At 44.7% G+C, this 57,671-nt stretch carries 51 protein-coding genes (2 of these 51 running past the window's edge); 34 read left to right on the top strand and 17 right to left on the bottom strand.

Going from position 1 to position 57,671, the window contains the following annotated elements; genetic code table 11:
• From JO154_RS03625 to JO154_RS03610, 4 genes are all read left to right on the top strand, one after another.
• A protein-coding gene (locus JO154_RS03625) for a CAP domain-containing protein (RefSeq protein WP_291941884.1) crosses the window boundary here: on the top strand, positions 1-444 show its 3' portion. 45 nt of this gene lie to the left of the window's left edge; the window shows 444 of its 489 coding nt (coding positions 46-489); its start codon lies off the left edge, out of view; its stop codon occupies positions 442-444.
• A gap of 150 nt (positions 445-594) precedes the next feature.
• Positions 595-1,359: an ABC transporter ATP-binding protein gene (locus tag JO154_RS03620; RefSeq protein WP_291941883.1), complete on the top strand. Its 765-nt coding sequence runs from the start codon at positions 595-597 to the stop codon at positions 1,357-1,359.
• Between the two features lie 13 nt (positions 1,360-1,372).
• Positions 1,373-1,903, top strand: a complete 531-nt coding sequence (locus tag JO154_RS03615; RefSeq protein ID WP_291941882.1) for a YfiT family bacillithiol transferase — start codon at positions 1,373-1,375, stop codon at positions 1,901-1,903.
• A 9-nt stretch (positions 1,904-1,912) separates the two neighbouring features.
• Complete coding sequence (locus tag JO154_RS03610) at positions 1,913-2,473, top strand: NUDIX hydrolase (protein ID WP_291941880.1); 561 nt, start codon at positions 1,913-1,915, stop codon at positions 2,471-2,473.
• Here JO154_RS03610 and JO154_RS03605 read toward each other — a convergent pair whose 3' ends face one another.
• From JO154_RS03605 to JO154_RS03595, 3 genes are all read right to left on the bottom strand, one after another.
• Positions 2,474-3,769, bottom strand: coding sequence for a folylpolyglutamate synthase/dihydrofolate synthase family protein (locus JO154_RS03605; RefSeq protein ID WP_291941879.1), 1,296 nt, complete (start codon positions 3,767-3,769; stop codon positions 2,474-2,476).
• A gap of 53 nt (positions 3,770-3,822) precedes the next feature.
• On the bottom strand, positions 3,823-5,304 hold the full coding sequence (locus JO154_RS03600; protein WP_291941878.1) for a DUF5723 family protein: 1,482 nt from the start codon (positions 5,302-5,304) through the stop codon (positions 3,823-3,825).
• Between the two features lie 176 nt (positions 5,305-5,480).
• Positions 5,481-6,407 (bottom strand): hypothetical protein, encoded by a 927-nt coding sequence (locus JO154_RS03595; RefSeq protein ID WP_291941877.1) that lies wholly within the window; start codon positions 6,405-6,407, stop codon positions 5,481-5,483.
• Positions 6,408-6,472: 65 nt separating this feature from the next.
• Here JO154_RS03595 and JO154_RS03590 point away from each other — a divergent pair, with 65 nt between their 5' ends.
• Entirely contained in the window at positions 6,473-7,732 is a 1,260-nt protein-coding gene (locus JO154_RS03590; protein ID WP_291941876.1) for an MFS transporter, read from the top strand.
• A gap of 61 nt (positions 7,733-7,793) precedes the next feature.
• Complete coding sequence (locus JO154_RS03585) at positions 7,794-8,720, top strand: helix-turn-helix domain-containing protein (RefSeq protein ID WP_291941874.1); 927 nt, start codon at positions 7,794-7,796, stop codon at positions 8,718-8,720.
• Here the strand turns inward: JO154_RS03585 and JO154_RS03580 are convergent.
• The 3 genes from JO154_RS03580 to JO154_RS03570 are packed head-to-tail and all read right to left on the bottom strand — an operon-like array spanning position 8,717 to position 11,685.
• Positions 8,717-10,018, bottom strand: a complete 1,302-nt coding sequence (locus JO154_RS03580; protein WP_291941873.1) for a radical SAM protein — start codon at positions 10,016-10,018, stop codon at positions 8,717-8,719. The two genes, JO154_RS03585 and JO154_RS03580, sit on opposite strands and share 4 nt — an antisense overlap.
• 28 nt (positions 10,019-10,046) lie before the next feature.
• Entirely contained in the window at positions 10,047-10,631 is a 585-nt protein-coding gene (locus tag JO154_RS03575; RefSeq protein WP_291941872.1) for a hypothetical protein, read from the bottom strand.
• A 10-nt stretch (positions 10,632-10,641) separates the two neighbouring features.
• Positions 10,642-11,685, bottom strand: a complete 1,044-nt coding sequence (locus JO154_RS03570) for an agmatinase family protein (protein WP_291941871.1) — start codon at positions 11,683-11,685, stop codon at positions 10,642-10,644.
• A 237-nt stretch (positions 11,686-11,922) separates the two neighbouring features.
• On the opposite strand from JO154_RS03570, the gene JO154_RS03565 reads away from it, so the two are divergent.
• The 19 genes from JO154_RS03565 (at position 11,923) to JO154_RS03475 (ending at position 31,411) form a co-directional block, all read left to right on the top strand.
• The gene (locus JO154_RS03565; RefSeq protein WP_291941870.1) at positions 11,923-12,321 is read left to right on the top strand and encodes a cytochrome c maturation protein CcmE; all 399 of its coding nucleotides are present in this window, start codon (positions 11,923-11,925) and stop codon (positions 12,319-12,321) included.
• Between the two features lie 18 nt (positions 12,322-12,339).
• Positions 12,340-14,880 carry a cytochrome c biogenesis protein CcsA gene (ccsA, locus tag JO154_RS03560; RefSeq protein ID WP_291941869.1) on the top strand — a complete coding sequence of 847 codons (2,541 nt, stop codon included), beginning with the start codon at positions 12,340-12,342 and terminating at the stop codon, positions 14,878-14,880.
• A gap of 170 nt (positions 14,881-15,050) precedes the next feature.
• Positions 15,051-16,076, top strand: coding sequence for an alpha/beta hydrolase (locus tag JO154_RS03555; RefSeq protein ID WP_291941867.1), 1,026 nt, complete (start codon positions 15,051-15,053; stop codon positions 16,074-16,076).
• A gap of 45 nt (positions 16,077-16,121) precedes the next feature.
• The gene (locus tag JO154_RS03550) at positions 16,122-16,745 is read left to right on the top strand and encodes a DUF4294 domain-containing protein (RefSeq protein WP_291941865.1); all 624 of its coding nucleotides are present in this window, start codon (positions 16,122-16,124) and stop codon (positions 16,743-16,745) included.
• 19 nt (positions 16,746-16,764) lie between these two features.
• Positions 16,765-17,262, top strand: a complete 498-nt coding sequence (locus JO154_RS03545; protein ID WP_291941863.1) for a hypothetical protein — start codon at positions 16,765-16,767, stop codon at positions 17,260-17,262.
• Between the two features lie 35 nt (positions 17,263-17,297).
• Positions 17,298-18,026: a bacillithiol biosynthesis deacetylase BshB1 gene (gene bshB1 / locus JO154_RS03540; protein WP_291941862.1), complete on the top strand. Its 729-nt coding sequence runs from the start codon at positions 17,298-17,300 to the stop codon at positions 18,024-18,026.
• Positions 18,027-18,120: 94 nt separating this feature from the next.
• Entirely contained in the window at positions 18,121-19,026 is a 906-nt protein-coding gene (locus tag JO154_RS03535) for a serine hydrolase (RefSeq protein ID WP_291941860.1), read from the top strand.
• 420 nt (positions 19,027-19,446) lie between these two features.
• Positions 19,447-20,001 carry a peroxiredoxin gene (locus tag JO154_RS03530; RefSeq protein ID WP_073086202.1) on the top strand — a complete coding sequence of 185 codons (555 nt, stop codon included), beginning with the start codon at positions 19,447-19,449 and terminating at the stop codon, positions 19,999-20,001.
• 84 nt (positions 20,002-20,085) lie between these two features.
• Entirely contained in the window at positions 20,086-20,673 is a 588-nt protein-coding gene (locus JO154_RS03525; RefSeq protein WP_291941857.1) for a carboxymuconolactone decarboxylase family protein, read from the top strand.
• Between the two features lie 194 nt (positions 20,674-20,867).
• Entirely contained in the window at positions 20,868-21,104 is a 237-nt protein-coding gene (gene rpmB / locus JO154_RS03520; RefSeq protein WP_218377732.1) for a 50S ribosomal protein L28, read from the top strand.
• A 29-nt stretch (positions 21,105-21,133) separates the two neighbouring features.
• Positions 21,134-21,316, top strand: coding sequence for a 50S ribosomal protein L33 (rpmG, locus tag JO154_RS03515; RefSeq protein ID WP_111592687.1), 183 nt, complete (start codon positions 21,134-21,136; stop codon positions 21,314-21,316).
• A 66-nt stretch (positions 21,317-21,382) separates the two neighbouring features.
• Positions 21,383-21,556: a DUF4295 family protein gene (locus JO154_RS03510; RefSeq protein WP_167017618.1), complete on the top strand. Its 174-nt coding sequence runs from the start codon at positions 21,383-21,385 to the stop codon at positions 21,554-21,556.
• 310 nt (positions 21,557-21,866) lie between these two features.
• Positions 21,867-22,829, top strand: a complete 963-nt coding sequence (ftsY, locus tag JO154_RS03505; protein WP_291941852.1) for a signal recognition particle-docking protein FtsY — start codon at positions 21,867-21,869, stop codon at positions 22,827-22,829.
• 265 nt (positions 22,830-23,094) lie between these two features.
• Complete coding sequence (locus tag JO154_RS03500) at positions 23,095-23,973, top strand: cupin-like domain-containing protein (RefSeq protein ID WP_291941851.1); 879 nt, start codon at positions 23,095-23,097, stop codon at positions 23,971-23,973.
• A gap of 232 nt (positions 23,974-24,205) precedes the next feature.
• Positions 24,206-25,513 carry a 30S ribosomal protein S12 methylthiotransferase RimO gene (gene rimO / locus JO154_RS03495; protein ID WP_291941850.1) on the top strand — a complete coding sequence of 436 codons (1,308 nt, stop codon included), beginning with the start codon at positions 24,206-24,208 and terminating at the stop codon, positions 25,511-25,513.
• A gap of 136 nt (positions 25,514-25,649) precedes the next feature.
• Positions 25,650-27,410 (top strand): DEAD/DEAH box helicase, encoded by a 1,761-nt coding sequence (locus JO154_RS03490; protein WP_291941849.1) that lies wholly within the window; start codon positions 25,650-25,652, stop codon positions 27,408-27,410.
• A gap of 127 nt (positions 27,411-27,537) precedes the next feature.
• Positions 27,538-29,481, top strand: coding sequence for a 1,4-alpha-glucan branching protein GlgB (glgB, locus tag JO154_RS03485; protein WP_291941848.1), 1,944 nt, complete (start codon positions 27,538-27,540; stop codon positions 29,479-29,481).
• A gap of 257 nt (positions 29,482-29,738) precedes the next feature.
• Entirely contained in the window at positions 29,739-30,635 is an 897-nt protein-coding gene (locus JO154_RS03480) for a DUF4382 domain-containing protein (RefSeq protein ID WP_291941847.1), read from the top strand.
• 155 nt (positions 30,636-30,790) lie between these two features.
• Positions 30,791-31,411, top strand: a complete 621-nt coding sequence (locus JO154_RS03475; RefSeq protein WP_291941846.1) for a hypothetical protein — start codon at positions 30,791-30,793, stop codon at positions 31,409-31,411.
• 644 nt (positions 31,412-32,055) lie between these two features.
• Here JO154_RS03475 and JO154_RS03470 read toward each other — a convergent pair.
• The gene (locus JO154_RS03470; protein WP_291941845.1) at positions 32,056-34,449 is read right to left on the bottom strand and encodes a glycoside hydrolase family 31 protein; all 2,394 of its coding nucleotides are present in this window, start codon (positions 34,447-34,449) and stop codon (positions 32,056-32,058) included.
• Between the two features lie 239 nt (positions 34,450-34,688).
• On the bottom strand, positions 34,689-35,819 hold the full coding sequence (locus tag JO154_RS03465; protein WP_291941844.1) for an oxidoreductase: 1,131 nt from the start codon (positions 35,817-35,819) through the stop codon (positions 34,689-34,691).
• A gap of 85 nt (positions 35,820-35,904) precedes the next feature.
• On the opposite strand from JO154_RS03465, the gene JO154_RS03460 reads away from it, so the two are divergent.
• On the top strand, positions 35,905-39,084 hold the full coding sequence (locus JO154_RS03460) for a triple tyrosine motif-containing protein (RefSeq protein WP_291941843.1): 3,180 nt from the start codon (positions 35,905-35,907) through the stop codon (positions 39,082-39,084).
• Between the two features lie 46 nt (positions 39,085-39,130).
• A complete protein-coding gene (locus JO154_RS03455; RefSeq protein WP_111592699.1) occupies positions 39,131-39,799 on the top strand; it encodes a response regulator transcription factor in 669 nt (222 codons plus the stop codon).
• A 290-nt stretch (positions 39,800-40,089) separates the two neighbouring features.
• Here the strand turns inward: JO154_RS03455 and JO154_RS03450 are convergent, their stop codons facing one another.
• Positions 40,090-40,239, bottom strand: a complete 150-nt coding sequence (locus JO154_RS03450; protein ID WP_291941842.1) for a hypothetical protein — start codon at positions 40,237-40,239, stop codon at positions 40,090-40,092.
• Between the two features lie 231 nt (positions 40,240-40,470).
• Between JO154_RS03450 and JO154_RS03445 the strand changes: the two genes are divergently transcribed.
• The 7 genes from JO154_RS03445 (at position 40,471) to JO154_RS03415 (ending at position 51,476) form a co-directional block, all read left to right on the top strand.
• Positions 40,471-42,372, top strand: coding sequence for a DNA topoisomerase IV subunit B (locus JO154_RS03445; protein ID WP_291941841.1), 1,902 nt, complete (start codon positions 40,471-40,473; stop codon positions 42,370-42,372).
• 24 nt (positions 42,373-42,396) lie between these two features.
• Positions 42,397-43,287 (top strand): DUF1835 domain-containing protein, encoded by an 891-nt coding sequence (locus JO154_RS03440; protein ID WP_291941840.1) that lies wholly within the window; start codon positions 42,397-42,399, stop codon positions 43,285-43,287.
• Positions 43,244-43,693: a hypothetical protein gene (locus tag JO154_RS03435; RefSeq protein ID WP_291941839.1), complete on the top strand. Its 450-nt coding sequence runs from the start codon at positions 43,244-43,246 to the stop codon at positions 43,691-43,693. Before JO154_RS03440 ends, JO154_RS03435 begins: the two co-directional genes overlap by 44 nt.
• 14 nt (positions 43,694-43,707) lie before the next feature.
• Complete coding sequence (locus tag JO154_RS03430) at positions 43,708-46,242, top strand: DNA gyrase/topoisomerase IV subunit A (protein WP_291941838.1); 2,535 nt, start codon at positions 43,708-43,710, stop codon at positions 46,240-46,242.
• Between the two features lie 137 nt (positions 46,243-46,379).
• Positions 46,380-47,720: an SMI1/KNR4 family protein gene (locus JO154_RS03425; protein ID WP_291941837.1), complete on the top strand. Its 1,341-nt coding sequence runs from the start codon at positions 46,380-46,382 to the stop codon at positions 47,718-47,720.
• Between the two features lie 51 nt (positions 47,721-47,771).
• On the top strand, positions 47,772-48,218 hold the full coding sequence (locus JO154_RS03420) for a YbhB/YbcL family Raf kinase inhibitor-like protein (RefSeq protein WP_291941836.1): 447 nt from the start codon (positions 47,772-47,774) through the stop codon (positions 48,216-48,218).
• A gap of 225 nt (positions 48,219-48,443) precedes the next feature.
• Positions 48,444-51,476: a DUF2723 domain-containing protein gene (locus JO154_RS03415; protein WP_291941835.1), complete on the top strand. Its 3,033-nt coding sequence runs from the start codon at positions 48,444-48,446 to the stop codon at positions 51,474-51,476.
• A gap of 137 nt (positions 51,477-51,613) precedes the next feature.
• Here JO154_RS03415 and JO154_RS03410 read toward each other — a convergent pair whose 3' ends face one another.
• The 8 genes in view from JO154_RS03410 to JO154_RS03375 are tightly spaced (at most 27 nt apart) and all read right to left on the bottom strand, a layout consistent with a single transcriptional unit that may run on beyond the window.
• A complete protein-coding gene (locus tag JO154_RS03410; RefSeq protein ID WP_291941834.1) occupies positions 51,614-52,603 on the bottom strand; it encodes a hypothetical protein in 990 nt (329 codons plus the stop codon).
• 26 nt (positions 52,604-52,629) lie between these two features.
• On the bottom strand, positions 52,630-53,166 hold the full coding sequence (locus tag JO154_RS03405) for an HAD-IIIA family hydrolase (protein WP_291941833.1): 537 nt from the start codon (positions 53,164-53,166) through the stop codon (positions 52,630-52,632).
• A 15-nt stretch (positions 53,167-53,181) separates the two neighbouring features.
• Complete coding sequence (locus tag JO154_RS03400; protein WP_291941831.1) at positions 53,182-53,883, bottom strand: nucleotidyltransferase family protein; 702 nt, start codon at positions 53,881-53,883, stop codon at positions 53,182-53,184.
• On the bottom strand, positions 53,883-54,458 hold the full coding sequence (locus JO154_RS03395) for an SIS domain-containing protein (RefSeq protein ID WP_291941830.1): 576 nt from the start codon (positions 54,456-54,458) through the stop codon (positions 53,883-53,885). The genes JO154_RS03400 and JO154_RS03395 overlap by 1 nt, the downstream gene beginning before the upstream one ends.
• A 14-nt stretch (positions 54,459-54,472) precedes the next feature.
• A complete protein-coding gene (locus JO154_RS03390) occupies positions 54,473-55,495 on the bottom strand; it encodes a dehydrogenase (RefSeq protein ID WP_291941828.1) in 1,023 nt (340 codons plus the stop codon).
• 23 nt (positions 55,496-55,518) lie between these two features.
• Positions 55,519-56,664 carry a glycosyltransferase gene (locus JO154_RS03385; protein ID WP_291941826.1) on the bottom strand — a complete coding sequence of 382 codons (1,146 nt, stop codon included), beginning with the start codon at positions 56,662-56,664 and terminating at the stop codon, positions 55,519-55,521.
• The gene (locus JO154_RS03380) at positions 56,664-57,617 is read right to left on the bottom strand and encodes a glycosyltransferase family 2 protein (protein ID WP_291941825.1); all 954 of its coding nucleotides are present in this window, start codon (positions 57,615-57,617) and stop codon (positions 56,664-56,666) included. Before JO154_RS03380 ends, JO154_RS03385 begins: the two co-directional genes overlap by 1 nt.
• Positions 57,618-57,644: 27 nt before the next feature.
• Positions 57,645-57,671, bottom strand: partial view of a DUF4199 domain-containing protein gene (locus JO154_RS03375; protein WP_291941824.1) — the final stretch only. 465 nt of this gene lie beyond the right edge of the window; the window shows 27 of its 492 coding nt (coding positions 466-492); its start codon lies beyond the right edge, outside the window — the gene reads right to left on this strand; it ends in the stop codon at positions 57,645-57,647.

Genomic DNA, 57,671 nt, shown 5'->3' with positions numbered 1-57,671 from the left:
ATCCTCTGCGCCTTCCAAGTAAGCGCATGTTCTCACGCTACCACCCGTCAGGCTTCCGACGAGGGCGGCGGCACATTGGAGGAACAAATCCTCTACTACACTAACCGTTTCAGAGCTTCTAAAGGATTAAAACCATTGCAGTTGGATAGCTACTGCAGTCAACAAGCAGTACGTCACAGCCGTGATATGGCCAATGGTAGCACCGGTTTCGGTCATGAAGGCTTCGAAGGTCGCGTAGCGAACATCTCCAAAAAAATGGGACGTGTAGGCGCAGCAGCGGAGAATGTAGCCTATGGCACACTCAGCGCAGAAGCTGTGGTCGACGGATGGATCCATAGTCCAGGTCACCGCAAAAATATGCTGGGCGACTACGATCTGATTGGCATCGGGGCCGCAAAAGATGGCCGCATCACCTTTTTTACACAAGTGTTCATCAAGAAATAAATCATTTCTTGCGAAACGCAAAACGCGCTGTTGTCAATGCCCAACGGGCACTGACAACGAAAAAGATAAAAAACGGAGTGACGTCGCAGACCTCACTCCGTTTTTTGATTCAATCTTTATCTTTTCCTAATTAATGTCTAATTTGGCGGCATGGAAAAGAAGAAAATCATCGAGGTTAGCAACCTGGTGAAGAAATACGGAGAATTTACAGCAGTGAAAGGACTCAGCTTTGAGGTGTATGAAGGAGAAATCTTCGGCCTGCTCGGTCCCAACGGCGCAGGAAAATCTACCACGCTAGAAATCATCGAAACCCTCCGGGAAAAAACCAGCGGCACCGTCAACGTAGACGGATTCGACCTGGATCAATCCCCCGGAGAAATCAAAAAAGTCATAGGAGTACAGCTCCAAAGCTCTGGCTATTATCCCAACCTGAAATTGACAGAACTGATTGAGATGTTTGGCGGATTATACAACCAACCCGTAGATCCCATCCAACTCCTCGGCATGTTCAATCTCTCTGATAAAGCACACGCTAAATATAAAGAGTTGTCCGGCGGTCAGAAACAACGTTTCTCCATCGCTACTACGCTCATCAACAAACCACGCATCATCTTCCTGGACGAACCTACCACTGGACTGGATCCACAGGCTAGAAGAAGCCTTTGGGACTTAATCCTGGAAGTGCGCGCACAAGGAACGACTGTGGTGATCACCACACACTACATGGATGAAGCGGAATTCCTCTGCGATCGCTGCGCCATCGTAGATAGCGGCGAGATCATTGCGCTGAATTCCCCGGATGGCCTGATTGATCAACTCGTATCAACTGGCTTCGAACGCAAAAAAGAAGTGAAAAAAGCCAACCTGGAAGATGTATTCATCCACCTAACAGGAAAAGAATTACGCGAAAGCTAATAAACATACCGTAATGGAAGCACTGCAATATCCTATAGGTCACTTTCAAGCGAAAGTGGATTATACCCCGGAAGAACTGAACGGATTTATCAACGATATACGTTACCTGCCCTCGCTGCTGGAAACAGTGATACAGTCGATGGACAAAGCCCAACTGGATACGCCTTACAGGCCCGGCGGTTGGACGGTTACGCAATTGGTCCATCATGTGGCCGACAGTCACATCAACGCCTATACGCGTTTGAAACTGACCCTCACAGAAGATGTACCCACCATCAAACCTTACGAGGAGAAAACTTGGGCAGAACTACCGGATGTTGCCACCGTGCCTACTAACGTATCTATCACCTTATTACACGCCCTTCATGCCCGTTGGGTGGCCTGTTTGAAAGCCATGACACCGGAGCAATGGGAGCGTACTTTTTATCATCCGGAACATAAAAAAGAATTCAACCTGAAAACAATCATCGCCATGTACGCCTGGCACGGCTTACATCACGTGGCGCATGTGACCGCGTTGAAGGAAAGAATGAACTGGGAATAATCTACCGCAATGAATAATATGGATTGGAAATTACTGTCGTCAGAATACCTGCATAAGGATACCTGGCTGACAGCTAGAAAGGATGTATGTGAAACCCCAGACGGACGTATCATTGAGCCGTATTATGTCCTGGAATACAACGACTGGGTAAATGGCCTCGCCTTCACAGAGGATGGTCAAGCCATCATGATCCGTCAGTACCGCCATGGACTGGGTAAAACCATGATCGAAATACCAGCCGGCACCATGGACGATACAGATCCTTCTCCAGCTTTTGCTATGGAAAGGGAACTAATGGAAGAAACAGGTTATAGTTTCAAGGAAATCATCCCGCTGGGCGCCGTTTCCGCAAATCCAGGCTCCACCAACAACCTAACACATATGTTCCTGGCTACAGGAGGCGTAAAAGTGAAGGAACAACAACTGGATCACAACGAGCAGATTGAGGTAGTACTCATGTCTATGGAGGAACTGCAGCAACTGATCAAAGATAACCAGTTGCTGCAAAGTCTGCATGTGACCTGCGTCTTCTATGCATTACTGCATTTGAACAGGTTGCAGATGAAATAATTATAGTGCCTCTGCTACAATAAAACAACTACCGCAAACCAGGATCATATCATCCTTCTCCGCATGTTGTTTGGCGGCTTGCAGTGCATGTTGTACCGTTGGATAGGCCTGACCTTCCAAACCGTGTGCTGCAGCCATATCTGTAAGGGTTACTTCATCCAGCGCCCTTGGCAACTGTGCCTTACAGAAATAATATTGCGCATTGCCGGGAAATAGTGGTAATACTTTCTCCACCTCTTTGTCTTTCACAAATCCTGTGACGATATGTAAGCGGGTATAGGTCATATGCCGCAACTGCTGCATGATTTCGATGATACCTGCTTCATTATGCCCTACGTCCAGTACTGTCAGCGGATGTTGATTCACCACTTCCCATCTGCCGCGCAAACCGGTTAATCGTTTTACATGCGCGAGGGCGGTGCTGATATGTTCTTCTGTGATCTGCCAGCCCTGTTGTTGCAGGATATGGGTGACAGACAATACGCCCATCACATTTTTTTCCTGGTATTGCCCGTTCAGGTCCAGTTTATAATGGCGGGTTTCTTGTTTTCGTATATCCAGTAAGGTGAGATCGAGATGTGTATTGGTAATTTTGGTGCCATTGGCAGCGCCCATCCATTCTTCATCTGCGAAATGCAGTGGTGCGCCTACAGCAGCGGCCTGTTGGATGAAAACATCCTTGGTCTCGGTTTGTCGTTCACTGATAACAGCGGGTATACCAGCTTTGATAATCCCAGCTTTTTCCGCAGCAATGAGTGGCAAGGTATCCCCGAGGAGGTTTTTATGATCATAGCTGATATTGGTAATCAGCGATACTTCCGGGGTAATCACATTCGTGCTGTCTATCCGGCCGCCCAATCCCACTTCAATGATGGCAATATCCACTGCTTCTTGCTTAAAATACTCGAAAGCCATGGCTACGGTGAGCTCGAAGAAGGACGGATTGATTTTTTCAATAGCCGGCTTCATTCTCTCCGTAAAGTCAATGACAAACTGCTCGCTAACCATCTGTCCGTTTACTTTGATACGCTCCCGGAAATCCAGTAGGTGCGGGGAGGTATACAAACCGGTTTTATAGCCGGCCTGTTGGAGGATAGCAGCCAACATATGGCTGGAAGAGCCTTTTCCATTGGTGCCGGCAACATGAATGGATTTGAAGTTTTTATGAGGGTTGTCGATAACCTCCAGCAGGGCTACGGTGTTGTCCAGGTCTTTTTTGAACGCACTTTCGCCCACCTTGGTGAACATTGGCAACCGTTGATAAAGGAAGTCCAGTATCTCTTGATATTTTTGCATGGCTACATAATCTCAGGCGAAGATAAAAATTCCTGCAATTACAAGCGCATACCTTAATTGCTATTGGCCGGACAGCGGAGTTGTCGCTTACGCATATGGAAGATGCCACCGCCGTTAGCATCGCTCTTTTTGAATATCGGAATATATCGGAGGGCGACATAAGCATCCGCATGATCTAAGTGACGGCGGAAGAGGTTGGTGAATAAAGAATATGAACCAAACATCAAGGGCCCAATACGGATACCAGCGCCTACATCCGCTTGCCCGTTGTGATTCACCACAATAGGCAGCGCTGCCCCAAAGTACTCCACTTCGTAGCGGGGAGTAACCTGTACCTGGGTCATGCCATAGGTTTTGTAAATATTGTGTTTACCCGCATTCAGCGCAATATCAGCATTGGCAGATACAAAGAAACGATCGTCTACATTGTAATCTCCCATCAGATGCAGGGTGGTAGGCAATGCCATGCGGAAAGCCTCTGATGAAGCCACAGGGGTGAACACTTGATTTAATTGATTGGAATACTGTTTCAGGCTCTGGTTCTTCTTATAAGTCAGCTCCCTGGGGTCCACATGCGCTGTTTGCAGCAGCAGGTCTGTATTGGAAGGAGCTTTTGTATAACCGATGCTACCGATGTCGGTAATGGAAACGCCTACACGAAATTGGTAATCATCTGAAGACGGGTTCCAGTGGTCGCCTACATAATCTCCGAAGCCGTCGTTGTCTGGGCGGTATTCATAGATCAGTCCCAAATCTGCGCCAATACCGGGGTTTTGGCCAATTTTGAAATTGCTGATATTGGGTTTGCTCCAGTGGTCCAGGTTCTCAGAGTAACCGTAACGCATCGTTCCTTTGCTGACGCTGCCATCGCGTGTAGAGTTGAACTGAAAGGTGGTATTATCGACAGAAGCATAACCTGCGGCTACGCCACTGAGGTATTTTAAAGTGATACCTCCTTTCCATACGCCGCCATAGTTGTTGCGCAATATGCGAGCATAGCTGAAACCGAATTCTTGCCAGATGTTGGAAGCAACAGCCGCATGTTCAATGGTATAACTAGCACCTTTATACCTGGAGTTCGGAAAATTATCGCCAAAGAAATTAGCCAGTTCAGTAGGTATATTGCCGCCATTACTACTGCTGCGAACACGCCAAACAAACGATATGGTCTGCTTTTCATCGATAGAATACATGATGGAAGGCATCATGATTTCTGCCATTTCCCAAGCGTTTTGTCCTCTTCTGGCGGTAGTATCCAGGAAATAATCCTGGTTTTTCCGAAGGGTATCATAGGCATGGGAGAAAAGCGCTTTCTTCCGAAAGCTCATATAAGTATTCCCTGCTTTGGCATCTGCGCCAAAGATGTTGAGATCCCATTTATAACGGGTAGCGGCTGCACTGGCCGGGTTGTACAGAATACCGTACACGCCGGCGTAATTACTTTGATGAAAGCCGGAAAAGGTCTGCGCTGCAGCCGCAGTGGTGCATGCAATCGCGATGACTGTTCCCGACAGGACACGGTTAAAAATCTTCATTTGCTGGCAAAAAGTAAGTAAAACAGGTGTTTTCGATGACGCAGGATAGCTGCGTATTAGTGCTCATAGTTTTCACAGGTGTTGGTTTGTCAAGGACAGTACAAGGCATGCCGATTTGAATCGGGTGAATTGCTTATCCCATTCTCACATACATCACATCACAATCTTGGTATTATTTATTCAGCCTTGAAATAGAACCTGATCAGTCCAAATTGAACTTCAGGCGCATCAGGACTGGCATTGTATTTTATCTGCAATGCAGCGCGTTTGGCAATAGCGATCAGATTATCATTGCTGATAGTAGAACCACTCATGCTATAACTGGCTGCAATCACATTTCCTTGTTGGTCTACTTTTATACTGATGGCTACATAGCCGGATTCGTTGCTGTCGTAGGTAACGGATGGTCTACCGATCAAACTGCGTCCTTTCAGGTTGAAATCGGATCTGCCACCACCGAGGCCGCCACCGCCCGTATAGCCTTTGGCGTTAGGATCTCCATTTATCTGGCCACGGTCGCCGGGCTTGCCGGTATTACCTTCGCCAGGGGAGTTGTTGGAGCCATTGGCGCCATTACCACTATGGGAGGAATTATTATTGGTGATACCACCAAACACTGCTTTCGGTTTCGGAGCAGGTGCTGGAGGTGCTGGTTTTGGAGGTGTTTCAACAGCCGGTTTTTTCACTGGCTTTTTTTCCGGTTTAGGTTCCAGTTTTTTAGGCAGTTCCTTTGGCGGCTTTACCACCGGTTTTTCCGGTTTTTTTACTTCAGGTGCATCTGCATCGTTATCGGTGGCGATGTCCTGAGGTGGTTCTGCATCTGCTTTTGCAGCTTCCTGGGTTTCAGCAGGGGCCGGTGTTGGCGCTTCTGCTGCTGGCGGATTGGGATCAAGCGGCTGTACATCTCCCATACCATCATCGGAAGTACCCAGATTTACTTCCATTCCCAAATCTTGGTTGGGCAATGGTGGAGGAGCAGAAAATCCTGCAAACAACAACGCTACTAACAGCAACGCATGTACGCCGATAGTCACTCCTAAAGCCTTTAAATTTTTCTTCTTGTTATCTTCCTGCATGTTGTCTGCTGCTTGATCTTCAATCAAAGTTAATAATTACGCAATAAGTTACACCAATATCATCCATTAAATTTTATCTTTGCATCCTGTTTATGAATCCCGTACAAAAAACGCTGAGTCTTTATCGAAATGCCTACTCTGGGCTCTCCCCGGCCACCTGGTGGTTATCGCTTATATTGTTGATTAACAGAAGCGGCACCATGGTGATACCATTTATGACCGTTTATCTAACCCAACATTTACATTTCACCATCGGACAAGCTGGTATTGTAATGGCCTGTTTCGGCTCGGGCGCAATTGTCGGCGCTTCGCTCGGTGGCTGGCTGTCAGATAAAATTGGATTTTACCAGGTCCAGTTCTGGAGTCTTTTTTCTAACGGTTTATTGTTCATTTTATTGGGCCAGATGCATACATTTCCACAAATTTGTATGTGCGTATTTGCGCTGAGTTCTGTGGGCGATGCCTTCCGACCAGCCAACAGTATCGCGATTGCTGCCTATAGTAAACCAGAAAACAGAACCAGGTCTTATTCTTTGAATCGCCTGGCGGTAAACTTGGGATGGTCTGTAGGTCCTGCAATCGGTGGTATCCTAGCCAGTTTCAGCTATGACCTGCTGTTCTGGGCAGATGGCGCAACCTGTATGACGGCCGCCATTCTCATGCGCGTATTCCTGCCTCCAGTACCGGCTCCCGCCAAAAGTCATGCCGACAAATCCATTATCAAAGATTCAGTTTGGAAAGACAAGATCTACATCTGGTTCCTGGTGTTTGCTATGTTGAGTGCGATATGCCTGTTCCAGTTTTCCAGCATCGTGCCGCTTTATTTCAAAGAAGTGTTGCATATGGAAGAATGGGCCATCGGTCTGAATATGTCTGTCAATGGTATCATGATCGCGGTGATTGAAATGGTGATGATCTATCACTTGGATGGACGTATGCCTAATCTGCTCTTCATTGTACGAGGAGCATTGGTAGTATGCATGGCTTATGTCTTCTTATCACTAATGCCATCATTTTGGATGGTCGCATCTGTGTTTATGGTGATTATAACATTTGGGGAGATGCTTTCCCTGCCGTTTATGAACAGTTTCTGGATCGGTAGGAGCAGGGATCACAACCGGGGACAATACGCCGCCCTCTATACAATTTCTTATTCCGTGGCCAATATCGTTTCTCCTACCGCAGGAGCCTTTGTAGTAGGACACCTGGGGTTCCGAGTATGGTGGGGCTTGACCGCCGGAGGCTGTATCCTGGCTGCTGCCGGGTTTTTCTTCCTCCAAAAAAGACTGGATCTTATTAAAAAGATGGAGTTTAAAACGGCAGATGCTGCTATCCACCACAAAAATTGTTAAACGATATACAAATATTGTCTCGGATTTGCTAAAATCTGGTAAAATGTAGTAAAATTGGTAAATGAAAGTTATCCAATTTACAGTTCCGGTAGCTGATGAAGGCTCCGTAGTAGTACAGGAGGACATCTTACCATACTTTTACCATTACCTGCATCGCCACCAGGAGGCACAGATTACGCTGATTATTCGCGGCGAGGGTACGCTCATCACTGGTAATTACACACAGCCATTCAAAGCGGGTGAGATCTATATCATTGGTGCCAACCAGCCCCATATGTTTAAAGGGGATGCCAAATACTTCGAGAACCTGAAGGAAAAGAACATTCACGCTATTCATATCTTCTTCGATCACGAGCATGCCCTCCAAGGATTGCTGGGCCTACCAGAAATGGAAGGTATCCGCAAATTCCTCCAGCATTCCAGGAACAGTCTGCAACTGCCTGCGATGTATGAAGAGCGTTTCGGGCCGGATATTGTCCGCATTTCCAAACTGACAGGTGCTGAGCGCCTGCTGGCATTTGTTCAGTTGCTCCTCCAAATGACGAAACAGGTGAAGGAATGGAAGTCTTTATCAACTGGGTTCTCCCGCACTGCTTATAGTGAGTCTGAAGGACTTCGGATGAACGACATCTACCAATATACCCTGGAACATTACGCGGAAAATATCACCCTAGGGAAAATTGCGAATGTAGCGCATCTCACTACTTATGCCTTCTGTAAATACTTTAAGAAACATACCCGTAAAACATACTTGGAATTCCTGAATGAAATCAGGATCAATGCAGCCTGTAAGAAAATTATCGGGGGAGAGTATGATAGCATTGCCTCTGTGGCTTATGCAACGGGGTATAACAATCCAATTACTTTTAATCGTGTATTCAGAAAGGTGACGGGGATGTCCCCATCATCCTATGCGCGCCAGTACCGATTTGGAGCTGAAAGCGCGCATAGAGACGGGTTATTGTTATCACTAGAAGAAGAAGCCTAGTGAGCGAAATCTTGCATATAATCTCCGGTGATACGTTCCATCGGAGGGTTGAAGTATCCGAATTTCACATTCGGGAACTCTTCATGGATCAGATCCATCAATTGCTTGATACCCATACACTCACCAGTTTCCGCAATATTCATACGACCCAGGTACCAATCCGGATCAATATTGAAATTACGCCATTGGATCATGTTCAGGTCTGTTTCTTGAATGAGTTTGCGTAATGCTTCATACTCCGCTTCTGTATCGGTCATACCTGGGAATACGAAATAGTTGATGGAAGTCCATCCGCCAAATTCACGCACTACTTTCAAGCTTTCCACGATATCCTCGAATTTGTAGTTATTCGGGCGGTAGTAAGGAGTATAGTATCTTTCCTGGCAGGAGTTCATACTTACACGAATACTGTTCAAACCCGCTTCACAGAGGGCTCTTACTGCATCTGGTTTACTACCGTTGGTGTTGATATTGATACTGCCTTTAGGCGTGTGCTTACGGATTTCGATGATAGATTCCCGAATGGTTTCCCACATCAGCAGTGGTTCTCCTTCGCAACCCTGTCCGAAACTTACAATCGGGAAAGGTGCTGATTCCAGGTGCGGTACGGTATATTCCACAATTTCTTCCGCTGTAGGCTTGAAACGCAGACGATCCTGGGTAGATACGATGCTTTCTTCTTCTGGTTGGAAGGAGATACATCCTACGCAGTTGGCGTTGCAGGCAGGAGAGGAAGGTATTGGGCATTCCCATCTGCCCATAAAGTAGTTACGAGCAGCAGGACATTCATATGTCAGGGCGCAGTTTTCAGCGAGGTGTTGTACCAGCCTGTTATGCGGGTACGCTGCCATCAACTGTTTTACGCCTTGTTTTACTTTTTTAGCATCGAAACCACCACATTCCTGACGTATATCCGATTCAATACGGGTAGCAGGAACATAGAATTTGCCATCCAGCCAACCTACTGCAGTATAGCAGAAGAGTGGGAGGGTAGGTGCATCTGGCATGGTTTCATAAGCAGCCAGGTAAAATCCGGTATGTGCTGGCGGAATGAAAGCCGCTACAGCCCAGCCTTTTTCGCAGAGCTGCATTTCTCCGGTTTCCGCATTGAGACCAATGCCTCTGCGGCCCGGCAGTTCATACAGGTTTCCGCCTTCAGGTAATTCAATCCATTCCTCTGCGTCGATGGGATAGGCATCCCATCCACTACGTCCAGCAACGTGCATAGACATATCTTCGAAGATATTACCCTCTCCGTCGGAATAAAGTATGTAAGGTGTTTGCTTTAATACCGCCATAAATGTTGTTGATTATTCAGTATCCTTATCAGATCCTGCTTTTGCAAAATGCGTTCAGTGCGTCTCGTTCTTCCTGCGCTGGTAATTCTACCAGGTCCAATTGTACCACTTTGTTGGTTTTGAAATCCAGGGTCAGCAGGTCATTGCGCAAAATTACGTTATTCAACTCGTTCCAGCCAATCACCTTTGTGGCGAAAGCGGTCGGAACACTAATACCCGTCTGGTCCAGCCTCAAGAATGCCGGCTGAAATACCTTGTACTCCGACCAAGCGATATAGGCCAGTCCAGCCCCGACAATGATCAACATCAATGCTGCCATTGGCGCCAGGTGGGATAAGAAGTAGAGACTACCAGTCATGCAAACGAATACCTGCACGATGCGCGCCATGGTATTGGCTGCCGGGAAGTTGCGAAACTTCCTCGCGGTAAACGGAAATACCAGGCTAGCCAGTCCTACAGCGACAAAGAACGACGCCAGGAACCAATTAGGCTGGGCTCCCCGGTAAATGCCTAGGGCATTCACCAGGAACAGCACTCCCACTACGCCATGCATAACAGGCAATAGTTTCAGCCTGTTATTGGCATTGGGATGTATGATACGCAGTTTATACATGCAGTAATGTTTATTTGTTGGCGCTCACCAGGAGGTTGCAGAGTTTGAACAGTACACGTGCTCCTACATTGGCATCCCATTCATCGTGGGAAGCGCTCACTTCGTTCAGGTCAAAACCAATCAGTTGACGACCGCTGGCAATAACACGTTTGAAGAGGTAATATACTTGTTCTGTTTCAAAACCGCCACTAACCGGGGTACCCGTGTGCGGACACAGTTTAGGATCCAGTCCGTCGATATCGAAACTGATGAAAACCTGCTGTGGCAGTGTATCTACGATGCTATCGCAAATAGATTTCCAAGTTTCGCCTTCGAACTGTCTTTCTTTGATATTTTTATCGAAGAAGGTCACTACACGGCCATTGCTGTTGTTGATGTAGTCCAGTTCCTCTTCGCAATAATCACGAATACCTACCTGCACCAGTTTCTGCAGTTGCGGAACTTCCGCTAATGCGTTGAACATGATAGAGGCATGGGAATATTTAAAGCCTTCAAAGCTATCGCGCAGATCACAGTGAGCATCGATCTGGAGGATACCGAAGTCTCCTTTGTGCTCGCCAATGGCTTTGAAGAAGCCCAGCGGAGTACTGTGGTCGCCGCCTACTAAGCCTACCAGTTTGCCTTTGGAGAGGAGTTCGCGGGTTTGGTTATATACCCACTCATTCATAGCTCTAGTACCGTTGTTAACGTCTACCAGAGTCTTTTTCAGAAACTCATTTTCCGAAATATCACCCCCTTCCATCAGGAATTTCAGGTACAGTTCTGCCTCTTTACGCAGGTAATCGCTGCGCAGCAGCAGGTGTTTGTCTGGTTCCCGCATAAAGAAACCCTCTCTCCAGCCATCTTTAACGTCTGAATCGTAGAGGTCTACCTGCAGGGAAGCCCTGAAAATATGCTCCGGACCACGAGCGGTACCATTACTATAGGAAACAGTCACTTCCCAAGGCACTGGCAACAATACCAGTTTCGCATCTTCTTCCTGAAAAGGAAGCCCGAAAATGTTGTTAGACAACAGTCCCACTGAGTTCGGGTCAAATTGAGATAAATCAGCCATGATAAAATTCTAAATTCAAAATTCCGCGCAAAGATAGTATTAGTTTACTTACCGCCCGATTTCATTAAAAAAGAATTGCCTTTTATACAAAAAATTGACTTCGGAAGGCCATTTTGCGTTAATTTTGCGGCATTAATTAGGAGTAGATAAATACAGGTTTTTTGCAATGGGATTGGAATTCAGACTGGTAGAGGGTTTTGCAGCTTGTATCACGACAATAGGGAAGATTATTTTCATATGAAAAAAACAAATATTATACTGCTGGTGGTTATTGCGGTGGCAATAGGGGTTATTATTACCATGGTGGGTGATTTCAGTACCTATGAAACATTCGCAACCGCCCGACAGAAAGAAGGGAAGGAATTCCATGTGATCGGCACGCTAGATACTCTCCAGCACATGAACTACGATCCACAGAAAGATGCCAATTTATTCAGTTTCTATGTAAAAGATAAAACCGGCGAAACGCGCAAGGTGGTGTTTTATGGTGCCAAACCTACTGACTTCGAAAAAGCGGAATCAATAGTACTTACTGGTAAAATGGAAGGCCAGGATTTTCATTGTAACAAAATCCTGATGAAATGTCCTTCTAAATATAAGAATGACCAGGTAGCAGTTGGCAATCAGACACTTTAATCTTTAGCTGTAGAAATCATGAAGTTTGTAGGGGAACATCTAATACTGGGCCAACTCGGTCACTTCTTTGCCGTTCTGGCATTTGTAGCATCAATGGTAGCATCTGTATCCTACTATTGCGCCGTGGTAAATAAAGAAGAGACGGCAAGAGCATCCTGGAAAAAAATAGGCAGATGGGGCTTTTTTATCCAATCCGTAGCGGTATTGGCCATTTTCTGCTGCCTATACTATATTCTGTATAATCACTTTTTTGAATATAAATACGCATGGCGCAATACCTCCCGCGACCTGCCTATTCAATATTTGCTTTCCAGCCTTTGGTCCGACCAGGAAGGTAGCTTCCTGCTCTGGAGTATCTGGAACAGCGTACTGGGAATTATCCTCATCCGTACCAGCGGTAAATGGGAGAATCCCGTAATGACGGTAATTTCCGCTTCCCAACTGATGATGAGCAGTATGCTCCTGGGTATCTATATTCTCGGTTATAAAGTAGGTAGCAATCCATTTATGCTCCTGCGTCAGGCGGAAGAAAATCAGGTTGCGCCTATTTTCCAATCTGCCGAATACCTCAGCTTCATCAAAGATGGTAACGGCCTCAACTTGACCCTGCAGAACTACTGGATGGTGATTCACCCGCCTGTGCTGTTCCTGGGATTTGCTTCTACCATCGTTCCTTTTGCCTACGCTTTCGCTGGCATCTGGACCCGCGATTATACCGGCTGGACTAAACCCGTTTTACCTTGGGGCCTGTTTGCCATTGCCATCCTGGGCCTCGGTATCATGATGGGTGCCGCCTGGGCATACGAGTCACTCAACTTCGGTGGCTACTGGGCCTGGGACCCTGTAGAAAACGCTTCGCTAGTGCCATGGTTATTGATGGTGGCAGGTGTACACACTTGCCTGGCCTATAAATCCACTGGCCATGCACTGAAATCTACCGTTTTCTTCTTCTTTATCTCTTTCATACTCATCCTGTACTCTACCTTCCTTACCAGAAGCGGTATCCTGGGTGACTCTTCCGTACACTCCTTCACGGATCTGGGTATGAGCGGTCAGTTGTTGATTTTCATGGCTGTATTCACCGTACCTTCCATCTGGATGATGATTGCACGCAGAAAAGAGATTCCTGCTGTTCACAAGGAAGAAAGCACTTATTCCCGCGAATTCTGGCTGTTTGTAGGCGCCCTGGTACTGATGATTGCAGCTATCCAGATCACCTTCACCACTTCTATTCCGGTTTGGAATAAATTGCTAGATATCACCGGCATTAGAAGTCTGTTCAAAATGGAACAGATGGCGCCTCCTGCCGAAGTGATGTTCCATTATAATAAAATCCAGATCTGGCTGGCGATCATTGTGGGTATCCTCACAGCACTGGTACAGTTCATGAAATATAAGGATACGCCTCGCCGCGACCTCACCCGCAAACTGCTGGTGCCTACGGCAATCTCCCTGGTGGCTACACTGGCTATTATCCTCGGAGGCGGTGTACACTTTACAGATTATGGCGCTGGTTTCCTGGCGGCTATATACTTCATGCTGTTTGCTAGCATCTACGCCATTGTGGGCAACTTCATGTATATCTTCACGGGCCTGAAAGGTAAAATCAAAACGGCGGGTGCTTCTATCGCACACGTTGGTTTCGGTATGGTGCTGCTCGGCGCATTGCTGTCGTCTGCGAAGAAAGAAGTAATCTCCTTGGATAAAATGAAAATGCTGAGCCAGGACATCTTCCGTAAAGAAAGTAAACAGAATGCCCGCGAAAACATCATGTTGCCGCTGGGAGTGCCTGTTGAAATGGGCGAATACCATGCTACCTATGTAGGGGATTCTTCTGCCACCGGCGATGCGAAGGTGTACTTCAAAGTAGATTATGTGCGTAAGGATAAAGCAGGTAAAGTGGTAGAGCATTTCCGCCTCTATCCAAATGCATTCGTGAATAAAAAAGAAAATGCATTAACCTCTAATCCATCTTCCAGACACTACCTGACAAGAGATATCTTTACATATATCACTGCTACTCCTCCAATAAAGGATAAAAATGAGCCAGCAGATGATTCTACCAAATATGTAACGCATGATGTAAAAGCAGGAGATTCTATCTTCTTCTCGAAAGGTTTCATGATCCTGAAAGATCTCAATACCAAGGTGACCAACAGGAACTATGAGGCGAAAGCCGGTGACCTGGCCGTAGGTGCAGATCTCGAAGTATATACCCAAACAGATGATCATTTCCACCTGCAACCGGTATACCTGATCCGCGATAGCTCTTACCAGTACAGTATCGAAGATACCCTGGCGCCACTGGCCCTCCAGGTACGTTTCAGTAAGATCATGCCTGCCGAAAGTAAAGTGCAGATCAAAGTAAAAGAGGCTGATGCGAGCAGCGATTACATTATCATGAAAGCGATCATCTTCCCATACATCAATGTACTGTGGCTGGGTGTCATCGTGATGATTGTAGGTACCTTTATCGCTATCGCCTACAGAGTTAGACTGAATAAAGGTGGCAAAACTGGCGCTGCTAAAGCAAAAGCACCAGTAAAAGAAAAAGTATAACAAAAATATCACGTCTGTCGCCGCTGCCCACTGGGCAGAAGCGACGAATAAAATAACAAAAGGACTTGACGTCGCAGACGTCAAGTCCTTTTGTTATTTTTGTTACATCCTTTTTTTATGCGATTTTTAACCGTATTATCTTATTACATTTATAGTAAAAACCCCCGGTTATGAAACGCAGGTTTCGTATATTCCTAATAGTGATATCCGCCTTGGCGATCGTTTACATGTTAGGCCCCAAACCTTCTACACCTGTTTATGATCTACATCTACCCTTAGTGCCTTTACAACCAGATTCCCTGGATGCGTATATCCGTACGGGTGAGGCTGCACAACCTGTACGCCCCGATAATGAGGCCAGGATTATATGGGCCGATACGCCACATCAACGTACGCCTTATGCGGTGGTCTACCTGCATGGCTTTTCTGCCAGCCAGGAAGAGGGAAATCCTGTGCATCGTGATTTTGCGCGTATGTTCGGATGTAATTTGTATCTCTCCCGACTCAATGCGCACGGTTTGCAATCGCCGAACCCTTTATTGAATATGTCTGCCGATAGTTTATGGGAAGACGCGAAGAAATCGTTGATGATAGGGCGCTCGCTGGGAGAGAAGGTCATCCTCATGAGCACTTCCACTGGCGGCACGCTCGCTTTGAAACTGGCTGCAGAATACCCCAATGAGGTCTATGCATTGGTGAATATGTCGCCTAATATCGCGATCAACGATAAATATGCTTTTTTAGCCAATGACCACTGGGGGCTGCAATTAGCTCGTTTAATCACCAAAGGGGATTTCCGGGAAGGGAAAGATACCAGTTCGATTATCCATCAATATTGGGATAACCGCTATCGCCTGGAGGCCGTAGTACAATTGGAGGAACTGCTGGAAACCACCATGACCAAAAAGACATTTGAGCGTGTACACCAGCCCGTGCTGAACTTGTATTATTACAAGGATGAAGCGCACCAAGACCCAACCGTGAAAGTATCTGCCATCCTGGATATGTACAAGCAATTAGGTACACCTGATAGTTTGAAGATGGCCATTCCGGTGCCGGGTGCAGGCGCACATGTATTAGGCTCTGTACTCACCAGCAAGGCGGTGCCTGAAGTGACAAAGGATATCGACAGTTTTGCTATTCATATCTTGAAAATGCAACCGGTAAACTCCCTACAAGAAATGTCAAATCTTTAATTAACTTGTGGTAACATTCCGATAGTAAGGAGCGTTTTAAAGCTTATGCGTACGCTGAAGAAGGTAATTTTCTGCTTATCCCTGATGCTGGCTTTTGCCACGTATAGCCGCCCGGTTTTCGCACAGGAAGCCCATGGAGCGGATACGATTGCATTGCATGCAATGGTGGTAGGGAAAGACACGATTCCGGTGATTACGCTCGCCATTTTTGATGTGGTGGATAAACTCCCCAGGCGTTTAGCCAAAGAGCGGGAACGGTGGACAAGATTACGGAATGCCGTATACGTCACTTATCCCTATGCCAAATCTGCCGCCCGCATCCTCAAGGATGTGAATGTGGAAATGGCCAAACTACCAAATGGCCGCGCCAGAAAGGCCTATCTCGCTAGCAAAGAGAAAGAGCTGAAGGCCCAGTTTGGCGATAAACTCACCAATCTTTCCGTATACCAAGGCAAGGTGCTCATGAAGCTGATCAACCGGGAAACTGGCCAGAACTGCTATGAGATCATCAAGGAGCTGAAAGGTGGCTTTAATGCACGCCTTTGGCAAACCGTTGCCTTCTTCTTCGGAGGGAACCTGAAAAGTGACTACGACAAACAGGAAGATAAAGACATTGAAGATATCGTACAGGAGCTGGAAATGTACCAGCATTACCGTGCCTATAATTAAGAAAACGTACCTTCGCTGAATGAGATTCCGCTTATTTTTGCTTGCCGCTTTATTGTTGCCCACTGCCGTTTTCGCCCAGGAAACAGCCACTGACGATCCCGTTTATGTATTGGATAGTGTAAGGGTAACTCCCGGTGTGATGACCGGTCTAACGCCAGATAATATTGGTTTGATGACAATCGCCAAAGGACGTAAAGCAGTGCTGATTTATGGCAGCCAGGCAGAAAATGGGGTCGTATACATAGAAACCAAGCCATTTGCCCGTAAGCGCGTAAATACTTTCCTTAAATCCGTGTCTCCCGCATACGACAGTCTACGCAAACAATATCCTTCCGATAGCGCGATATGCTTTATTGTCAATGACAAAATCATTCAAGGGAGTGATGAGGCCCGCCTCTTTGTGCTAGAAAAGAAAAACTTCATCGACCTGAAACTGCTGACAGCAAAGGAATTGGAAGAAAAATACCACGTCACAGACAGGAAAGTAGGGGTTGCCATCACTAGCACCGAAGATTAATCTGTATCCGTATCTTTGCATCTCAATTTTAACGTATGAAACTGGATATACTCGCGATAGCGGTACACCCCGACGATGTAGAGTTGGGATGTGCCGGTACACTGATGATGCATGCAGCCAAAGGTATGAAGACAGGCGTTGTAGACCTTACCCGCGGTGAATTGGGAACCCGTGGTACTCCTGAACTTCGGGAAAAGGAAGCCCAGGCCGCTGCAAAGATTATGGGCTTAGAAGTCCGCGAAAACCTCGGTCTGGCCGATGGCTTCTTCCGCAATGATACCATGGAGCAACTGGCTATTATTGCCGCCATCCGGAAATACCGCCCGGAAATAGTGCTAGCCAACGCCATCGACGACCGTCACCCGGATCATGGCCGTGCTGCCAAACTGATTGCAGATAGCTGTTTCCTGGCAGGTCTGAGAAAGGTGTCCACCCAGCAAGATGGGGAAGAACAGCAGGCATGGCGTCCTAAACAGGTATTTCATTTCATCCAGGACCGTTATTTAGAGCCTGACTTTGTGTTAGATATCAGTCCGGTGATGGATCGCAAGCTGGATGCCATCAAGGCCTTCACTACTCAGTTCCTGGCGCCAAAAGATAATGAACCACAAACTTATATTTCCTCTTCCGGTTTCTTTGATAGCGTGGTTTACCGTGCTAAAATGATGGGAAAAATGGTAGGAGTGGAGTATGCAGAAGGATATACCACCTCCAAGAAGATTGGTATCCGCAATTTTGCGGATCTGATCAACGAAGTAACTTGATGTAAGCTTTGATAAACATATGGATGGCAGAGCGACTGTCATCTCCCAAAAAAAATCCGCTTTGCCCGAGGCGGATTTTTTGTATTTTATCCCAATGAAGACACTATCTCTACTCCTTGCCTGCTGTATGTTTGCCCTCGCAGGCAGCGCACAGCAAACCGATCAAAAACTGACTGCCAAATTGCAGCAATTACTGAAAGATTTTCATGGCCAAGTTGGCATCTATGTACATCATCTTCCCTCGGGGAAGGAGGTATGTATCAATGCAGATACTATTTTCCCTACTGCCAGCATGATAAAAACCACTATCCAGGTAGGTATTTTCAATAAAATTGCGAAAGGGGAACTGGATTATCATCAGCCGTTGGTGTACCGAGATTCCCTCTTGTATCCAGGTTTGGATATCCTGGGATCGTTTAAGGACAGTCAAAAAATAGATCTGGATAAAGTAGTGATGCTGATGCTGACGATGAGTGATAATACGGCCAGTTTGTGGTTACAATCGCTCGCAGGAGGAGGTGCCACCATTAATAGTTGGTTGGAAAGTAATGGTTTTAAAGTATTGCGGGTAAATTCCCGGACAGTGGGCAGAGAAGCTAATCGTAAGGAATTTGGCTGGGGGCAAACATCTCCGCGGGAAATGGCCCGACTGATGGAGATGATTTATAAGGGAGAAGTGATAGATCGCGCGAGTAGTGAGCGCATGTACAGGAACCTGACCCGTAATTACTGGGACACCCAGGGCGTACTGCAGGTTCCTGAAAATATCAGAACTGCATCAAAAAATGGAGCAGTAGATGAATCGAGATCAGAAGTGATGATGGTCAACGCGCCTCATGGCGATTATGTGTATTGTATCGCCACAAAGAATAATGCGGATCAAAGCTGGAACCGGGATAATGAAGCCTGGCAGTTATTGCGGAAGGTGGGTTATGCGATTTGGCAGCACTATGAACCTAAGAGCAAATGGGAGCCTGACCCCAATCAGGGGAAGTTTTGAACGGCACTAAGGGACCCGCTAAACATCAGATGAATAGATCTCTGGTTGCGTCGAATTCATCCTGTTTGATGATGCTGTTTTTAATAAACGGAATCAAAGCAAGTCCAATCGTTACGATCACAAGTAGTAAATATTTCTTTTTCATTTCCATGCTAGTTTTAATTATGTCCGTTTATATAACTAAATAGTGTGCCAAAATGTTACGGAAATAACATAAAAAGGGGAGTAGGAATATTAAATAATTGTTTATGAAGATAAGTAGGCTGGAATAGCGGGTTGGAACAGGAGATGAGGGCATATATAGAAAAACTCAATGCGGCATTTTAAAAATCTATTTGATTAATAATGAATGTAAAGTGATCTTTGCGGCGTCGAAAGAAATAATATTGCAGGCAAACAAATCAAAAATCGAATATAGATATGAAAAATGTTATTTTATCCGTAGGGTCAGAGTTTCCCGAATTCAAAAAAACGGCTGTAGTTTCTATTGAAAAAGGTAAAGAATTTTATGAGCTGTCTTCAGAAGAGCTGAAAAACTCTGGCAAATGGATGGTAATGTTCTGGTGGCCAAAAGACTTCACTTTTGTATGTCCTACTGAGATTGCTGAGTTCAACAAACACGCGCAGGATTTTGCTGACCGTGATGCAGTTTTGATTGGTGCATCTACCGACAGTGAGTTTGTGCATGCAGCATGGAGAAGAGATCACGAAGATCTGCGTGGTCTGCAGTTCCCAATGCTGGCAGATACTTCTAAATCTCTGGCAGAAGAGCTGGGTATCCTGGAATCAAATGAGAAAGTTGCATACCGTGCTACTTACATCGTAGATCCACAAGGTATTGTACGCTGGGTATCTCTGTATGACCTGTCTGTAGGTCGTTCTGTAAAAGAAGTGCTGCGTGTACTGGATGCGCTGCAAACAGATGAGCTGTGCCCTTGCAACTGGCAGAAAGGTGAAGCTACCCTGACTGCTTAATTCCAATAACAGACTTACATTATTGATATCCGGGGAGATGGGGTGCACCTGTTTCCCCGGGTTTTAAATTTACTTATACAACATATGTTCGCAACAACAAATCAGGATACTGCTATTCAATTGTTAGAGACAGTAGGTTTAGCGGAACTGCCGGTATCTGACAAGCTGCAGGCGTTGGTAAATGCAGATGCGCGTTACCTGAAGGATCTGAAAATAAACGTTACAAATGCTTTGGGCGCATCTACCCTCAGCAAGAAGGAAGCCTATCTGATAGGTCTGTCTGTTGCCGTAAACGAGAAGCATGCAGCATTGCAGACTTCCTTTGAGAAGTTGGCCGCAGCAGAAGGTGCAACAGAGAAAGAGATTGCTGAAGTGTTGAGTTGTACTTCCTTGATGAATGCCAACAATATCTACTATCGTTTCAGGCATTTTGTGAATAAGGAGTTTTATACAACTACGGCTGCAGGTATTCGTATGAGTATTATGGCGAATCCGGTGTTGGGGAAAGAGTTTTTCGAGTTATTGAGCCTGGTGATATCAGCGTTGAATGGTTGTGAGAGGTGTGTTACTAGTCATGAAGAGGCGGTAGTGAAGCATGGTACGGAGCCACAGCGTGTGTTAGAGGCTGTAAGACTTGGAGCGGTGCTGAAGAGTCTGGTTGTATTGTTATAAAAAATATATTTAATCGGGGGACAGATGGAAATCTGCTCCATATACAATTGATTATCAATCATTTGCGAAGCGAAATTTTGGGTGAAAATGTCTCATACAGACATGATTTTTCAAATTTGTTAATAAATTCATGTAATTATATTTGCAAAATCCATAAAAAATTTCGACTTTTGCATTCCTAAATTTTTAGAATCATGGCAAGAGTATGTCAGGTGACAGGAAAGAAGCCGATTACGGGTCACCATGTTTCCTTCTCCAATATCAAGACAAAGAGAAGGTTTCTGCCTAATCTGCAGAAAAAACGTTTTTTCCTGGCGGAAGAAGACAAATGGATATCTTTAAAGATATCAGCTGACGGTTTAAGAACCATCAATAAGAGAGGTTTGTATGCAGTAGTGAAGGAATTGCGTGCAGCTGGTCAGGAAATTTAATTCTAGGACTCACTTAATTTGTATACAAAATGGCAAAAAAAGGTAACAGAGTACAGGTAATTCTGGAATGCACTGAGCACAAAAACTCAGGTGTTGCTGGAACTTCCCGTTACATCTCTGTAAAAAATAAGAAGAACACTCCTGAACGTCTGGAGCTGAAAAAGTACAATCCTATTCTGAGGAAAGTGACTGTACACAAAGAAATTAAATAATAATTTTTGGTTAATGGCTGGTTTGTAATACAGCCATATGGCCATCAACCATAAAAACAATATACCATGGCAAAAGCAGCTTCAAAGAACTCAAAAGTAAAAGACTTGAAAGCCGCAGCTGACGCGAAAGTGTGGACTAAAGTGGTGAAAGCTGTGCGTTCTCCTAAGACTGGTGCCTATACTTTCAAAGAGGCTATCGTGCACAAAGACAAAGTGCAAGAGCATATCAACGCTAAGTAATTCGGCTTTACTAATATCATACTGAAAAGCTGTCCTTCATAGGACAGCTTTTTGTGTTTCCTAACGCAGAGGTCGTTATATTGTAGGTATAAGACGCCTGCGGCGTAGGTATAGGGAGACAACTGCTTGCTGCTTCGCGAGCTGGCTTATGCTCATTTAGCTCGGAGAGGAGCACATTTCTCGCCTATACGCCATATCTATCTTTGCATCTTTGAAAGCAATTCCCCATCGCTTTCCTAGAAAAGCCGTATTTTGCGGCCTGAATTTTGCAAAATGACCCGGCCTGCATTACAGGCCTACTATTACTAATATGAGCTTTTTCAAAAACCTATTTTCCAGGGAGAAAAAGGAGAGCCTAGACCAGGGCCTCCAGAAAACAAAGGAAAGCTTCCTGACCAAAATTGGACGCGCCATTGCTGGTAAGTCCACCGTGGACACCGAAGTATTGGATAACCTCGAAGATGCCCTTGTTTCTGCAGACGTTGGCGTAGATACTACTGTTAAAATCATCGATAGAATCGAGCAACGTGTTGCTAAGGATAAATATCTGGGAACCAGTGAATTGAACAAGATGTTGCAAGAAGAAATTGCAGCAATTTTGGTGGATGCTCCAGATAGTGGATTCAGGGATTTCGATGTGCCGGCGGATAAAAAGCCTTATGTAATTATGGTGGTGGGAGTGAATGGTGTGGGTAAGACAACCACCATTGGTAAGCTCGCCTATAATTTCAAGAAAGCTGGGAAGTCGGTCTTGCTCGGTGCTGCGGATACCTTCCGTGCTGCTGCTGTTGATCAACTGACCATCTGGAGTGACCGTGTTGGCGTTCCTATTGTAAAACAGGCCATGGGCTCTGATCCAGGTGCTGTTGCATTTGATACCGTTCAAAGTGGCGCTGCTAAAAATGTGGATGTAATTATCATTGATACGGCTGGTCGTCTGCACAACAAAATCCACCTGATGGACGAGTTGAGCAAAATCAAACGCGTGATGAAGAAAGTCATTCCTGATGCACCACATGAGGTACTGTTAGTATTGGATGGTTCTACCGGCCAAAATGCTGTAGAACAAGCCAAACAATTTACTGCTGCTACTGAAGTAACTTCTCTCGCCATTACCAAACTGGATGGAACCGCCAAAGGTGGTGTAGTGCTGGCCATTGCCAACCAGTTCAAAATTCCTGTGAAATATATCGGTATCGGTGAAAAAATGGAAGACTTACAGGTGTTTGATAAAAATGCTTTTGTAGACTCCTTATTTAGTGTAAATAGCTGATATTGAAATACTTGTATTGATTAATTGCTATTTTAAATAGTTCTTACTTCAATTTTTACTTCAAATAGAAAGATCTGACCGGTAAGCGAACAAATACATTATATTCGCATTATATAATGATATAATTCCGACGCTTACCGGTTGGCTCAATATTAGCTACATAGATTCCAGACTTTCCCCAGTCAACCAGTTTTGTTGCTGCGTAACCTGCCATTTGTTAAATTAGAGTAGTAGTTTTTGTACCCTTTAATAACAATTCGTAGTTATGAATATAAAAAGCATAGATCGAGTTGAAAACATTACACCAGAGGAATTCAAAAGTAACTATTATGAGCCGCGCATACCAGTGGTAATATCCGGTCTCAGCAAAGATTGGCCAGCCAGGGATAAATGGACCTGGGACTATTTTAAGTCGATTGTTGGAGATAAGACCGTAGGCGTATATAACAATACTAGGGCAGATGCCAATACCCCTGTAAACGGTGCCGACGACTACATTAAATTCGGCGATTATCTTGACCTCATCCAGAAAGGCCCAGTAGCCCTCCGTATTTTTCTCTTCAACATTTTTCAGCATGCGCCACAATTAACGGACGATTTCATGTGGCCGGAATTCCTGATTAAAGGACTGTTAAAGAAATACCCAATGCTTTTTGTGGGCGGAGCAGGCTCCGTTGCCCATATGCATTACGATATTGACCTTTCTCATATCTTCCATACCCAGTTTGTAGGCCGCAAAAGAGTACTATTGCTGGAAAATAAACAGTCGCCCTACATTTACCGGATGCCTTTTACGGTAGAGAGCGCTGCTAGTTTTGTAAACTGGCATGAAGCCCTGGATACAGATACATATCCAGCGCTCAATTATGCCAGCGGCTATACCACCATCCTGGAACATGGCGATACCCTCTTTATGCCAGGCGGATATTGGCATCATATGGAATACCTGAATGCTGGCTTCGCGATGAGTTTACGTGCGATGGATCAGTCACTAGCCGGAAAATTAAACGGACTCTATCATATAGTAGGATTACGAGGCATGAATAATCTGTTGATTAAAATGGCGCCTAGATGGTGGTATCATAAGAAACGGGAATTAGCAAAAGAAAGAGCTAATAGGTTGATGAAAGCGTTACAGGTATAATAATAAAATAACATTTTTAAACGGTTGCAAGCAGCTAATTTGCAGCCATTTATCTTTAATTTCATAATTATCAATTCTTTTTGTTAACTTTGCACCTTCCTAATTCAACCCCCACTAAGGCTCAAAGTCACGTACAGTAAGTCTGCTGTTTTATTATGTTAGTGTCTGTGTGTCTTCGTGGCGGTAAGCGGAACAGAACAATTCTGATCCGCATGCTCTAAAACATTCGCCCTTGAAGACGAAAACTTTAAAGAAAGACAAGGTTAATATTATTACACTTGGTTGTTCCAAGAACATGGTTGATTCGGAAGTGCTGAGTGGCCAACTCGCTGCCAACGAAATCGACGTAGTGCATGAAAGCACTAAACGTGACCACAACATCGTGGTAGTCAATACTTGCGGTTTTATCGATAAAGCCAAAGAAGAATCCATTAACACTATTCTGGACCAAGTAGAGCTCAAAGAACGTGGTAAACTGGACAAAGTTTACGTAACAGGCTGTTTGAGCGAGCGTTACCGTGGCGACCTGGAAACCGAAATTCCTGGCGTAGATGCCTGGTTCGGTACTATGGAACTGCCTTTGATCCTGAAGAAATTTGACGCAGACTATAAGGCGGAATTGATAGGAGAGCGACTGCTTAGTACTCCTACCCACTATGCCTACCTGAAAATTGCGGAAGGTTGTAACCGTACTTGTGCTTTCTGTGCCATCCCGCTCATGCGTGGTCAGCACGTTTCCAAACCAATTGAAGAATTGGTGGAAGAAGCAAAGAAACTGGTGAAAGCAGGTGTGAAAGAAATCATGTTGATTGCGCAGGAACTGACCTATTACGGTCTGGATCTGTACAAGAAGCGTCGCCTGGGAGACCTGATGCGCGAATTGGCAGCAGTGGAAGGACTAGAGTGGATTCGTTTGCACTATGCATATCCTACTAAATTTCCGATAGAGATCTTGGATGTGATGAATGAATCACCTAAGATCTGCAAATACCTGGATATGCCGCTGCAACATGCTTCCAACGGTATGTTGAAAGCGATGAAACGTCAGATCACCCGTGAAGAAATTGAGGAACTGGTACACGCCATCCGTGAAAAAGTACCTGGTATCGCCCTGCGTACTACACTGATTGCCGGTTTCCCTGGAGAAACAGAAGAAGATGTAGAAGAACTGAAAAGCTTCCTCGAAAGAATGCGTTTCGATAGAGTAGGCGTGTTTACCTACAGCCATGAAGAAGGCACCAGTGCCTACGAACTGGAAGACAATATCCCGGCAGACGAAAAAGAAAGACGTGCACAGGATATCATGGCCGTACAACAGGAAATCTCCCTGGAGAAAAACCAGGAAATGGTAGGAAAGATTTTCAAAGTAATCGTAGATAAAAAAGAGTCTGGCAGGTATCTTGCCCGCACTGAATTTGACTCTGTGGAAGTAGATAATGAAGTGATCATCAATACCACCAAACGCCTGAAACCCGGCGACTTCGTGGAGGTTCGTATCACAAAGGCATTTGACTACGACCTGGAAGGAGAACTGGTGTAGACAACGCTTCTCGAAAAACTTGCGTTGCCTCTTTGCCACAGGTGAAAGGCCTGTGAAAACAGCAAAAATATTTCAAAAGTCCCCTTACAATGGGGCCTAACTACAGCTCCCGACGGAGCTGGATCAATGTAAATCAATGACAACATTTGAATCACTGGGCTTAAAAGAGTCCATCTTAAAGGGAATTACAGATTTGGGCTTTGTTGCTCCAACCCCTATTCAGGAAAAAGCAATTCCCGCACTATTGACAGGTGACCGCGATTTTGTAGGTCTTGCCCAGACGGGCACCGGTAAGACAGCCGCTTTTGGTCTGCCTTTACTCCAGCAAATTGATGTGGATCTGCGCAAACCTCAAGGTCTGGTATTATGCCCTACTCGTGAGCTCTGCCTGCAGATTACCAATGATCTGAAAAATTTCAGCAAATACCTCGGAGATGTAAATATCGTAGCCGTTTATGGCGGTTCCAGCATTGTACAACAACTGCGCGAACTGAAAAGAGGGGTACATATTGTGGTGGCTACTCCGGGCCGTCTTCTGGATATTATTGACCGTGGCGCTGTCAACTTCGACAATGTACGCTATGCTGTACTGGATGAAGCGGATGAAATGCTGAACATGGGCTTCCAGGAAGATATCAACAATATCCTCTCCAACACTCCAGAAGAGAAAACAACTTGGCTGTTCTCGGCAACAATGCCTCAGGAAGTTCGTCGTATCGCCCAGAAATACATGGAAGATCCGTTTGAACTGACCGTAGGTAACAAAAACAGCGGTAACGCCAATATTGAGCACGAATACTACGTGGTACGTCCACGCGAAAAATACGCAGCACTGAAACGCCTGGTGGATTATAACCCAGATATCTTTGGTATCGTATTTACCCGTACCAAGATTGAATCTCAGGAAATCGCTGAATCCCTGATCAAGGATGGTTACAATGCAGATGCCCTGCATGGCGACCTTACCCAGCAGCAGCGTGATAAAGTGATGAAACGTTTCCGTGAAAGAGCGTTGCAGGTACTGGTAGCTACAGATGTGGCTGCTCGTGGTATCGACGTAGACAACGTAACGCACGTTATCAACTACGAACTGCCTGACGACGTAGAGAACTACACTCACCGATCTGGCCGTACTGCGAGAGCTGGTAAATCCGGTATTTCTATCGCTATCATCAGCAGCCGTGACATTGGCAAAATCCGTCAGATTGAGCGCGTAATTGGTAAGAAATTCACTAAAGGTGAAGTGCCAGATGGTTTTGCAGTATGTGAAAAACAATTGTTCGGCCTCGTTCACAAAGTACATAACGTAACTGTAAACGAAGAGCAGATCGAACCATACCTGGACCGCATCAACGAAGAATTTGCTAACATGAGCAAAGAAGAGTTGATCAAACGTTTCGCTTCCCTGGAGTTCAACCAGTTCCTGGAATATTACCAAGATGCTGCTGATCTGAACGTGAAAGAAGAAAAACGTTTTGAAGAAAGACGTCGCGAAAACGGCAAATTCACCCGTCTGTTCATCAACCTCGGTTCCGTGGATGATTTCAACCGTGGTGATATGCTCCGCTACCTGTGCGATAACACTGGTCTGCGTGGTAATAAAATTGGCCGTATTGATCTGAAAGGCGTTTATTCCTTCTTTGAAGTAGAAAACGATGCGGTAGAGAAAGTGACCAGTGCGTTCAAGAAAGTAGAATACAACGGTCGTTCTGTGAGGATCGAAATGTCCCAAGACGGTGATAAACGTCGTGGTGGCGGCGGTGGCGGTCGCAGAGAAGACGGCGGCCCTCGTAAACGCTGGCATGGCGGTGGCGAAGGTGGTGGCGGTGGCCGCGAGAAGAGAGAATACTCTTCCGGTGGTAGTCGTCCTCCGTTCAAACGTAAATATAATTCCTAATTTATTTTAGCATAAGTATTAAAGGCGCTCTCCATGGGCGCCTTTTTTCTTCCTACTGAAATTCTTTTTTTTGCTTTGAAAATTAAACTATCTTGTTAATCCTGATAATCATCAACCACGTAGTGCTATGACCGGAGATTCCTATAGCGTTAAACAGTCCGTTATACCCTTTTCCCTTTTCACCACTGCCGATATTGCCCTGTTTCAAGCAGGCTCACACTACCGGCTATACGAAAAATTTGGTGCACACCCCACCACCTGTGATGGTATCCCAGGTACCTATTTCGCCGTTTGGGCGCCTGATGCAGCCTATGTAGCTGTGATGAGCGATTTCAATGCCTGGGACAAATACAGTCATACCTTATTGCCCCGTTGGGATAGTTCCGGCATTTGGGAAGGTTTTATTCCCGATGTAGCCGCCGGAAACTTGTATAAATATTTTATACGTTCCAACAGTGGGGAAGAACTATATAAAGGAGATCCCTACGCTAACCATTGGGAAGTACGGCCAAAAACCGCTTCCATTGTACATCCACTGGATTATAAATGGAAAGATAAATCCTGGATGGAGAAACGGAAGGATCATAATTCCCTGAAAAAGCCCATCAGCGTATACGAATTACATATGGGTTCCTGGCGTCGGCCGGATCCTACCGATGAAGAAAAATATTATTCCTACGGCGAGATTACCCGAATGCTGCTGCCTTACGTGAAGGATATGGGCTTTACCCATGTGGAGCTGATGCCGGTGATGGAACATCCATTTGATGGTTCCTGGGGATACCAGATCACTGGTTATTATGCCCCCACCTCCCGTTATGGCACACCGCAGGAATTCATGGAAATGATAGATGCCTTCCACCAAGAAGGGATAGGCGTCATCCTGGATTGGGTACCTTCCCACTTCCCATATGATGCCCATGGGTTATTCCGTTTTGATGGTTCTCATACTTACGAGTATGCGGATATGCGTAAGGGTTATCATCCAGATTGGAACAGTTATATATTTAACTATGGCCGTAGTGAAGTACGGTCTTTTTTATTGAGCAATGCTATTTATTGGTTGGATAAATACCATGCCGATGGCCTCCGCGTAGATGCTGTAGCCTCCATGATACATTTGGATTATAGTCGGGATAGAGGCACTTGGGAGCCAAATGAATATGGTGGCAATGAAAACCTGGAAGCCATCAGTTTTGTGAAGAAGCTGAATGAAACCGTGTATGCACTATATCCGGATGTACAGACAATTGCAGAGGAATCCACTTCTTTCTATGGCGTATCACGGCCTACCTTTTTAGGCGGACTCGGATTTGGCATGAAATGGATGATGGGATGGATGAATGATACGTTGGACTATTTCCATAAAGATCCTGTTCATCGGAAATGGTATCAGAATGATTTGACGTTTAGCTTGGTGTACGCTTTCAGCGAGAACTTCATGTTACCTTTCAGTCATGATGAAGTAGTACACGGAAAATCTCCTATGCTCTATAAAATGCCTGGAGATGAATGGCAGAAATTTGCCAATCTGCGATTGATGTATACTTATATGTTTACGCATCCCGGAACGAAGTTGTTATTTATGGGGGATGAGTTTGGACAAACATCAGAGTGGAATTATAAATCGGAGTTGGACTGGCATCTCCTCAAATTCAGGCCTCATGAGGCATTGAAGAAGTATGTAAAAGCATTGAATCATTTATATACGAGTACGCCAGCTTTATATGAACAGCAATTTGAAGGAGCCGGATTCGAATGGATTACAGTGAATGATTATGATAATTGTGTGTTGGTTTATTTGCGGAAAGGAGTGAAACCGGAGGATCAAGTGCTGGTAGCATTGAATATGACACCGATTCCAAGAGAGCAATACCTGGTAGGTGTGCCGATGGCTGGTACTTGGAAGGAGGTCTTGAACAGTGATGAACCGCAGTATTTTGGCAGTGGCGTAGTGAATACTTTGGAGCAGCCGAGTACCAAGCAGGTTTATAACGGTAGAGACTATACGTTGACATTAAGGTTGCCGCCGTTAGGGGCTGCCATCTTCCAATATTATCCTCCAAAATAAAAAAAGGAGGAATTATATATTAATCGGGCTGTTCCATGGAGCAGCCCGATTTTTTTTGGGTTGTTTTAAACTCCGATAACTTTTAGGCATCTATAATAAAACGTTAAAAACGGGGCTCGCAAATTATTGCAATAAGGGGTGATTGTCTTGCGTTTTTAGAATTGTAATAATCCGTTGATGAGCCATTGCCAAAAGATGATTTTTCAACCAAACTTTTGCATCCATAATTTCTTTATTGATTTTAAAACCAGTTATTTATGAAGAATTCTCTCCGTAATGCCGGATTGTTTGTTGCGGTAATTATTGCAGGGGCAGCATTATTTAGTGCTTGCAACAAAGATAGTTCCGTATCGAATCAGCCAATCCCGGCGAATCAACAAAAAGTGGCCCTTTACCTTGCAGATGATCCAGGATTTTTTGATCAAATCTTACTGGATATCAGGAAAGTAGAGGTACTGGTAGACACCTGCGGAAATATTGACAATGACGACTGGAACGATAAAGACCGTTGCGGTTGGGACGACCAACTGGGCAAAAAGAAAGACAGTTGCCAAGTTTGGGATTCATTGCCAATCAAAGCAGGCGTTTACGATTTGTTAACACTGCGCAATGGTACCGACACCCTGCTGGCTGGCGGTAACATCAGAAAAGGTACGATGGAAAGAATTCGTATCACTATTGGCAGTCAGAACTCTTTAGTAAAGAACGGTATAACTTATCCGGTAACGTCTCAGACTGGACAAAGCAAAATCATTGTACGTGTAAGACACACAGAATGGGATCAACTGTCTAGTGATAACATGCGTCTGTGGCTCGACTTTGATGTACAACGTTCTATCATCAAAACGAGAGATGGTAAGTTCTTCCTGTCTCCGTTCATCAATGTATTCACTATCCTGAAAATGGGAGGTGTATACGGTCAAATTACGCCTAAGGACGCATATCCTGTAGTGTCTGTGTACAACAGTAATAAAGATACACTGTATGCACTGCCATGGGGAGATGGCTTCTTCAAGGTGCGTGGTCTGAAACCAGGTAACTGGAATGTGTTTATTAACCCTGTAGCCACCTACAAGGATACTACTATCAGCAATGTAACTATCAACGCTGGTAAAGAAACCAATCTGGGCGATATTAAGCTCAGCAAGAAATAGGTTGGTATCATAAGTTATAGCAAGGGCTGACCAAAAAGTCGATTCGGTGCAATCAATTTACTCCTGATTGCGTTATACTGAATAACTGGCTTTTTAGTCAGCCCTTCTTATTGTTTATATATGTATTTTTTCTCTAACTTGTGAAAAACTTTATTATGCGTCAGTTACTGTTACTATGCCTGTTTCAATGTGTTGTTTTGCTGGGGATGGCCCAGGAACAATTGCAGTACAAAGTACCCAAACATAACCAGCGGGATGAAAAAGGCCGGAAACAGGGTTTATGGATGGAAGATGTTGGGGAGCTGCGGGGCGAGCCTGGATATACTTGGGAAGGCAATTACAAGAATGACCGTAAGGAAGGTATCTGGAAAAAAACCACCGCTGCAGGCTACCTGATTGCGGAAGAAACCTATAAGAATAATGTACTGAATGGTTATTGCAAATATTTTTTCAATGATGGGAAGAAGAGTGCAGAAGGCCTGTATGTATCCACAGAAATTCCTGGCCAGAAGGATACCATTATGGTAGTCGATTTACAATCCGGCGTAGAAAAGCCAGTGGAAATTGTGCGGGAAGGTAATTCCGTAAGACAAGGCCTGTGGAAGGTGTATGATGAAGAAACGGGCCATATGGTAAAGGAATATTACCGAATGGGAGAGCAGGTTTCGGCAGCAGAGATGGGGGAGACAGATTCCATCCCTACACCAGTAGCTCCTAAAGCTGCGCCGACGCATTTGCCCCATGAGAGTATGGGTTCCGGCAGGAAGAAGCACTAGGGCTAAAATGAACAGCTAAAAAGACAAAATGAACAAAAAGATTTGTCCATTTTAGCTTTTTTTATTGTACTTTCATTTTAGATGGATGATAACTGTAATGTGACCCTTGAAATACGCATCTAGTATTTCTTTATCTTATAATCCTATTTAATTTGTTTGTATGAAAAGCCTGAGTTTAAATCACGTTGAACGCAATTCAGACACTAATCAGTACGAAGTTGTCACAGACAAAATGGAAATATTATTCAGGGCAGTATTTGTCTTTTTGATATTCTGTGCCCTGATGTCTATATGTTTCCTGTCTATTTATTATTGATATACGTCTCCAAGCAATAAACATATACAATTCATCAAAAGCAAAAGCCCTCCATATGGAGGGCTTTTGCTTTTGCCGATTCACTCGGCCAGTAAATAGTTTGGCTGCCACCACCAATTGCAAAAAGGATTTTTTCAATGAAAGCCTTTGTAGTATTGGTTTTTAATTAGAGATAACCACAAAATAACTGTTGATGTTATTCATTTTGTTCATTCCTGGCATTTCAGGTCTGTTCATTTTGTGGTGATGTTTTGTCCTTTTACATTTGCGCAACTAAAGTTGGCATAGGTTAGGACAAAGCACGCCAGATATCTATCTATGGTGCCTTTTATTTTATAATAATTTCCTCAATGCCTTTATCCGCAACAAATTCCAATACTTTCGTTTCTGGGTGTACAGTGAATGACCCGATGGCCTGGCCGTCTCCCAAAATCTGCACTGGCGTAAACGGTAATCCATGTACTTTAATACGGAAACGGGTATACGATGTTTCATAATTCACATAGTATTGTTTCTTCAGCCAGAACTGGTTGGCGGAGGATTGCTGCTTGAAGCGGATCACATTATACTGGCCATTTTTATAGCCATAATGATCGCCGGCATCCTCATAGAGCGTACTCTTGGTGATGGTGTCCGCATAATAGGCTTCCAGGATCATTTCTTCCAGCTTTTGTTCGCCGGTGTATTGCATCACTGGGTAGAACGGTATTATAGCGCCTGCCTTCACAAACAGTGGCATTTCTTCCAACGGGGTAGGTACTGTTACATGCTGACCTCCCGTAGATACCTGATCTGTCCAGTAGTTGTACCATTTGCCTTTAGGAAGATATACATCCTTTTCCTTCATACCGGCTTCATTGACATGGCTGATGAGCAGGGAATCACCGAACATAAACTCATGGCTGCAATCCAATGTTTCCTCCTCATGCTGCGCTACGAAGGCCAGCGGACGGATCATAGGCGTACCATGTTGTGCATATTGCCAGAAAGTTGTGTAGAAATAAGGGAGGAGCTGATAACGCAGGGAAATGAACTTCTTCACTACTGCTTCATACTCTTCTCCAAAGCTCCAAGGCTCTTGGTTGAAGCCAGTTTCATTGCTGGCGCTATGGGTACGCATTAGGGGATGGAAAGACGCGAGCTGAATCCAGCGGGTATATAACTCTCCGTCTGGTTCTCCGATAAAGCCACCGATGTCGCTGCCAGTAAAGGAAATGCCGGATACTGATAGTCGCTGACACTGTACTGCAGCCAGCCACAAGTGCTCCCAACTGGAAACGTTATCGCCCGTCCAAACGGAAGACCAGCGTTGTGCACCCGCATAACAGGAACGGGTGATGACAAACGGACGGTTCGGCATCAGGTAGCGTTTAAGTCCTGCGGAAGTAGCTTTACTCATCAAGTGACCGTAGATATTATGCGCTTTACGATGACTTACTTCTTCGCCATCGTAGTCATGGCGCACATCTTCAGGGAAGGTGCCCATTTCAAAAACGGCGGGTTCGTTCATATCGTTCCAGACGCCGCGAACACCGACTTCCGCCAGTCCTTTGAAGAGTCCTGCCCACCAATCGCGTACTTCTGGGTTTGTGAAATCAGGGAATACGCATTTACCGGGCCATACATCCCCTTCCATCAGGGCGCCATCGGCGCGTTTACAGAAGTAATTATTTTTGATGCCTTCTTGGTAGATACTATAATCTTGGTCTACTTTAATTCCTGGATCAATGATCACCACCACTTTAAAGCCCTCTGCTGCTAGATCTCTGATCATCCCTACTGGGTCAGGAAAGTATTCCTTGTTCCAAGTAAAGCAGCGGAACCCATCCATATAGTCGATATCCAGGTAGATCACATCGCAAGGGATCTGGCGTTTCCGGAATTCTGCTGCGATATCGCGGACTTTCTTTTCTGGGTAGTAGCTCCAACGGCATTGGTGATAGCCTAAAGTCCAGATAGGAGGCAGTTCCGGCGTACCGGTAATGCGGGTATATTGTTCGGCCACTTCCATGAGGTCCGGACCGTAAATAAAGTAGTAATTCATTTCACCGCCTCTGGCCCAGAAGCTGCAAACATCTTCTCTTTCTTTTCCGAAATCGAAGATAGTACGGAAGGTATTATCGAAGAAGATGCCATATCCGATACCCGCATGTAGGCCGTAATAGAAGGGAATATTGCGGTACAGCGGATCCGTATCTTTCTGAAATCCATAAGCATCTGTACCATAATTTTCCAGCCGCTTTCCGCGAAGATTCAGTTCTGTTGGTTTATCTCCGAGGCCGTAGAATACTTCTCCTTCATGGATCAGTTTACTGCAGTAAACAATTTTTCCGCCTTTCTGCAAATAATGCTGCCAGTGAAAGCCCATTTCGTCCTCATTGATGACTTTACCTGTGAGGTCGGTAATCGTGACGCGCAGATTATCTCTGGCAATCAATACTTTGATGCAGTTGGTATAAATTTCAAAATTTTCTTCCCATTCCTTGATGCCAAAATCGATAGGAGATTCTTCCAATGTATCGCTGGTAGCGTAAGAGAAATCGCGTTGAAAAGTGCCGTCTGAGGCATATCTGAAGCGAATAATTTTATCAGAAATCACCCTTACTTCCAGGATGGTTTCTGAAGTATAGAATGAAAAGTAGTTGCCTTCTTTTTTCCATGACCGGATAGTATCCGGGTAGTGTTTCGCAGAATACTTGCTGGATGAGGTTTCGACTTGCATAATCTCTATTTCAGTGACCGGGTAATGCCCGGGGGTAAATTATAAAAAATTCTGGGAATTCTCCATTTCTGCGTTGGAGTTGTATATTATTACGTTTACGATGAAATATATCCTGTTGGCAAAAAAGTATATAAAATGACTAAATATCTTATTAACTTACCAGCAATAAATGTACTTTTTGCTTTAACCTATTCCAGCGGTGCGCCTTTCCAGGAGCACCTTTTTGATTAGCGGACGGTTCATTTTCCCGCTGCTTTCTCCACTACTGCAATCTGTTTTCCTGCTAAGTATACTTTTTTCCCTTTGCGTGCTTTTACAGCGGTATGATAACCAGTGGAAATCTGTTTCCAGGATTGACCACCATCGGTAGAAATCTCAGTGCCACTGGTGCCAGTGCATAGCAGCGTACGGTTGTCTATCCAGGTAACGGCAGATTTATAGCCTGCAGGCGGCATCGCTGGGGCTGTCCAGGTTTTGCCACCATCGCGGGTAAGGAAACAGTTTTTATCCGTCAGTTGATCATTCATATAATCACCGCCCACAATGATGCCATTGGATGCATCGATGAATGCCACGGAAAATGCGCCAGTGCTGCTTTTACCCTGTAATAACGGTAACGGGTATACGCTCCAGTGATTATCAATTCCTGCTTGCTGAGAAGAGTTGTTGTAGGTAAACAGACGGGATACCTTACCACCTGTAACGAACAGTGCTTTGTTGGAAGGTAATGTAATCAGACTGCTATTGCTAGCGGCAAAGATGGCCTCTCCATCGCTGGCAGCAGGTAAAGAGGAAGTAGGGGCCATTGTCCAAGACCTGCCACCGTTGAGTGTGCGGAGAATGGTAAATCTTGCCACACCGGCACTGTCTTTTAAAGGATCGCCGATGGCCATGCCTTGTTGGGCATTGAAGAAGATGAGCCCGTCAAAGAAGATGTCTTTTTCACTGTTATGGTAGACATTTTCCCAGTGTTTACCGCCATCGAGGGTGAGATAGATAAGTGCGGGAGATGCGATACTCACGACTACGGCCTTCAGGCTGTCGAACGCATGGATGGAGCGGAAATCGCAGCTATCAGCTATATGAAACCACTGCCAGTCTTGCCCGCCATTGGTAGTGCGGCCTACCATTCCGCCGGTTCCTGAAACCCATACCACCTTGTCGTTCACGGCTTGCAATCCGCGGATACTCTTCATGGGAGGCTTCTCGCAAAGGATTTTTACATTATATTGCTGTTGGGCTTTCCCTAGAAAAGCAAGGAGCAATAGGAATGGCAGTAGAAGTAATTTGATAGGAGAAAGGAGCCGCATAATGCGCCACTGCAGAGAATTAGGGAGATGGGGATAGCCACCGTGTCTGAAATTTGACATAAGTTATAATATTTATTTCCAATCTGTTAAGCGGGAAGAAAATTACAAAATTGCTATAAAGTGTGGCGCAGATTTATATATTTGCATGAAGCACCATAACCTGCTTACTGTCATTAACACTAAAACCATCGTGCACTTACCGCGTAAACTGAAAATACTCTTCCTGATCTGCCTATGCCTAATACCGGTGAGTTTATTGCGCGCCCAGGAAAAACCGTATATATTCGACAGCTATAGTGTCAATGAGGGACTTTCCCAAAGTTCCGTCTATGATATCGCCCAGGACGACCAAGGATTCATGTGGTTTGCCACCAGGGATGGTATCAACCGATTCGACGGGTATATATTCAATGAATATCGATATAAGCCTACTGTTCAAATTAAGCCTGGAGACGGGAAAGGAGAGCTAGTACCCCGGACGATTAACGGGAACAGGGCCGTTATCAACCGGTTTGACCTGAGTGGCTATAAGGGCTATTCCTTTTTTAAGGATAGTCGCAATCGCCTGTTGCTCGCTCATAACAACGGCGTTTGTATCTATGATAAATACAGTAATCGCTTCAGAGAAGTATTTCCGGATACTTTAAAAGCCAATATCAACACGGCAGAGCGGGATGCGCTCTATAAATTCCGGGTGTTAGGAGAAGATACTGCTACCCGCAGTTATTGGATCTGGCGTCCGATGAAAGGTATTTATGTTGTGGACCGGGATTCATTCCGAACCAAACGGATTATTGCCTATCCGCGGCAGTTTCAGCAGAGTGGCATTGTGCCCACCGTCGCTTATAAAGACGGTGATCAGATCTGGATGAATTATCAGCCGGGCGAGATGCTGGCATTGAACGTCAAGACAGCGCAATTACAGATATTTTGTTTGCCAGGAGTGGGACAACGTCCGGTGATGAGAAGTCTGAACCGGGATTCCTTAATTATCGTCAGTGCAGGGCATATTACCATCTTCAATAAAAAGCGGAATAAGTTCAGCGATCTAGCGTTTGACGTACGCAATGAGCGGGGAGAAGCATTTGTACCCAAGGTAGTAGAGTTGGACCACGACGGCAATGCCTGGATTGGTGGCAATGACGGCGTATTGATATATAGTATTGCCAGGAATGAAATTATCCGGCACATTGTAAGTTTCAATACGTTTGAGACACATTCCTTCAACGATGTCATCTTCTTATACAGGGATGCCTCGGATAACATGTGGGTGGGCACAGATGGAGATGGGATAAAGAAATATTCTCCTCATAAAAAAGTATTCAATCTTTATAGATCTCCGTATATCACGCATAATATGTGTATGTCCGTGTACAAGCATGACGACGGCAAACTCTATGTGGGCCTGATGCGGGACGGACTGAACGTATATGAAGAAGGAGGACGTTTCCTGGAGCGCATTTCCAATGAAACCTATCCGGGCAAGTTTCCGGGAAATGATTTAGCAGCGATTTGCCGGGAGGATTATGAGCATATCTGGCTCAGTTTTACCGGAATGCATATAGGGTTATTCAATGTAATATCCCGCAATTTCACTGATCTCACCCAGCATGTGAAGAAGATGGGGTTGCCGGATGATCCGAATAGACTGCCATTCCTTTTCAAGCGTCAGAATGGAGAAGTGTACTTCAACTATGGGCATTATTTATTGATGTTTACGGAAGATGGCGGTCGCTATAAAGTGAGTATGGTACATGATTTCGGGGATGAATTGCTCACCGCCTATTATGAAGATATGATGGGCAACCAGTATGCAGGTACACGTTCGGCTGTGTTTGTGCGTCATACGGGGAGTAGTAGATGGAACAAAGTGGTATTGCCAGAAGGCACCATGGTGAAGTCTATCACCAAAAATTCCCATAAACAGGCATTGGTAGCGGGAACGAAAGGCTTATTCGTATTGAATGAGCAGGACCAAATCATACAGCATTTCAACAGTTACGATAATCCTAAGCTCATCAATGATTATATCTATGGTGTGTTATTGGATGATAAGGATAGGGTGTGGGTGAGCCATAATAAAGGCTTGTCGCAGATTAACATGCAGACCAACGAGATCACTTCATTTAACCATGAAGATGGGTTGCAGTCGAACGAATTCAACACCGGCGCCTTTTACAAATCCGTTGACGGCGAACTGTTTTTCGGAGGTATACGAGGTGTGAATGGTTTTTATCCTAAGAATTTCCGGAACAATCCTTATTATCCAAAAGTGGTGATACGGCGGATGGAAGTCTTGGACAAACCATATGAATCTGATACCGTAGTATCGTTGTTGAAGAAAGTAGAGTTGCCATATAATCAGAATACGATTGCCATAGAGTTTGTGCCGCTGGAGTATACTAATCCGCCGAAGAACCGGGTGCAGTATAAGTTAGAGGGGGCGGATGAAGATTGGGTAGATGGAGGGACATTCAGGATGGCGCGTTATACCAATTTACATCCGGGAAAATACACCTTTAAAGTGCGGGCGTCCAACAATGATGATATTTGGAATGCCACGCCTACTACTTTAGAGATATTGATTCGGATACCGTTCTGGCAATCCTTGTGGTTTAGATTTTTATTGTTGTTATTATTGCTAGGTATTGCTTATTATTTTTCTACCTTGTATCTTGATTATAAGATTCGTCATGAGAAGCTGAAATTGGAGAAGGAGCAGGCCGTGGATCAGGAGCGTGCGCGTATCAGTAGTGATATGCACGACGACTTGGGATCTGGACTGTCGACCATCCGCTTATTGAGTGAGATAGCAAAACGGAAAATACAGGATACATCACAGACGCGCGAGATAGAGCGTATATCAGAGACGGCAGGGGAGATGGTAGACAAGATGAGTGAAATCATCTGGGCTATGAATTCATCCAATGACTCGCTGGCCAATTTGATTGCCTATATGCGCAGTTTTGCGGCTGATTTCTTGGAGCATGCACATATAACGCATCAGTTTTACATTCCGGATACGATCCCGAATATCAAGCTGAGTGGGGGAACCAGAAGAAATATTTACTTAGCAGTAAAGGAATCGCTGCACAATGTGGTGAAGCACGCGAAGGCCACGGAAGTGATGATAGAAATAAAGATGAACAACAGGAATATGACCATCATGATTAAAGACAATGGTCAAGGATTTGATCAGGAGAAGGTAAGGTTATTCGGCAATGGACTAAAGAATATACAGAAGAGAGCGCAGGCTGTAGGGGGCAATGCAGAGATTACATCCAACAACGGAACGATAGTTTTTCTCGATATCCCACTAAATTGACATACATTTGTTACAAGTAACATTTAAGTGTTAGAATTACTAAAACATGACGGTATACTCAAAGAAGAAGTCCCAGGATAACATGGATATTATCTCTATTGCGATAGTAGAGGATAACCATGATATTCGCACGGCTATGGAATTGCTGATTAATGGTTCTGACGGATATGCCTGTGTTGGCACTTTCAATAATGCAGAAACCGCACTGGAACAAATCCCTCAATTATTACCGAATGTGGTGCTGATGGATTTCAACCTGCCCGGAGGTATGAATGGTATTGAATGTATTGCACGGCTGAAGGCAGAGTATCAGGACATGCAGTTTATGATGCTGACGGTTTATGAGGATGATGACAAGATTTTCAATGCACTGGAGGCTGGCGCTAGTGGTTACATTCTGAAGAAAACCTCTCCTGGTGAATTACTGGAAGCGATTCGTGATTTACATGAAGGAGGAAGTCCTATGAGTTCGCAGATTGCGAGAAGGGTAGTTGCCTTTTTCCAGAAGCAGGCCAAGCCTAATCCGGCATTGGAGGCACTGACGACGCGCGAAAAAGAAATCCTGGATCAGTTATCAAAAGGATTTTTATATAAGGAGATTGCCAGCAATCTGTTTATCAGTATTGAAACTGTGCGCAGACACGTACATAATATCTATGAAAAACTCCACGTACGCAGCAGAACTGATGCTGTTAACAAATACTATAACAGGTAATTTTTCCGGATAAATGAATTAAAAGAGGCTGTTCAATCATGATGGACAGCCTCTTTTTTGTAATACGGATGCCTGGGAGTGAAATTAGCTCTTCACATATCGGCGGATCAGGTGTGCGAGCAGTACCATTGCTGCAATCAACAGACAGGCACTTTTGAAAAGAAAACCAGTTTTCATAGGATCGGGGATTAATGATGAACATAATCTGCCAGAGCCATGCTGAAAATTCATTGGTTCAGGTATTGTAGAAGAGCCGGTTAACCGGAAGTAAAAATTTAACAATTGCTTCCTTACCGCATCATTTGCCAGGAATCAAACTTCCGGATCAGTTGGAGGAGTTTGTTTCCTACATTGCTTTCTTGTTCTTTACGAATGTAGCGAGAAGCAATATAAGCAGCAGCAATAAGGGTCAGGGAGATAATAAGAAATAATGTTTTCATAGGTGCATAGGTTAGGATTTCTGGATATATGGTGTCTTAGGTAAATATAGTAATAAAAATAATATAATCAGATTATATGGGTGTATTTTTTTATTTATCTATCTTATACTTGGGTTGATTCACTGAATCCATTATTTTTGCCTGTAATCCCATTTTGCTAAAAGATTTAGTAGAGCAGGTGGGTGGGATTGACAAAAAACAGCATAAGTATATAGGAAACTTTAATATATTATGGCAAATACGGATAAAACGGATAATAAGGATCTATTTGCTTCCTATACGGAAGACTCCATCAGGTCGCTGGACTGGCGGGAGCATATCCGCCTCCGGCCAGGTATGTACATTGGTAAGTTGGGGGATGGTTCTAGTATGGATGATGGTATTTACATCCTACTGAAAGAGGTAACGGATAACTGTATCGATGAGCACACCATGGGCTTTGGTAAACAGATCGATATTAAGGTAACGGAGCATACCGTATCGGTGCGAGATTATGGGCGTGGGATTCCATTGGGGAAAGTGGTAGACGTGGTGAGTAAGATCAACACTGGTGCTAAATATGATAGTAAGGCCTTTCAGAAATCGGTAGGTTTGAACGGGGTGGGTACCAAGGCGGTAAACGCGTTGTCTAGTTCCTTCCGGGTACAATCAGTCCGTGATGGCAGGTTAAAAGCTGCAGAATTTGAGAGAGGAGTGTTGGTAAAGGATCATAAGGAGACATCGACTACTGAAGGTAACGGTACCTTGGTGACTTTTACGCCGGATGAAACGGTATTTAAGAACTTCAGGTATATCCCTGAATTCTTGGAGAACCAGATCTGGAATTATTGCTTCCTGAATGCGGGTTTGACCATCAGTTTCAATGGTAAGAAGTATCTTTCTAAGAATGGATTGTTGGATTTGCTGCAGCGTAAAACGAATGAGGAAGACCTGCGCTATCCGATCATTCACTTGAAAGGGGAAGATATTGAAGTGGCTATCACCCACGAAAATCAATATGGAGAAGAATATTACTCTTTTGTAAACGGTCAGCATACTACCCAGGGTGGTACGCATTTGGCGGCTTTCAGAGAGGCGTTTGTGAAAACGGTGCGTGATTTCTATAAGAAAGATTATGACGCAACGGATATCAGGGCATCTATCTGTGCCGCAGTTTCTGTGCGTGTACAAGAGCCAGTATTTGAATCCCAGACTAAAACCAAGTTGGGCTCTCTGACAGTGTATGAAGGAGGTCCTTCCATGAAGGCGTTTGTGTTGGATTTCTTGTCCAAGCACTTGGATGATTTCTTGCATCGTAATTCCGCAGTAGCGGAAGCGCTGAAGAAGCGTATTGAGCAGAGTGAAAGGGAGCGTAAGGAGTTGGCAGGGATTAAAAAACTGGCCAACGAAAGAGCTAAAAAAGCGAATCTGCATAACCGCAAACTGCGTGACTGTCGCATTCACCTGAACGAAGAGTTTTCTGGTAAGGAGAAAGCAGAGAATGAAACACGTAGATTGAATACGACTATATTCATTACGGAAGGTGATTCTGCGAGTGGTTCCATTACGAAATCTCGTAACGTGGAAACGCAGGCGGTGTTTAGCTTACGTGGTAAACCGCTGAACAGTTTTGGGCTTACCAAGAAGATCGTATACGAGAACGAAGAGTTCAACTTATTGCAGCATGCGCTCAATATTGAAGAAGGGCTGGAAGGGCTGCGTTACAACAACATTGTGGTAGCCACCGATGCCGACGTGGATGGTATGCACATCCGTTTGTTGATTTTGACTTTCTTCTTGCAATTCTTCCCTGATCTGGTGAAGAATGGGCACGTGTATATACTAGAAACACCGTTGTTCCGTGTACGTAATAAGCAGGAGACTATTTATTGCTACAGTGAGGAGGAGAAGCAGAAGGCAGTGAAGAAATTGGGTAGTAAACCTGAAATTACCCGATTTAAAGGATTGGGAGAGATTTCTCCGGAGGAATTCGGCCGATTTATCGGGGATGATATGCGTATAGAGCCAATCATTTTATCGAAAGACATCCATATCCAGAAACTGCTGGAATACTATATGGGTAAAAATACACAGGCAAGGCAGGAGTTTATCATCAACAACCTGCGCTATGAAAAAGACCTGATAGAAGAATAGTTTGTCAAGAAATTACGAGATCGTATGAGCTTAAAGCATATTGTGTTTGGTCAGCCATCCGTGGCGGTGTTGGCGGAAGCAGTGGGAATGGACGAGAAAATGCAAGGGGATATTCTTTGTTTTGAAGATGACCTCTCTGTAGGCCCGCTGTTTATCCTGGATACCAAGGATGGTCAGGCTTTACGACAACAATGGTGGCAGCAGTTGCAGGGCATTGGTCCGGCAGCAGTGGCACAGGAAATATTTGAAGAAGCCCCAACTCCTGAACCGGAAGAGCCGGAACATTCTGAAGATGAGGCGCGTTTCCTTACCTTGAAAACACAGTTGAAAGAAGACCCCGAACTGGAAGTCTGGATATGGGCCGGGCAAAATGCCCGCGACGTAACCGGCTACTATTGGTTGGTCAGCAAACTATACGATTTCGCCGGACGTATTCATATAATTTACCTGAATAATCTTCCCTTCCTGAATGAAAAAGGGGCAGTATTTTATCCTACCCATCTGCACCAGATTCTGCCCAAGGAATTCCTGAAAGCGAAAAAATTGGCAAGGCCTGTATCTCTGGCTGAATATGAGCTGGACGGGGATGAATGGCATCGCCTGATGAATGAAAATGCGGGTATACGCTTGCTGGAAGGTGGTAAGAAGCTGAAAGGAGAAGCTACCACTTTCTATGATAAAGATCTGCTAGCGCAAACTGGCAAAGAGTTTATCAAAGCTTGGCGTGTAGCCAACCAGGTGAGTGGCAAGCTGAAGTATCCTGTAATGGATTTGTTCCTTGCATGGCGATTGAAAGAACTGGTGAAGGAAGGCAAGTTAGAAAGCAAGGGAGAACTGAAGACTGTCCGAGATTTTGAAGTAAAACAGCCAGGTGGAGAAACACCGGCATCACCAACAAACGAGGCCACAGCATAATATGATCAGTATTACACCGGTATCCCTGCATGGTGCAGATGAAAGAGGCAGTAACTATATATGGGACTGTCAACGCACTGGAGAATTCATGTTGTGTTATAGGAATGCAGGCAGCAGCAGCGGTCAGCATTACCATGAAGGACACAGCGCTAATAAGAATCCGGAAATTATGTACCTGTTTAGTGGAACCGCTGAAATTCACTGGTGTCCGTTGGAGGGTGATGAAATTGTTGTTACGGAGATAACAGCGCCGGCGAGAGTGGAAATCCCTATTCGCATCTGGCATCAGCTAATTGCGGTGACGGATTGCTGTTTTATTGAACTGAACTCCATAGACGATGTACGGAAAGACAGTGTACGTGTATGGAGGGAGGATTTTGAAAAAATGATAAAAGTAAAATCGTAAGTGATATAATGGATATGGAAAATCAAACAACAGACGAATCTCTGCATAATGTCACGCATGTAGGCGGCATGTATGAGAGCTGGTTTCTGGATTATGCTTCCTATGTAATCCTGGAGCGCGCGGTTCCCAGCATTGAAGATGGGTTAAAACCCGTTCAGCGCCGTATCCTGCACGCTATGAAGGAAATGGATGATGGCCGCTTCAATAAAGTGGCTAACGTGATCGGACAAACGATGCAGTATCACCCCCATGGCGATGCATCCATCAGCGATGCCATTGTAAATCTTGGTCAGAAAGACCTGCTCATCGAAACCCAAGGTAACTGGGGAGATGTGAGAACAGGGGATGATGCCGCTGCTGCAAGGTATATTGAAGCACGCCTTTCCAAATTTGCACTGGATGTAGCCTTCAATGGCAAAACGACCCAATGGCAGTTGAGCTATGATGGCCGCAAAAACGAGCCCCTCTCTCTGCCGATGAAATTCCCACTCCTGTTAGCACAGGGAGCGGAAGGTATCGCCGTAGGGTTGTCTACCAAAATATTACCACATAACTTCAACGAGCTGCTGGATGCAGCTATCAAATACCTGAGAGGCCGGAAATTTGATCTCTACCCAGATTTCATGACCGGTGGGATGGTAGACGTCGCGAACTACAATGATGGTAAGCGTGGAGGTAAAGTAAGAGTACGCGCACACATTGAAGAGAAAGATAAAAAGACCCTCCTGGTAAAGGATGTTCCTTACGGTATCACTACCACACAGTTGATGGAGTCTATCGTAAAAGCCAACGACAGCGGTAAAATCAAGATCCGTAAAGTGGTGGATAATACTGCCAAAGACGTGGAAATTGAGGTGCAACTGGCGCCAGGCATTTCTCCAGATATCACCATCGATGCGTTGTATGCATTTACGGACTGTGAGATTTCTATCTCCCCTAACGCTTGCGTAATTGTGGAAGACAAACCGCAATTCATCACCGCTTCTGATCTCCTGAAATCATCGGTTGACTTTACCAAAGACCTGCTCAAACAGGAACTGGAAATTAAACTGGCAGAACTGGAAGACAAATGGCACTATACCTCCCTGGAGAAAATATTCTTTGAGAAAGGTATCTATAAGGAACTGGAGCAAAAACATAAAGATTGGGAAGCCGTTCTTACTGCGATTGACAAAGGATTTGGCCCTTATAAGAAAAATCTCAAACGTGCTATCGTTCGTGAAGATATCCTGAAACTAACGGAAAAGCCTGTACGTAGAATCTACCGTCTGGATATCAACGAACTCACCGAACAGATTAAAGGTATTGAAGGCGAAATCAAGCAGGTGAAACATGATCTGGCTAACCTGACTGAATATACCATTACTTATTATGAAGGATTGCTGAAGAAGTATGGTAAAGGAAAAGAGCGTCTGACAGAAATCAAGACCTTCGATACCATCCAGGTACAACAGGTGGCTATTGCCAATACCAAACTGTATGTAAACCGTGCAGACGGTTTCATTGGTACTTCCCTGAAGAAAGATGAATTTGTAGCAGATTGTTCTGATCTGGATAACGTCATCGTTTTCCTGAAAGATGGTAAAATGGTGGTAACCAAAGTAGCAGATAAAACCTTTGTAGGTAAGGACATCATTCACGTAGATATATTCCGCAAGAATGATGAACGTACCACCTACAATATGATTTATGTGGAAGGCAAAACCGGTGTCAGCTATGCCAAACGCTTCAATGTTACTGGTGTAACCCGCGATAAGGTATATGAACTGGCACATAAAGGTGAGAAGAATTCCAAAGTACATTACTTCTCAGCCAACCCTAATGGGGAAGCGGAAGTCGTAACCATCAAACTCAGTCCTAACTGCTCTGCCAGAAACAAAGAGTTTGATCTGTACTTCGAAACCATTGCGATCAAAGGACGTAACTCCATGGGAAACCAGGTAACGAAATATCCTATTCGCGGGGTGAAATTCAAGGAGAAAGGCGTATCCACACTGGCAGGCCAGAAAATCTGGTATGATCCAGAAACGGGTCGATTGAATACAGAAGAACGTGGTGTGTATATTGGTAGCTTTGAAGGAGAAGATAAGATCTTTGTTGCCTTTAAAAATGGTACCTACGAGCTGACCAATTATGAACTGACCAACCGTTATGAATCTAATGATGTGGTATACATCGAGAAATTCAGTCCGGATAAAATTGTTACTGCCATCTACTTTGATGCAGATAAGAAACAGTTCAATGTGAAGCGCTTCCGCATAGAAACACAGACACTGAATAATAAATTCCTGTTCATCAAGGAAGGCGCCAACAACTACCTGGAAATGGTGACTACCCATACCCAACCGGTAGTACTCCTGAAAACAGGTAAGAAACGCAGCCCTGAAGAGGAGGAAATCAACCTGGCAGAGTTCATTGAGGTAACTGGCTGGAAAGCAGTAGGAACAAGGATTGCCGGAGATGATTTAATCAGTGCAGAATTGTTGTCGGAAGATGAGGACCCAGATCCAGAGGATGACAGCAATGTACAAGGAGAATTATTCTCGTAATATTTGTACGATAGTAGAAACGCGTTGGGCGTTCTCAAATAAAAAGTTAAGAAAGCCGCTACCACTAATAATGGAGCGGCTTTTTTAATTTTTTATAGATATTTTAGTAATAGGATTTTTAATGACAAATGAATCATATGTTGCAGTTTGGCGAACAAATAGAGCGGATCAAAAAGAAGCTACTTGTAGCTGCTAAAATAGATAGTGACCGACATGTTTTCGGAGCTAGTTCGCATCAATATCATATTGGTGAAACTCTGGATGAAGCCGCTGTCAGTGAGTTTGAGAAAACGCACCAGATATCCTTACCTGCCTGTTTTAAAGCATTTCTGTGTAAGATAGGCAATGGGGGAAAATCTCAGCTTCAGTCTGCCGCAGGCCCATTCTATGGCATATATCCACTGGGCGAAAATCTGAATGAAATATGTGATCCCGTGTACCTGCGTCGGCCTGTAAAAATATATCCGCATCTTACAGATGAATACTGGGAAGACCTCACTAAAAGTATCAATGACGATGATATTTCTGATGAAGACTACGACGCTGCATTAGGATCTATTTATGCAGGTATACTGCCTATTGGATCGCAGGGATGCACCTATATACACGGATTAATTTTGAATGGACCACATGAGGGGAAAGTAGTGAACTTGGACCTGGATCGTCAGAAACCAATATTTACTTTTGAGGCAACTTTTTTAGACTGGTATGAACGTTGGTTGGATGAAATCATTTCCGGAGAGTTGACACAGGGGCAGCCCACTTGGTTTGGATATAGAATGGGCGGCCCTGTAGCTACGCTACTAGCGCTTTACAAGAGTGCTTCGGACAAGGTCATTAAATTAGATTGCCTGAATGGAATTCTCGGTAAACATCAGGTGGATGCTGATACTGTTAAGATCTTCGAAAAGGAATATCAATCAGCTACAGATGACTATAAGGAGCTGTGGCTACAAATCCTTAGCAAGTTTAACTACCAGGTTGCCAAGCCTTATCTGGTAACCACTACGAACTTATTGTGTGTGTACCGGTTTATCTTCTGGTATGCAAAAGACAAAAGCCAGGAATGGCGGGAGCATATCACGCAAAATATCCATCAGATCACAGATGAGGAAACATTTCGATTTTGTACATATCTCCTCTTTGAAATGAATTTTGATTATGGTCCATTGATTGTTCCAATGCTGCGCAGCAGCAATAGCGGTATCAGGCAAACGGCCATTTATACATTAGGGAAGCTTAAGCACAAATCGGTTTATATTGATACATTCATTGAAGGCTTGCATGATAATTCCAATAATGTTATTCATTCTTCTTTACAAGCATTAAGCGATATTAAAGATAAACGGTTATTACCTCACTATAAGTTGGTAGCAGAACGGTTTCCTGAGGAAACGGGGTATATACTAAGTAATCTACGGCAGCGGCTTCAAACATATGGCCTTACCTTATCGGATATAAAAAAGAGGGATTATTGATGAGCTGAACTATGATCTTTCTTGCAGTGTTATTATAGATAATGGCATGTTATGAGCAATGTATCACTCCGTATCAGTAGCGCTGCTTTCGTTGAAAAAGGAACAATCCCTACTCAATATACTTGTGATGGTATTGATATCAGTCCTCCACTGGAAATCGATGATATACCGCCAGGTACCGCTTCTCTGGCCATCATTGTTGACGATCCGGATGCGCCAGCTAAGGTATGGACACATTGGGTGGCGTGGAATATACCCGTCACTTCCCTCTTACAAGAGCATTATTCTGGTGCAGTAGAAGGGGTAAATGATTTTGGGCATACTACTTACAATGGGCCATGTCCGCCTAAAGGTGCACATTGTTATCAATTCCGAGTATTTGCATTGGATTGTCAGCTCTCGCTGCAACGAGGTGCTAGTCTTCATGAATTGATCACCGCCATGAGGGGGCATATATTAGCCAAAGGATTATTAACTGCCTATTATTCGCGGAAATAAAAGAGGCTTCATTACTCGTTTTTGGTAAAGAGAGAATGACGTCCAGACGTCACTCTCTCTTTATCTTTTTCGTTGTCCCTGCCCAGCGGGCAGGGCTACAAAAAGAAGAGTTGGGGCTTCTTTTGTGGCAGCCCCTTTATTTTCATTGAATTTTAACTTTTCATATCAGGATAGTCTCCTATTTTTAATAATATCCAATTCGAATTCCCAACTCCAATTAACATCATGAAGAATACTATCTCCCCTAAAAATTTCAAATGGATAAATAATATATCCGGGTGGATCATTTGTGCCATAGCCTGCACAGTGTATATTATGACCAGGGAAGCTACGGTCAGTTTTTGGGACTGTGGAGAATTCATCCCCTGTGCTTATAAGCTGGAGATATCGCATCCGCCGGGAGCCCCATTATTTATCATGTTGGGAAGGATATTCATCATATTGTTTGGTGGCAGTTGGGATGGGGTAGTACCTAATACTCATGCGGCACAACAGGTGAACCTTTTGTCTTCCATAAGCAGTGGATTTACCATTCTGTTCTTATTTTGGACAATTACCCATATGGGGCGCCGACTATTTCAAAAAAAGGATGAAGAGCTTAGTCTAGATAAAACAATTGCTATCATCGCTTCAGGTGCCGTTGGAGCGCTAGCATTTACCTTCTCTGATTCCTTTTGGTTCTCTGCGGTAGAAGGTATCGTTTTCGGTGTTTCTCCGCTCTTTATAGCCATGGCTTTTTGGGCCATACTTAAGTGGGAAGAACAGGCTGACCAACCTTATGCTGACCGTTGGATAATACTGATTGCTTATCTGATAGGATTGTCTATAGGGGTACATCTGTTAAGTCTACTTAGTATTCCGGCTTTGGTAATGACCTATTACTTTCGTCGTTACTCCTATTCACGCAAAGGCGCTATCCTCGCGTTTTTGCTGGCATGTGTACTAACTGGTGTTGTACAAATATTAGTGATACAGGATACGGTAAAAGTAATCGGCTGGTTCGACCGTTGGTTTGTGAATGACTTAAACTTGCCATTTAATTCTGGGGCTATTTTTGCCATCTTGTTGCTGGCAACATTGATAGTGGTAGGGTTATACCAGGCTCAGAAAAAGAAACGCCATTTACTGCAATTAGGGTTACTGTGTTTTACTTTCATCTTAATAGGGTATTCTTCCTATTTCATGATCCTGATACGGGCCAATGCCAACCCTGCTATTAATATGCAGCAGGTAAACAATCCGATAGAGCTAGTAGCGTATCTGGACCGCTCCCAATATGGTTCCTGGCCTATTCTAAGTGGTCCGGATTTTACATCCAAACCTACTGGCTATAAGAATACAGGAGACATCTATTATAAGAATGAGAAAACAGGTAAGTATGATGTGGTAGGGAAAAAAATTGATTACGAATATGATCCAAGTGATATTCACTTGTTCACTCGTGCCTGGAACAATGACAACTCTTCAGGATATGTAGATTTTTACCAGTCGTGGTTAGGTTTGGGTAAAGATGAGAAGCCCACTTTCGGAGATCACATGAAATGGCTGGTAAGCTATCAATTTAATTGGATGTACTGGCGCTATTTTATGTGGAATTTTGCAGGAAGGCAGAATGATTTGCAGGGACTTGGGAATGCGCGGGATGGTAACTGGATTTCAGGTATTCCTTTCTTTGATAATATACGATTGGGCGACCAAAGTCTTTTGCCCGACGCCATGAAAGCGAATAAAGCACATAATCGATTATTTATGTTGCCCTTGTTGTTGGGAATATTTGGCCTACTATATCAATGGAAACATGATCGTCATAATGCGATAGTCGTGTTCTTGTTGCATTTCTTTACGGGTATTGCTATTATCTTATACCTTAATCAATATGGCCCTCAACCAAGGGAACGAGATTACTCTTATGTTGGTTCTTTCTATGCATTTGCCATTTGGATAGGATTAGGGGTGTTAGCGGTTTTTGACTGGATTAAAAAGAGAATGCCGGGTAAAGTAGCGGCCCTTACCGCCGGACTGATATGCTTGGTGGGGGTACCGGTATTGATGGCTTCACAGGAATGGGATGATCATGACCGTTCTATGAAAACATTAGCAAGGGATTATGCGGTTGATTACCTGAATTCTTGTGCACCTAATGCCATTCTTTTTACCGGTGGTGATAATAATACTTATCCGCTGTGGTACGCACAAGAAGTGGAGAATGTCCGTCCGGATGTTCGTGTAAATGTTACGAGTCTACTAGGTACTGATTGGGCTATTAACCAAATGCAACGGAAAATAAATCAAAGCGATCCTGTGCCTTTCAGTTGGACACCAGATAAATACTTGGGAGAAAACCGTAATGCTGTTCCTTTTTATGATATTAGTAAGGTGCCCCAAGATCGTTATTTCAACCTGAATGAAATAATGGCTTTTATAGGGGATGATAATAATAAGCTCCAGACTACAGTGGGAGAAGGTACCAATTATCTCCCTACGCATAAACTCTTCTTACCGGTAGATAAGGATGCAATTGTAAAAAGTGGTGTGGTATCGGCTAAAGACAGTAGTCATATCGTATCGCCGATGACCTTTGACATTACGGCCAATACTTTATACAAAAGTGACTTGGCCCAGTTGAATATTATTGCTGCCAACAACTGGAAACGTCCTATTTACTATTCACCGCCGTTGCCTTATGAATTGGGGTTAGGTAATTATGTAAGTCAGGAAGGGCTGGCTTATCGCCTGGTACCTGTTAAGAAAGAAGAAACGGAACTTGGTAGTAGTGTAAATATAGACGCTATGTACAATAACCTGATGAACAAGTTTCGTTTTGGCGGTGCGGAACATCCGGGTACTTACTTTGACGAAAACGGGCGCAGAATATTATTAGATATACGCAGATGTTATGCTACACTGGGTATTGCACTGGCACAGGAAGGTAGGAAAGATACGGCACTCAAAGTGCTTGACTATGGCTATAAAATGCTGCCAGCAGCCACATTACCTTATGGGCTTGACATTAATAATAATATTATTTCCTTACAATATGCCTACGCCTATTTCTTGAATGGTGATATTAACAAGGGGAATGCTATTGCGGACGAGGTGATCCGCAACAGTAATCAGCAATTAATGTATTACAAATCCTTGCCTGGCAGTTTAGGAGATGCTTTTTCGAGAGATAGCCAATCCTGTAATGAGATTATCGCTCGTTTAGAACAGATGAAAAAGGGATTTGCGGATTCTACTCATTTACAACTGAAATAGCGCGCTTTAATCAACTTGCCTAAACGAAATAAAAGAAAAACAAGCTGTCGTCCCTGCCCACTGGGCAGGGACGACGAAAAAAACAAAAACGGGATGGACGTTTCGACGTCCATCCCGTTTTTGCTACAGCTTATTTTTTATTTTTGCTTAGGCTTTTTAATGCCTGTTGGTTGCTTGGCTGGTGCCGCTTCCTGGTTGTAATCATCCACGCTTTTTGGATTCGTCATGCTTTTCTTTTTAACGTCCATAGGTTGTGGAACTGGAGGACCTTGCCCTAGCGGGATAGCATCGTGAAAGATCTTTTCTACATGTATCCATTGTCCCATCATCCATTTGAAGCCTTCGTAGTCCATATCTGACACCAGGGTAAATTTCTTCTCCGGCTCATTACTTTCAGAAATAAGGTGATCAAATATGATCATGTCTTTTTCTTTATTGTAATTCAGGCTAATGCTGCTTTCCTTTTTGTATTCCAGGATAAACCTATTCCTGGTAGGCTGTTTCACGCTATCCTGACTGAAACTGAAGAAAGGCCCGCCAAATACTGGTTGTCCGTTTTTGAAGGTCAGCATTTCAATGATTTTCTTCTGGCTGCGTGGATTATTTGCATCCCAGCCGAAGAGGGTATAATATTCCTTGTTGAAGTAATGTTTTTGTTCAATCCGATAATAGAGGCAACCATACCAGGATTTGTTATCTGTGATGGTATCCGGATTGGTCATATAATCAGAGGCATCGAAGAGTGGAAAGAGCTTCAGTTGACCATCCGGAGTATTCATCTGGATGGCGCCATAGTGGCGATAGAAGCCATTTTCCCTTTCCAATGCCCAGGTAAAGATACGGAAGGAACTGTCTGTCGGATATTGAATAGAGACTGTTCGCAGCGAATCGAACCGATATTTAAAGGAGTATTTGCTCTTCAGTGCTCGTACGAGGGTTGGGATAAAGGCATCGCAGGCTTGCTGGCGGCCGTCATCGCCTTTTCCGCTGAAGATTTCCTGGCTTAACTGCTGCAGGGTATCCTGGTAGTGTCGCAAGTGCGCTTTAGACGCGGCGTTTGGTACCTGGGCTTGTGCTTGCAGGATAGGGCAGGAGAGTAGGATAAACAGTAATATTTTTTTTACCATACTTATTATACGGTTACAGGACGAAATTATTGTCTTGCTAATGATGGAAGGCTCCTGGCAAAATCGAGCAGGGAATCACATCTTTGATCGATCAGTGGGTGTGGAACCTGCATATCCGGAAGGGTGGAGGGGATGAAAACTGTTTTCATCCCCAGGTTACGTCCGAATTGCATATCTCCCATTGTATTGCCAACCATTATTGATTGATTGAAATCGATCTCGGGGAAGTCTTCCTTGGCTTGAAATGCCATTCCATTTTGTGGTTTACGACAAGGGCTGTCATTATCCACGTCTGGGCAGTAGTAAATTTTATCGATACGACCGCCATGCTGGCGGATTTCAGCTAGCATATGGGAATGGATATTGTCCAAACCTGCGGGAGTGAGAAGGCCGCGTCCGATGCAGCGCTGGTTGGTGACGATGACAATACGATCAAAGTGATGGTGGAGGATACTGAGTGCTTGGAGCACGCCATCGCTGAAGCGGAACATATCCCATTGCAGGACGTATCCGCCTTTAATTTCGTCGTTGATGACACCGTCCCTGTCCAGAAATAAGGTCATGATTGAATACTAACGTTAATGGTTATACGGAAGGTATCTGGCAGCAGCCTGATAATCTTCTGGAATACCGATATCGATAAAATAGGTATCGCTGATAAAGCCGTAGAGCTGTTGGCTGGCTGCCATTGGTTCTAGTACTTCTTTTTCGAAAGAGAACTTTCCCGGTAATTGGAGACTCTTCAGATAGGTGGCGCTGGTAAGATAAACGCCGCCATTGATCAGTCCTGCTTCCATGAATTGTTTCTCTCTGAAAGCGGTGATGAGGGCATTTTCATCCTGTGAAACAGTGCCATAGCGGTCGAACTGCACCATCGGCTTCAGCGCTAAGGAAAGGTGGCTTTTATGCGATTGATGGAACGCATCGAATGCGGGGAGGTTCACATCAAAATAAGTATCTCCGTTAACGATGAAGACATTATCCCCTTCTACTTTTCCTAGCGCGTATACGATGCCGCCGCCAGTGCCAAGGGGTTCTGGTTCTATGGCGAAAGATACGCGTAAGGGCAACCGTTGGCTATTACACCAGTCTATCACTTGTTCGGCTTTATAGCCGAGAGAGAGGATAGCATGGGTAATTCCCTGTTGGTGTAGGTAATGCAGGAGGTAGAAAAGGAAAGGCTGGTCACCTATGGGCGCCATGCACTTTGGTTTGTCAGCAACTGCACTGCGAAGGCGGGTACCGAGGCCACCCGCCAGTACGATACATTCTGTTGTCATTAGGAGAACAGGTTGTTTTCTACTATTTCACAGATGATATGACCGGTAGTGATATGCGCTTCTTGGATGCGAGGCGTATCAGTGGAGGGCATATTGAGCAGGTAATCGCTGCCATCTTTCATTTTTCCGCCGGTTTGGCCAGTCATGCTAACGATGATCATGCCTTGTGCTTTGGCCACTTTCATGGCTTCCAGGATATTGGAGGAATTACCGGAGGTGGAAATACATACCAGTACATCGCCTTTGCGGCCGATGCCGCGCAGGATACGTGCGTATACTTGGTCGTATCCATAGTCGTTGCCCACGGCTGTCATGTAGGAAGAGTTGCAATGCAGTGCTTCCGCATAGAGTGGGGTACGATCTTTATAGAATCTGCCGGAGAATTCGGCGGCGAGGTGCTGGGCATCCGCGGCGCTGCCTCCGTTTCCGCAGAACAGAATTTTATGGTCTTCGCGGAGGCTGTGGGTAATTACATCCGCCACTTGCCGGATGGTTTCCAGCAGTTGTTCATCCTGAGCGATAGCTTCCTTTACGGCAATACTTGCCTTCAATCTGTTAACAATTTCTTGCTTCATCGGGTAAAGTTAAATTAGATGCTCCAGGTTTGAACACCATTATTGGTAAAATGATAACGTTTAACATCTCCGCCGAATTTGCCCAGGGCATCTACTACGGCGAAGCGGGTATTTTTCGGGCAATAGAAGATCATGAAGCCTCCACCACCTGCGCCGGAGATTTTACCGCCACTGGCGCCGGCATTGCGGGCTGCCTCATAAATCTCATCCAGTTGTGGATTGGAGATTCCTTTTGCCATTTTTTTCTTGTATTGAAAGCCATAGTCCAGGATTTCCCCGATCTTATCGATGGAACCGCGTAGCAGGGCTTCTTTCATCATCACAGATTGTTCTTTGAGATGATGCATGGCGTCAATGGAGTCGTCTTTCTTTTCGTTTACATTTTTCTGTTGTTCAGAGATAATGCTAGAAGAGAGGCGACTGGTAGAAGTATAGAAGAGCACCAGGTTATTTTCCAGTTCGTGGAGATATACGTCCTTGATGCGGAGCGGGTTCACGATTACTTTATCGCCGGCATAGAATTCCATGAAGTTCACGCCACCGAAAGTAGCTGCATACTGGTCTTGTTTGCCGCCGGCCTGTTTAAGGTCTTCTCTTTCAATAGAGTAGGCCAGGTGGGCCATATCGTATTCACCCAGGGGGAGTTTCAGCCATTCCGCGAAGGCGCCGAGTACAGCCACTACTAGTGTAGAGGAGGTGCCGAGGCCGGAGCCAGCAGGTGCGTCCACGAAGGTGGTCAGCTTGAACCCAGAAGGGAGCTGGCCATAGTCTTTATACAGGCGGTTTACCACTCCTTTGAGGATATCCAACTTGCCATCTAATGGCAGGGGATAGGTTGCATCGTAGGAGAGGGATTCTCTTCTGTCAGCAGATTCAAAAATCACTTTGTTCTCTGTCAGCGGTTCGATGGAAGCGCGTGCATAGAGAGATATGGTTGCATTGAGGATAGCGCCGCCGTATAAGTCGGAATAAGGACTTACGTCGGTGCCGCCACCGGCAAGGCCTATACGTAGAGGAGCTTTACTTCTGTAAATCACGCCTTTGTTTTGGTTTAGATATCTTAAGAAATGTTGTCGGCTAATTTATGAATTTCTGTGGCCAGGCGATGCCAGGAATATTTTAATTTTTCCTGTTGCAAGGCAGCTACCATATCGGCTTCGCGGTTTTCCACGAAATATTTCTCGATGGCAGCGGCGATGCTTTGCGGATCGGGCTCACATTGGAAGCCTACTACGCCGTCTGGTACCATTTCCGTGAGTCCACCTACATTGGTGACCACCATTGGTTTATCAAAGTGGTATGCGATCTGCGAAATACCGCTTTGGGTGGCACTTTTATAGGGTTGTACTACTAGATCTGCGGCACAGAAATAATTTTTAACTGCTTCGTTGGGGATGAAATCTGTATGCATGAGTACGCGATCGCCTAGTTGCAATTCCTGTAGGAGTTGCTGATAGGGAGCGGCATCTTCATAGAATTCACCGGCTACAATGGCATGTATATCCAGTTTTTTCAGGCGTTCATCGGCCATGGCTTTGAGCAGGAGGTCCAGGCCTTTGTAGGCGCGGATAAAACCGAAGAACAGGATATATTTTTTACCTGGTTGTAGCTTTAAATTGGCTCTAGCAGCCTCTTTAGAAATTTGTTCCCCATAGTTATCATAGATAGGATGGGGAATGAGGGATGCCGGTTTATTGGGCTCAAACACGCGGAGATCGTTGAGTACAGATTGACTCATCGCGATAAATGCATCCACGGGTTTGAGGAAATATTTTGTAAAGGGGACATCACCCGGGCGTTTTTCGTGGGGTACCACGTTATCCAGGATGGAGATTACCTTGGTATGATGTTTCTTTTTACCGAGTCGCAGTAGGCTTCCGAAAGCGGGGCCCATGATGGGTAGCCAGAATTTGACAATGATGATGTCTGGGTTCATTTTGCGGATAGCGCGGCCTGCTTTGAGCCAATTCAGCGGGTTGACGGAATTGACAAGGCGTTTGATGCGCAGGTGTGCGGGTGCTGGATCGGTAGAGTACTGGCTTTTGCCTGGGAAAAGTAATTCCGGGTATTGGACGGTGAAAGTGAATATTTCCACCTCATGGTTTTCCTTTTGCAGTTCTTCTGCCAGTCTTTCATTATACGCAGCAAGCCCACCCCGGAAGGGGTAGGCTGTGCCGATGATGAGTATTTTCTTTCTTTGCGTCATTAGATCGTGTTGTCCATTCTTTCTTCTACTAGGTAGATATTACGTTCTGTGGCATTGCGTGTCACCAGTTCGCCGATAAAACCTGTGAGGAATAATTGAGAGCCTATAATCATTGCCAGCAGGGCTAGGAAGAAGATAGGTCTGTCGGTCATATTGTATTTATCGTAGAAAATTTTCGCGAAGCTGAGATATCCAGCGATTACAAAACCCAGGATAAAGAAGAAGGTCCCAAGGGCACCGAAGAGGTGCATGGGTCTTTTCCCAAATTTCCCGATAAACATGATGGTAGCGAGGTCGAGGAATCCGTTGATAAAGCGTTCCAGGCCAAATTTGGTGGTGCCGTATTTGCGGGCTCTGTGTTCTACTACTTTTTCACCGATGTTACGGAAGCCGTTCCATTTGGCGATGACAGGGATGTACCTGTGCATTTCGCCGTACACTTCTATAGACTTCACTACTTTCCTGCGGTAGGATTTGAGGCCGCAGTTCATGTCGTGTAGTTTAACGCCGCTCATGCGGGTAGTGGTGTAGTTATAGAGTTTGGAGGGCAGGTTTTTGGTAAATGCGTTATCGTAGCGTTTCTTTTTCCAACCGCTGACGAGGTCATAGCCATCTTCGATGATCATGCGATAGAGGTCTGGGATTTCATCCGGACTATCTTGCAGATCTGCGTCCATAGTGATGACAACGTCTCCTTGGGCGGCCGCGAACCCTTCATTGAGGGCGGCGGACTTACCATAGTTGCGTTGAAATTTGATGCCTTTGATTTGTGGGTTTTCTGTTCCAAGCTGTTGAATGACCTGCCAAGAGTTGTCTGTGCTGCCATCGTCGATCATCCATACTTCATAGGAGAAGTGGTGTTCCCGCATGACACGGTCGATCCAGGCGGCCAGCTCTGGTAGTGATTCTTCTTCGTTTTTTAAAGGAACGATTACGGATATGTTCAAACTCATTGATAATTTCTCCTTGATAATATTTTCTTAGCCCTGGGCCTTTTGTTCTTTGGG

It is taken from the genome of Chitinophaga sp. (genome assembly GCF_019236475.1).
GTDB lineage: Bacteria > Bacteroidota > Bacteroidia > Chitinophagales > Chitinophagaceae > Chitinophaga.
The sequence above is the reverse complement of the archived record's forward strand: the minus strand, read 5'-3'. Positions and strand labels throughout refer to the sequence as shown.

Bases quoted from the DNA above. Each gene is read 5' to 3' on its own strand.
- JO154_RS03610 (WP_291941880.1), top strand. From the start codon at position 1,913: ATGAATAATATGGATTGGAAATTACTGTCGTCAGAATACCTGCATAAG.
- JO154_RS03380 (WP_291941825.1), bottom strand. From the start codon at position 57,617: ATGAGTTTGAACATATCCGTAATCGTTCCTTTAAAAAACGAAGAAGAA.
- ftsY (WP_291941852.1), top strand. From the start codon at position 21,867: ATGAGCTTTTTCAAAAACCTATTTTCCAGGGAGAAAAAGGAGAGCCTA.
- glgB (WP_291941848.1), top strand. From the start codon at position 27,538: ATGACCGGAGATTCCTATAGCGTTAAACAGTCCGTTATACCCTTTTCC.
- JO154_RS03570 (WP_291941871.1), bottom strand. From the start codon at position 11,685: ATGGCTGATTTATCTCAATTTGACCCGAACTCAGTGGGACTGTTGTCT.
- rpmG (WP_111592687.1), top strand. From the start codon at position 21,134: ATGGCAAAAAAAGGTAACAGAGTACAGGTAATTCTGGAATGCACTGAG.
- JO154_RS03400 (WP_291941831.1), bottom strand. From the start codon at position 53,883: ATGACAACAGAATGTATCGTACTGGCGGGTGGCCTCGGTACCCGCCTT.
- rpmB (WP_218377732.1), top strand. From the start codon at position 20,868: ATGGCAAGAGTATGTCAGGTGACAGGAAAGAAGCCGATTACGGGTCAC.
- JO154_RS03420 (WP_291941836.1), top strand. From the start codon at position 47,772: ATGAGCAATGTATCACTCCGTATCAGTAGCGCTGCTTTCGTTGAAAAA.
- JO154_RS03615 (WP_291941882.1), top strand. From the start codon at position 1,373: ATGGAAGCACTGCAATATCCTATAGGTCACTTTCAAGCGAAAGTGGAT.
- JO154_RS03460 (WP_291941843.1), top strand. From the start codon at position 35,905: ATGAAGCACCATAACCTGCTTACTGTCATTAACACTAAAACCATCGTG.
- JO154_RS03470 (WP_291941845.1), bottom strand. From the start codon at position 34,449: ATGCAAGTCGAAACCTCATCCAGCAAGTATTCTGCGAAACACTACCCG.
- JO154_RS03475 (WP_291941846.1), top strand. From the start codon at position 30,791: ATGCGTCAGTTACTGTTACTATGCCTGTTTCAATGTGTTGTTTTGCTG.
- JO154_RS03620 (WP_291941883.1), top strand. From the start codon at position 595: ATGGAAAAGAAGAAAATCATCGAGGTTAGCAACCTGGTGAAGAAATAC.
- JO154_RS03450 (WP_291941842.1), bottom strand. From the start codon at position 40,239: ATGAAAACATTATTTCTTATTATCTCCCTGACCCTTATTGCTGCTGCT.
- JO154_RS03555 (WP_291941867.1), top strand. From the start codon at position 15,051: ATGAAACGCAGGTTTCGTATATTCCTAATAGTGATATCCGCCTTGGCG.
- JO154_RS03465 (WP_291941844.1), bottom strand. From the start codon at position 35,819: ATGTCAAATTTCAGACACGGTGGCTATCCCCATCTCCCTAATTCTCTG.
- JO154_RS03600 (WP_291941878.1), bottom strand. From the start codon at position 5,304: ATGAAGATTTTTAACCGTGTCCTGTCGGGAACAGTCATCGCGATTGCA.
- JO154_RS03440 (WP_291941840.1), top strand. From the start codon at position 42,397: ATGAGCTTAAAGCATATTGTGTTTGGTCAGCCATCCGTGGCGGTGTTG.
- JO154_RS03585 (WP_291941874.1), top strand. From the start codon at position 7,794: ATGAAAGTTATCCAATTTACAGTTCCGGTAGCTGATGAAGGCTCCGTA.
- JO154_RS03565 (WP_291941870.1), top strand. From the start codon at position 11,923: ATGAAAAAAACAAATATTATACTGCTGGTGGTTATTGCGGTGGCAATA.
- JO154_RS03605 (WP_291941879.1), bottom strand. From the start codon at position 3,769: ATGCAAAAATATCAAGAGATACTGGACTTCCTTTATCAACGGTTGCCA.
- JO154_RS03395 (WP_291941830.1), bottom strand. From the start codon at position 54,458: ATGAAGCAAGAAATTGTTAACAGATTGAAGGCAAGTATTGCCGTAAAG.
- JO154_RS03405 (WP_291941833.1), bottom strand. From the start codon at position 53,166: ATGACCTTATTTCTGGACAGGGACGGTGTCATCAACGACGAAATTAAA.
- JO154_RS03445 (WP_291941841.1), top strand. From the start codon at position 40,471: ATGGCAAATACGGATAAAACGGATAATAAGGATCTATTTGCTTCCTAT.
- JO154_RS03410 (WP_291941834.1), bottom strand. From the start codon at position 52,603: ATGGTAAAAAAAATATTACTGTTTATCCTACTCTCCTGCCCTATCCTG.
- JO154_RS03530 (WP_073086202.1), top strand. From the start codon at position 19,447: ATGAAAAATGTTATTTTATCCGTAGGGTCAGAGTTTCCCGAATTCAAA.
- JO154_RS03480 (WP_291941847.1), top strand. From the start codon at position 29,739: ATGAAGAATTCTCTCCGTAATGCCGGATTGTTTGTTGCGGTAATTATT.
- JO154_RS03535 (WP_291941860.1), top strand. From the start codon at position 18,121: ATGAAGACACTATCTCTACTCCTTGCCTGCTGTATGTTTGCCCTCGCA.
- JO154_RS03590 (WP_291941876.1), top strand. From the start codon at position 6,473: ATGAATCCCGTACAAAAAACGCTGAGTCTTTATCGAAATGCCTACTCT.
- JO154_RS03455 (WP_111592699.1), top strand. From the start codon at position 39,131: ATGACGGTATACTCAAAGAAGAAGTCCCAGGATAACATGGATATTATC.
- JO154_RS03425 (WP_291941837.1), top strand. From the start codon at position 46,380: ATGTTGCAGTTTGGCGAACAAATAGAGCGGATCAAAAAGAAGCTACTT.
- JO154_RS03550 (WP_291941865.1), top strand. From the start codon at position 16,122: ATGCGTACGCTGAAGAAGGTAATTTTCTGCTTATCCCTGATGCTGGCT.
- ccsA (WP_291941869.1), top strand. From the start codon at position 12,340: ATGAAGTTTGTAGGGGAACATCTAATACTGGGCCAACTCGGTCACTTC.
- bshB1 (WP_291941862.1), top strand. From the start codon at position 17,298: ATGAAACTGGATATACTCGCGATAGCGGTACACCCCGACGATGTAGAG.
- JO154_RS03385 (WP_291941826.1), bottom strand. From the start codon at position 56,664: ATGACGCAAAGAAAGAAAATACTCATCATCGGCACAGCCTACCCCTTC.
- JO154_RS03500 (WP_291941851.1), top strand. From the start codon at position 23,095: ATGAATATAAAAAGCATAGATCGAGTTGAAAACATTACACCAGAGGAA.
- JO154_RS03575 (WP_291941872.1), bottom strand. From the start codon at position 10,631: ATGTATAAACTGCGTATCATACATCCCAATGCCAATAACAGGCTGAAA.
- JO154_RS03510 (WP_167017618.1), top strand. From the start codon at position 21,383: ATGGCAAAAGCAGCTTCAAAGAACTCAAAAGTAAAAGACTTGAAAGCC.
- JO154_RS03580 (WP_291941873.1), bottom strand. From the start codon at position 10,018: ATGGCGGTATTAAAGCAAACACCTTACATACTTTATTCCGACGGAGAG.
- JO154_RS03415 (WP_291941835.1), top strand. From the start codon at position 48,444: ATGAAGAATACTATCTCCCCTAAAAATTTCAAATGGATAAATAATATA.
- JO154_RS03430 (WP_291941838.1), top strand. From the start codon at position 43,708: ATGGAAAATCAAACAACAGACGAATCTCTGCATAATGTCACGCATGTA.
- JO154_RS03545 (WP_291941863.1), top strand. From the start codon at position 16,765: ATGAGATTCCGCTTATTTTTGCTTGCCGCTTTATTGTTGCCCACTGCC.
- JO154_RS03525 (WP_291941857.1), top strand. From the start codon at position 20,086: ATGTTCGCAACAACAAATCAGGATACTGCTATTCAATTGTTAGAGACA.
- JO154_RS03490 (WP_291941849.1), top strand. From the start codon at position 25,650: ATGACAACATTTGAATCACTGGGCTTAAAAGAGTCCATCTTAAAGGGA.